This is a genomic window from Alteromonas sp. G5_S2_22_S1 (assembly GCF_054968525.1).
This window is the reverse complement of record NZ_JBQKUJ010000005.1, coordinates 57,672-115,342: the sequence shown is the minus strand read 5'-3', so window position 1 is coordinate 115,342 and position 57,671 is coordinate 57,672. Positions and strand designations below refer to the sequence as shown.

44 protein-coding genes and 1 pseudogene (2 of these 45 cut by a window edge) are annotated in these 57,671 nt (G+C 43.6%); 30 read left to right on the top strand and 15 right to left on the bottom strand.

The genetic code is table 11. The annotated features are described in order from the left end of the window. The 20 genes from ACTRWF_RS07660 to rmf form a co-directional block, all read left to right on the top strand. A protein-coding gene (locus ACTRWF_RS07660) for an SIMPL domain-containing protein (protein WP_462835321.1) crosses the window boundary here: on the top strand, window positions 1–363 show its 3' portion. 354 nt of this gene lie to the left of the window's left edge; only the last 363 of its 717 coding nucleotides appear in the window; its start codon lies off the left edge, out of view; its stop codon occupies window positions 361–363. 12 nt (window positions 364–375) lie between these two features. Then, window positions 376–831, top strand: a complete 456-nt coding sequence (locus ACTRWF_RS07655; RefSeq protein WP_012518487.1) for a GAF domain-containing protein — start codon at window positions 376–378, stop codon at window positions 829–831. Between the two features lie 2 nt (window positions 832–833). After that, a complete protein-coding gene (locus ACTRWF_RS07650; protein ID WP_012518488.1) occupies window positions 834–1,124 on the top strand; it encodes a hypothetical protein in 291 nt (96 codons plus the stop codon). 16 nt (window positions 1,125–1,140) lie between these two features. Beyond that, window positions 1,141–1,809, top strand: a complete 669-nt coding sequence (proQ, locus tag ACTRWF_RS07645; protein WP_462835320.1) for an RNA chaperone ProQ — start codon at window positions 1,141–1,143, stop codon at window positions 1,807–1,809. Between the two features lie 2 nt (window positions 1,810–1,811). Beyond that, window positions 1,812–3,854 carry a carboxy terminal-processing peptidase gene (gene prc, locus ACTRWF_RS07640; RefSeq protein ID WP_012518490.1) on the top strand — a complete coding sequence of 681 codons (2,043 nt, stop codon included), beginning with the start codon at window positions 1,812–1,814 and terminating at the stop codon, window positions 3,852–3,854. 82 nt (window positions 3,855–3,936) lie between these two features. After that, window positions 3,937–5,271 (top strand): sodium-dependent transporter, encoded by a 1,335-nt coding sequence (locus ACTRWF_RS07635; protein ID WP_020743615.1) that lies wholly within the window; start codon window positions 3,937–3,939, stop codon window positions 5,269–5,271. A 71-nt stretch (window positions 5,272–5,342) separates the two neighbouring features. Beyond that, the gene (gene nhaC / locus ACTRWF_RS07630) at window positions 5,343–6,818 is read left to right on the top strand and encodes a Na+/H+ antiporter NhaC (protein ID WP_024016331.1); all 1,476 of its coding nucleotides are present in this window, start codon (window positions 5,343–5,345) and stop codon (window positions 6,816–6,818) included. Between the two features lie 46 nt (window positions 6,819–6,864). Further along, window positions 6,865–9,474 (top strand): aminopeptidase N, encoded by a 2,610-nt coding sequence (pepN, locus tag ACTRWF_RS07625; protein WP_462835319.1) that lies wholly within the window; start codon window positions 6,865–6,867, stop codon window positions 9,472–9,474. After that, window positions 9,461–9,703 carry a DUF2835 family protein gene (locus ACTRWF_RS07620; RefSeq protein WP_015067264.1) on the top strand — a complete coding sequence of 81 codons (243 nt, stop codon included), beginning with the start codon at window positions 9,461–9,463 and terminating at the stop codon, window positions 9,701–9,703. The genes pepN and ACTRWF_RS07620 overlap by 14 nt, the downstream gene beginning before the upstream one ends. Before the next feature lie 336 nt (window positions 9,704–10,039). Further along, window positions 10,040–12,100 carry a DUF1302 domain-containing protein gene (locus tag ACTRWF_RS07615; RefSeq protein ID WP_020743617.1) on the top strand — a complete coding sequence of 687 codons (2,061 nt, stop codon included), beginning with the start codon at window positions 10,040–10,042 and terminating at the stop codon, window positions 12,098–12,100. 12 nt (window positions 12,101–12,112) lie between these two features. Further along, window positions 12,113–13,480: a DUF1329 domain-containing protein gene (locus ACTRWF_RS07610; protein WP_020743618.1), complete on the top strand. Its 1,368-nt coding sequence runs from the start codon at window positions 12,113–12,115 to the stop codon at window positions 13,478–13,480. Window positions 13,481–13,559: 79 nt separating this feature from the next. Then, entirely contained in the window at window positions 13,560–14,606 is a 1,047-nt protein-coding gene (locus ACTRWF_RS07605; protein ID WP_020743619.1) for a WD40/YVTN/BNR-like repeat-containing protein, read from the top strand. Between the two features lie 15 nt (window positions 14,607–14,621). Next, window positions 14,622–16,940: an efflux RND transporter permease subunit gene (locus tag ACTRWF_RS07600; RefSeq protein ID WP_020743620.1), complete on the top strand. Its 2,319-nt coding sequence runs from the start codon at window positions 14,622–14,624 to the stop codon at window positions 16,938–16,940. Between the two features lie 196 nt (window positions 16,941–17,136). Continuing rightward, a complete protein-coding gene (locus ACTRWF_RS07595; RefSeq protein WP_020743621.1) occupies window positions 17,137–21,975 on the top strand; it encodes an NAD-glutamate dehydrogenase in 4,839 nt (1,612 codons plus the stop codon). Window positions 21,976–22,044: 69 nt separating this feature from the next. Further along, on the top strand, window positions 22,045–23,052 hold the full coding sequence (pyrD, locus tag ACTRWF_RS07590; protein ID WP_020743622.1) for a quinone-dependent dihydroorotate dehydrogenase: 1,008 nt from the start codon (window positions 22,045–22,047) through the stop codon (window positions 23,050–23,052). Between the two features lie 71 nt (window positions 23,053–23,123). Continuing rightward, complete coding sequence (gene rlmKL / locus ACTRWF_RS07585; protein WP_012518498.1) at window positions 23,124–25,223, top strand: bifunctional 23S rRNA (guanine(2069)-N(7))-methyltransferase RlmK/23S rRNA (guanine(2445)-N(2))-methyltransferase RlmL; 2,100 nt, start codon at window positions 23,124–23,126, stop codon at window positions 25,221–25,223. Then, window positions 25,220–25,453 carry a glutaredoxin family protein gene (locus ACTRWF_RS07580; protein ID WP_020743623.1) on the top strand — a complete coding sequence of 78 codons (234 nt, stop codon included), beginning with the start codon at window positions 25,220–25,222 and terminating at the stop codon, window positions 25,451–25,453. The genes rlmKL and ACTRWF_RS07580 overlap by 4 nt, the downstream gene beginning before the upstream one ends. Continuing rightward, window positions 25,450–27,390, top strand: a complete 1,941-nt coding sequence (gene uup, locus ACTRWF_RS07575; protein WP_012518500.1) for an ATP-binding cassette ATPase Uup — start codon at window positions 25,450–25,452, stop codon at window positions 27,388–27,390. Before ACTRWF_RS07580 ends, uup begins: the two co-directional genes overlap by 4 nt. Window positions 27,391–27,402: 12 nt before the next feature. Continuing rightward, window positions 27,403–29,160 (top strand): DUF3466 family protein, encoded by a 1,758-nt coding sequence (locus ACTRWF_RS07570; RefSeq protein WP_462835318.1) that lies wholly within the window; start codon window positions 27,403–27,405, stop codon window positions 29,158–29,160. A gap of 301 nt (window positions 29,161–29,461) precedes the next feature. Beyond that, window positions 29,462–29,638: a ribosome modulation factor gene (gene rmf, locus ACTRWF_RS07565; protein ID WP_015067275.1), complete on the top strand. Its 177-nt coding sequence runs from the start codon at window positions 29,462–29,464 to the stop codon at window positions 29,636–29,638. A 94-nt stretch (window positions 29,639–29,732) separates the two neighbouring features. Here the strand turns inward: rmf and fabA are convergent, their stop codons facing one another. Beyond that, window positions 29,733–30,251 carry a bifunctional 3-hydroxydecanoyl-ACP dehydratase/trans-2-decenoyl-ACP isomerase gene (gene fabA, locus ACTRWF_RS07560; RefSeq protein ID WP_014998413.1) on the bottom strand — a complete coding sequence of 173 codons (519 nt, stop codon included), beginning with the start codon at window positions 30,249–30,251 and terminating at the stop codon, window positions 29,733–29,735. Between the two features lie 206 nt (window positions 30,252–30,457). Between fabA and ACTRWF_RS07555 the strand changes: the two genes are divergently transcribed. After that, entirely contained in the window at window positions 30,458–30,745 is a 288-nt protein-coding gene (locus tag ACTRWF_RS07555) for a hypothetical protein (protein WP_024016335.1), read from the top strand. On the opposite strand, the gene ACTRWF_RS07550 is transcribed toward ACTRWF_RS07555, so the two are convergent. Continuing rightward, the gene (locus ACTRWF_RS07550) at window positions 30,742–32,373 is read right to left on the bottom strand and encodes an FAD-binding domain-containing protein (RefSeq protein ID WP_462835317.1); all 1,632 of its coding nucleotides are present in this window, start codon (window positions 32,371–32,373) and stop codon (window positions 30,742–30,744) included. The genes ACTRWF_RS07555 and ACTRWF_RS07550 overlap by 4 nt on opposite strands. 11 nt (window positions 32,374–32,384) lie before the next feature. After that, window positions 32,385–33,692 (bottom strand): DASH family cryptochrome, encoded by a 1,308-nt coding sequence (locus tag ACTRWF_RS07545; RefSeq protein WP_462835316.1) that lies wholly within the window; start codon window positions 33,690–33,692, stop codon window positions 32,385–32,387. A 111-nt stretch (window positions 33,693–33,803) separates the two neighbouring features. Here ACTRWF_RS07545 and ACTRWF_RS07540 point away from each other — a divergent pair, with 111 nt between their 5' ends. The 4 genes from ACTRWF_RS07540 to ACTRWF_RS07525 are packed head-to-tail and all read left to right on the top strand — an operon-like array spanning window position 33,804 to window position 38,256. Further along, window positions 33,804–35,228 carry an FAD-binding domain-containing protein gene (locus tag ACTRWF_RS07540; RefSeq protein ID WP_462835315.1) on the top strand — a complete coding sequence of 475 codons (1,425 nt, stop codon included), beginning with the start codon at window positions 33,804–33,806 and terminating at the stop codon, window positions 35,226–35,228. 3 nt (window positions 35,229–35,231) lie between these two features. After that, a complete protein-coding gene (locus ACTRWF_RS07535; RefSeq protein WP_462835314.1) occupies window positions 35,232–36,770 on the top strand; it encodes a cryptochrome/photolyase family protein in 1,539 nt (512 codons plus the stop codon). Beyond that, entirely contained in the window at window positions 36,757–36,894 is a 138-nt protein-coding gene (locus ACTRWF_RS07530) for a DUF2256 domain-containing protein (RefSeq protein ID WP_024016339.1), read from the top strand. Before ACTRWF_RS07535 ends, ACTRWF_RS07530 begins: the two co-directional genes overlap by 14 nt. Window positions 36,895–36,948: 54 nt before the next feature. Continuing rightward, complete coding sequence (locus tag ACTRWF_RS07525) at window positions 36,949–38,256, top strand: DUF2254 family protein (RefSeq protein ID WP_462835313.1); 1,308 nt, start codon at window positions 36,949–36,951, stop codon at window positions 38,254–38,256. A 1,260-nt stretch (window positions 38,257–39,516) separates the two neighbouring features. On the opposite strand, the gene ACTRWF_RS07520 is transcribed toward ACTRWF_RS07525, so the two are convergent. From ACTRWF_RS07520 to ACTRWF_RS07495, 6 genes are all read right to left on the bottom strand, one after another. Then, window positions 39,517–39,939: a hypothetical protein gene (locus ACTRWF_RS07520; RefSeq protein WP_462835312.1), complete on the bottom strand. Its 423-nt coding sequence runs from the start codon at window positions 39,937–39,939 to the stop codon at window positions 39,517–39,519. Between the two features lie 163 nt (window positions 39,940–40,102). Beyond that, window positions 40,103–41,542, bottom strand: a complete 1,440-nt coding sequence (gene merA / locus ACTRWF_RS07515) for a mercury(II) reductase (RefSeq protein ID WP_462835311.1) — start codon at window positions 41,540–41,542, stop codon at window positions 40,103–40,105. A gap of 3 nt (window positions 41,543–41,545) precedes the next feature. Further along, window positions 41,546–41,824: a mercury resistance system periplasmic binding protein MerP gene (merP, locus tag ACTRWF_RS07510; protein ID WP_044447517.1), complete on the bottom strand. Its 279-nt coding sequence runs from the start codon at window positions 41,822–41,824 to the stop codon at window positions 41,546–41,548. Between the two features lie 50 nt (window positions 41,825–41,874). Continuing rightward, window positions 41,875–42,222, bottom strand: a complete 348-nt coding sequence (locus ACTRWF_RS07505; RefSeq protein WP_015067766.1) for a mercuric transporter MerT family protein — start codon at window positions 42,220–42,222, stop codon at window positions 41,875–41,877. Window positions 42,223–42,345: 123 nt separating this feature from the next. After that, window positions 42,346–42,735, bottom strand: coding sequence for an Hg(II)-responsive transcriptional regulator (gene merR, locus ACTRWF_RS07500; protein ID WP_218311138.1), 390 nt, complete (start codon window positions 42,733–42,735; stop codon window positions 42,346–42,348). Window positions 42,736–42,827: 92 nt separating this feature from the next. After that, a complete protein-coding gene (locus tag ACTRWF_RS07495) occupies window positions 42,828–44,066 on the bottom strand; it encodes a tyrosine-type recombinase/integrase (protein ID WP_044447510.1) in 1,239 nt (412 codons plus the stop codon). 157 nt (window positions 44,067–44,223) lie between these two features. Here ACTRWF_RS07495 and ACTRWF_RS07490 point away from each other — a divergent pair, with 157 nt between their 5' ends. Beyond that, on the top strand, window positions 44,224–44,928 hold the full coding sequence (locus ACTRWF_RS07490; RefSeq protein ID WP_015067768.1) for a helix-turn-helix domain-containing protein: 705 nt from the start codon (window positions 44,224–44,226) through the stop codon (window positions 44,926–44,928). 93 nt (window positions 44,929–45,021) lie between these two features. Further along, a complete protein-coding gene (locus tag ACTRWF_RS07485; protein ID WP_272965583.1) occupies window positions 45,022–45,933 on the top strand; it encodes a DUF3703 domain-containing protein in 912 nt (303 codons plus the stop codon). Between the two features lie 91 nt (window positions 45,934–46,024). Here the strand turns inward: ACTRWF_RS07485 and ACTRWF_RS07480 are convergent, their stop codons facing one another. After that, on the bottom strand, window positions 46,025–47,395 hold the full coding sequence (locus ACTRWF_RS07480) for a serine hydrolase domain-containing protein (protein WP_020744069.1): 1,371 nt from the start codon (window positions 47,393–47,395) through the stop codon (window positions 46,025–46,027). 323 nt (window positions 47,396–47,718) lie between these two features. Between ACTRWF_RS07480 and ACTRWF_RS07475 the strand changes: the two genes are divergently transcribed. Genes ACTRWF_RS07475 through ACTRWF_RS07465 form a run of 3 tightly spaced genes read left to right on the top strand, consistent with a single transcriptional unit; the run spans window position 47,719 to window position 49,214 of the window. After that, window positions 47,719–48,267 (top strand): MBL fold metallo-hydrolase, encoded by a 549-nt coding sequence (locus ACTRWF_RS07475; protein WP_272964235.1) that lies wholly within the window; start codon window positions 47,719–47,721, stop codon window positions 48,265–48,267. Continuing rightward, a complete protein-coding gene (locus ACTRWF_RS07470) occupies window positions 48,267–48,980 on the top strand; it encodes a transglutaminase-like domain-containing protein (RefSeq protein ID WP_012518527.1) in 714 nt (237 codons plus the stop codon). The genes ACTRWF_RS07475 and ACTRWF_RS07470 overlap by 1 nt, the downstream gene beginning before the upstream one ends. A 9-nt stretch (window positions 48,981–48,989) precedes the next feature. After that, window positions 48,990–49,214: a hypothetical protein gene (locus ACTRWF_RS07465; protein ID WP_012518526.1), complete on the top strand. Its 225-nt coding sequence runs from the start codon at window positions 48,990–48,992 to the stop codon at window positions 49,212–49,214. A gap of 54 nt (window positions 49,215–49,268) precedes the next feature. On the opposite strand, the pseudogene ACTRWF_RS07460 reads toward ACTRWF_RS07465, so the two are convergent. From ACTRWF_RS07460 to ACTRWF_RS07440, 5 genes and pseudogenes are all read right to left on the bottom strand, one after another. Further along, a pseudogene (locus ACTRWF_RS07460) lies at window positions 49,269–49,531 on the bottom strand (efflux RND transporter permease subunit); the annotation flags it as partial. Between the two features lie 305 nt (window positions 49,532–49,836). Then, entirely contained in the window at window positions 49,837–51,906 is a 2,070-nt protein-coding gene (locus tag ACTRWF_RS07455) for a TonB-dependent receptor family protein (RefSeq protein WP_012518524.1), read from the bottom strand. A 565-nt stretch (window positions 51,907–52,471) separates the two neighbouring features. Continuing rightward, the gene (locus ACTRWF_RS07450) at window positions 52,472–55,681 is read right to left on the bottom strand and encodes an efflux RND transporter permease subunit (RefSeq protein ID WP_020744071.1); all 3,210 of its coding nucleotides are present in this window, start codon (window positions 55,679–55,681) and stop codon (window positions 52,472–52,474) included. Window positions 55,682–55,696: 15 nt separating this feature from the next. Further along, on the bottom strand, window positions 55,697–57,004 hold the full coding sequence (locus ACTRWF_RS07445; RefSeq protein ID WP_020744072.1) for an efflux RND transporter periplasmic adaptor subunit: 1,308 nt from the start codon (window positions 57,002–57,004) through the stop codon (window positions 55,697–55,699). Between the two features lie 4 nt (window positions 57,005–57,008). Then, a protein-coding gene (locus tag ACTRWF_RS07440; RefSeq protein WP_012518521.1) for a TolC family protein crosses the window boundary here: on the bottom strand, window positions 57,009–57,671 show its 3' portion. Its footprint extends 702 nt past the window's final position; 663 of the gene's 1,365 nt are visible here — the last part of the coding sequence; its start codon lies off the right edge, out of view; it ends in the stop codon at window positions 57,009–57,011.

The window sequence follows — 57,671 nt, the reverse complement described above, 5'->3', positions numbered from 1 at the left end:
ACGTTATCTCGCGATATCACTGTTACATCGACTGATTTAGAAACCTATGACAAAGTACTCGATGGCGTACTTAAACGAGGCGTTGACCGCATACAACAATTTAACTTTATTTCTGTTGGTGAAGGTGATGCTTATCAAAAAGCACTTATTGCAGCGGTTAAGAACGCAAAGCAACGTGCACAGTTATTAGCGAAAGAATTAGAGGTTGAAGTAGGTGAAGTAGTTGCAATCTCTGAATCTGGTGGCAATATGCCGATTCCAGTAATGCGCGCCGAAGCTTTTGCCAAAGACATGTCTATGTCGCTGCCTGGTCAAGAACGTATTGAAGCGCGTGTAAATGTCTCATTTAAAATTGTTCAATAGCAGGAATATCGTTTGAAAGAACCACAGTACAGCCAGTTAATCAATCAAGCTAAAAGCTTGGTTTCTGGTGAACACGACCTTATCGCCAATATGGCCAATATCAGTGCGCTTTTATTCAACCACCTTGAAGAAGTGAATTGGGCTGGTTTTTATCTTTACAAAGAAGAACAGCTGGTATTAGGCCCGTTTCAAGGTCAACCCGCATGTATTCGTATTCCATTAGGGAAAGGCGTTTGCGGTACAAGTGCAAGTACTCGTACCGTACAGCGTATTGCTGATGTTCATCAGTTTGAAGGTCATATTGCATGTGATGCAGCATCAAACTCGGAAATTGTCGTTCCTCTTGTGCTAAATGACAGCCTTGTTGGTGTACTTGATATCGACAGTCCTGTATTTGAACGTTTTACAGAAGAAGACGAAAAAGGGCTTGTTGAAATTGCTCAAATTCTTATGGATTCGCAGAAATAGTTATGAAATCCAGTGTTGATATTCACGTTGTTTTATCCACGTTTGAGGATATGGAAGACTTTCACGATGACCCAGATGAGGCATCTGAACGTTTAAACTTTATTCTACATGCCGTTTATGACAACGCCGAAGAAGATATTGAAACACAGCGTTTAGAGCAAATTTTGCACTACGCATGGGAATCTTGGCAACAAGATAGACATTTATTAGAAATAGATGACGACGAATTGCTTGATTGGGTTGACCACACGCTGGCAACTTGGGATGATGCAGTTAACGATGAAATCTCCTGAATAATTTAGAAAGTTAATGGAATCACCAGAGAAGTTTACCAATAGTAAGGAAGTAATAGCTTTCCTTGCAGAGACCTTTCCGAAATGTTTTAGCATTGAAGGCGAGGCCCGCCCACTCAAGATCGGTATTTTTCAAGATCTTGCCGAACGTTTAGAAAAAGATGAACGCGTAAGTAAAACATTACTTCGTTCAACGCTTCGCCATTACACCAACAGCTGGCGTTATTTGTACAGCATCAAAGAAGGTGCTAATCGCGTGGACTTAGACGGCGTAGAAGGCGATGCTATTGAAAAAGAGCATGCAGACCACGCTAAACAACAGCTAGATGAAAGCAAAGCTAAAGCTGCCGAAAAGCGCAAAGCTAAGCTAGCTCAACAGCCCAAGCGCAAAGATAAACGACAATTTAACCGTCCAAAAGGTGAAAAATCTGCAAATTCGGACCATGCTGATACTAAGCGCGGAACTAAACCGAAAAATAACAGACCAAACACAACACCACCTGCGAAATTGACAGATAGCGATTTACAACAAGGTACGCAAGTTACCGTTAAATTAGGTAAAGCACCTATGCCAGCAGTAATCACCGAAGTTGCTAAAGATGGTATTCACGTTCAACTAGACTCAGGCATGGTAGTTAAAGTAAACGCAGACGCTTTACGTTTGGCACGCTCCAAGAGGTCGTAAATATGAGAGACATCCTTCGAATTTCCATCGCCAGTGCTTTTCTTACCGTTGGGGTAGGAGCAGGTGCTGTTACGTCAACACCAGAAGTAGACGAGCTTCCTATTTTGCAACAGGAATCTCAGCACAGTGTTGCGGCTAAGCGAGTAAGCGCACTCTTCACTAGGGCGCATTACAAGGAAATCGCGTTGGATGACGTCCTCTCGGCACGAGTTTATCAGCGCTTTATCGATTCGTTAGATCATAATAAGCAAGTTTTATTGTTATCTGACGTTGTGAGTTTTGAAAAATATCGCACGCTATTCGATGATGCGCTGAGTAAAGGCAACCTGTCAGTCGCTTATGACATGTACAATGTAAGCGCAAAACGCCGTATAGAACGCTATGAATTCGCGTTAGACTTATTAGAAAAAGGGCCGTTCGACTTCGAAAAAGAAGGAGACAAGTTCTTTTATGACAGAGAAGACGCTGAGTGGCCGGCGAATAAAGCCGAGCTAGATGAAATTTGGCGTCAACGTGTTAAATACGATGCGCTGAATCTTATTCTTGCTGACAAGACATGGGAAGAAGCGAAAGCGCTTCTAACTAAACGCTATACACGTGCCATTAAACGTACAAAGCAAGCAAAAAGCGAAGACGTTTTCCAAACGGCAATGAACGCTTTTGCACGCACAATTGAAGCGCACACAAGTTATTTATCTCCCCGCAATGCCGAACGTTTCCAGATGGACATGAACTTGTCTTTCGAAGGAATAGGCGCGGTGTTACAAAGTGAAGACGACTACACCGTTATTAAAAGTGTTGTTCCAGGCGGTCCTGCCGATGAGTCAGGTGCAATTAAGCCGGAAGACAAAATTGTTGGTGTAGCGCAAGACGATGAAGAATTCGTCGATGTTATCGGCTGGCGTTTGGACGAAGTGGTTGAGCTTATAAAAGGGCCAAAGGGTAGTACGGTTCGTCTTCAAGTCGAAAAAGGGGCGACCGAGTCGAAAACCACGTCAGTTGTAAGCCTTACCCGCGATAAGATCAAACTTGAAGATCGGGCTGCTAAGTCTGAGGTTTACGTCCCTGAAACAGGCCCTCATGCAGATGAGCCCCTTGGCGTTATTACTATCCCAAGTTTTTACAACAACCTAAGCATGGATGTTGCAAAAGAAATTGAAAGCTTAAAAGCACAAAATGTTAAAGGGGTAATTGTTGATTTACGCGGTAATGGCGGCGGGTCACTTACCGAAGCGACACTGCTAACAGGTCTATTCATTGAAAAAGGGCCAGTGGTTCAAATTCGTTATGGCCAAAGTAAGGTTAGCGTAAACCGCGATACCGATGGTGAAGTTGCGTACGACGGTCCGTTAACTGTACTTGTCGATAGATACAGCGCCTCTGCGTCGGAAATATTTGCAGCTGCCATGCAAGACTACAACAGAGCATTAATCGTCGGTGAACAAACCTTTGGTAAGGGCACGGTGCAACAACATCGCGGCTTAGGCAAAATTTACGACCTGTACGATAATCCATTAGGTAGTGTTCAATTTACTATTGCTAAGTTCTATCGCATTGATGGCGGAAGCACGCAGCACAAAGGTGTAATTCCAGATATCCTTTATCCATCTGCCGTAGAACCTGCAGAGTGGGGCGAGAGTCAGGCTGAAAATGCATTGCCGTGGGATAGCATTAATCGTGCAAATTACACTACCTTTGCTGATGGCACCGCGGCGCTAGATGTGCTGACTGCTAAACACAATAAGCGTATTATGCAAGATCCTGAATTTTCTTATATTCATGAAGACATCAAGGAATATAAAGAAAATAAAGACAAGGATTTTATTTCATTAGTTAAGTCTGAACGTGAAGCAGAGAAAAAAGAAGCGGAAGAAAAGTCGCTTGCTCGTGCTAACGAACGTTTACAGCGTATGGGAATGGAAACGGTCTCAACATTGGACGACCTACCTGAAGATATGGAAGAATTAGACCCATTCTTAGATGAAGCGGCCAATATAACTTTCGATATGATTGAAACAGGCCGTTACGCAATAACAAGAAACTAAATGATTAGAAGAAAGGGCTGGTCTAGGGCCAGCCCTTTTTTTGTGTCTATAAATTATTAAAACAATAATAAAGGGAAATAACATGGCTATCAGAGGCGAATTTTCCTCTAGAATTGGGTTCGTGCTAGCAGCGGCAGGCTCGGCAGTTGGACTCGGCAATATCTGGGGTTTTCCCACCAAGGTAGCGAGCAACGGTGGTGCAGCGTTTGTCCTCGTCTACTTACTTCTCGCATTCGTACTTGCATACCCCGTTCTAATGGCTGAGCTTATAATAGGGCGCAGCTCACGTTCTAACATGGTTGATGCCTTAGGCAAAATATCCGGTAACTTCATTGGTAGAGCGACTGGTATATGGGGCTGTATTACAGTTTCACTTATTCTTGCTTTTTATGCCATTGTTGGCGGTTGGATGCTGGTTTACTTCGCTGACTCGGCAGTCAATATTGTCGGGCTATCTAGCGCAAGTGACTGGCTGCTTACCTCTTCGGTTACGCGTAACATTTTATTTTGCTTTCTTTTCATGAGCTTAACCGCATTTATTGTTGTGGGTGGGGTAAAAGCAGGTATAGAGAAGTGGTCGGTTCGACTAATGCCCACCTTGGTTATTCTCATTCTTGCGTTGATTGTATATGTAAGTTTGCAACCCGGTGCTTCAGAAGGCTGGGCGGCCTATTTAGTGCCCGACTTTTCACGCGTGTTAGACCCAGAGTTACTTATCAACGCCATGGGGCAGGCGTTCTTTTCCATGTCCTTAGGCGTGGGCACTATGTTGGTTTACGGCTCGTATTTAAGCAAAAAAGAAAACTTACCCACCATTGGTGCATCTGTAGCCTTGGTTGATATTGGCGTGGCAGTTATTGCAGGTATGCTAATTATTCCCGCTATGTACGTCGCTTTAAATAACGGTGTGGAAATCTTTACGCCAGAAGGTGCGTTAATTCAAGGTGACTCACTTATTTTCAAGGTACTGCCTGCCTTATTCGAAACCATTGGCACTGTCGGTCTGTTTGTAGCCTTTACGTTTTTTGCACTCATGGCCATTGCTGCGGTCACGTCGTCAATATCGATGCTAGAAGTCCCGGTCGCCTATATGGTGGAAAGCAAAGGCTTAAAACGCAAAAAAGCCGTGTTGCTGATGGCCACCATTATCTTCATTTTAAGCTGCGTCATTATTCTTAATTTTGAATTGCTGTTTGGCTTTGTTATTGCGCTTACCACCGAGTACAGCCAACCCTTACTAGGGTTAGCGCTTTGCATATTTGCAGGGTGGGTATGGAGACGAGACGCAATATTAGAAGAACTAAAGCAAGGCGATCAGTTTGCTGAGCACAGCATCTTTTGGAAAATCTGGCCGTGGTATGTGCGCTTTGTTTGCCCAGTAATCATAGCGTTGATGTTCTATCGCTCGGTGTTTTAACCCTCGGTGTACAATGAATTCAACACGCGTAGCCCGTTGTAAATACAATAATAAGGTTTTTAAAAACGACAATGACGAATAAAGAATTAAGAACGCCGTCACTTCTCGATGCACTTCTTCCTATACTTGCTCTTATAGTAATGATGGGAAGCGCAGTGTACCTTTTCGCTGATAACTCGTCTTACGGCCCGAACCAAATTGCACTTCTTCTCGCTATGGGTTTAGCTGCTATTATTGGCATGAAAAATGGCTATAGCTGGAAAACGATAGAAAAGGGCATTGTTGACGGTATTTCTATGTCCCTAGGTGCCTGCTTAATTCTTCTTGCTGTTGGGTCACTTATCGGTACTTGGATGCTAGCGGGTACGGTTCCAACCCTAATATATTTTGGTTTAGAGTTACTTAACCCCTCTTTTTTCTATGCCGCAGCATGTTTAATTTGTGCCGTTGTAGCGATGAGTATTGGAAGTTCTTGGACTACCGCAGCTACCGTCGGTGTCGCGCTAATGGGCGTATCCGCAGGTATGGAAATGTCAGCGGCGATAACCGCAGGCGCAGTGGTTTCTGGTGCGTATTTCGGCGACAAGATTTCTCCGTTGTCAGAAACAACAAACTTAGCACCCGCAGTAGCTGGAACCGATTTGTTTGAACATATTCGCTATATGCTTTGGACTACTATCCCAAGCTTTGTTATCGCGCTTGTTTTATTTACCATCTTAGGATTCAGTGAAGTAGGCGAAGCTAAGGCAGAGCGCATTGAACAAATGCAGCAGCTTTTAAATGCCTCCTTCGACCTAGGTTGGCACCTGCTTATTCCGTTGGTTGTATTGCTTACACTTGCCATTAAAAAAATGCCTGCGTTTCCTGCGGTATTTATCGGTGCGCTGTTAGGCGGTGTTTGGGCAGTGGTATTTCAGTGGGATGTAGTAATGTCTATGGCAAGCAGCGACGACTCAGCCAATGTTGGCGCACTAAAAGTCGTGTGGACGGCGCTTTTTGACGGCGTAAGCTTTTCTACACCCGACGAGAACTTAAATAGCTTGCTGTCTCGCGGTGGTATGTCATCCATGCTTAATACTATTTGGCTAATCATTTGCGCAATGTCTTTTGGCGCAGTACTTGAACGGGTTGGCCTACTTAAACGCGCGGTATCTGCTATTTTACTTGGCGCAAAATCGGCGGGCGATATGGTCAGCCGTACTATTCTTACTTGTTTTGGTACAAACCTTGTTACTGCTGACCAGTATATATCTATTGTTATGCCAGGGCGTATGTACAAAGAAGAGTTTAAAAAGCGTGGTTTAGATCAACTCAACTTGTCTCGTAGCCTTGAAGATGGCGGCACGCTTACCTCTCCACTTATTCCATGGAACACGTGTGGTGCTTATATGCACAGCGTATTGCTTGTGAATCCGTTTGACTACGTGTTTTATGCTTTCTTTAACGTTATCAATCCGATCCTTGCTATTATCTATGCGTATTTAGGTATTAAGATTTTACGAATCACACCACCTACGGTTGAAGTAAACAGTAAAGAAACCGTTTAAAAAAACGTTCCATTACATCCACGTAGGCTTTCTTTTAGGAGGATCTATGTCAGTTCAAGCTAAACGCCGGGCGGATTATCAGCCGCCCGCTTTTTCAATAGCGACAGTTGACCTACACATTACGCTTCACCCAACCGAAACTAAGGTTGTTAGTACCCTTGCCATCGCGCGTAACGGCGCGCACAACGCCCCCTTAGTGCTAGATGGGGACGGACTAGAGCTTAATGCCATAGCCGTTAATGGCGAAGCTTTATCTGAAGAATTTTACACCCTTGGTGACAATACGCTAAGTATTAACAGCGAACTCGATACGTTTGAGTTAGTCATTACGACAACTATTGCTCCTGAGCACAATAAAGCACTCGAGGGCTTGTACCTTTCAGGCGGCGCATATTGCACACAATGTGAAGCTGAAGGCTTTCGTCGTATTACGTATTTTATGGACCGCCCAGACGTCTTGTCAGTTTATACGGTTACTGTAGTAGCTGATAAATCTATTCCTATGCTGCTAGCCAACGGTAACCCAGTTGACAAAGGAGATATTGACGCGAGCAGCCACTTTGTTAAATGGCACGACCCCCACCCAAAACCTTGTTACCTTTTTGCGCTTGTTGCCGGTGATTTTGATTTACTTACCGATAGTTATACGACAAGCAGTGGTAAAGAAGTCGCCCTTGAGCTTTATGTTGATAAAGGTAAAAAGTCTCAAGGAGGGTTCGCCTTAGAATCATTGAAACGGGCGATGAAGTGGGATGAAGACGTCTTTGGCCTAGAATACGACCTTGATATCTACATGATAGTGGCCGTCGACTTCTTTAATATGGGGGCAATGGAGAACAAAGGGCTTAATGTTTTTAATAGCAAATTTGTTCTGGCCGACCAAGAAAGCGCGACAGACGATGATTTTTTCAATGTAGAATCTGTGATTGCACACGAATACTTCCATAATTGGACAGGCAACCGCGTCACCTGCAGAGATTGGTTTCAGCTAAGTCTTAAAGAGGGGCTAACGGTATTTAGAGACCAGCAGTTCAGTGCTGATATGACATCAGCGCTTAGTAATCGCATTAAACATGTGCGGGTCATGCGAGAGCACCAATTTGCTGAAGACGCCAGCGCAATGAGTCATCCTATCCGCCCCGAAGAAGTGATTGAAATGAATAACTTCTATACGGTTACGGTATACGATAAAGGCGCTGAGGTGATCCGTATGTTCCATACGCTTTTAGGCCCAGATGGCTTTAGGCGTGGAATGGATGAGTACTTTAAACGCCATGATGGGCAAGCGGTAACATGTGACGACTTTATTTCAGCTATGCAGTCTGCTACTGATTTAGATTTAACCCAGTTTGCACGTTGGTACAGTCAGTCCGGAACACCGGTTATCTCTGTCGAGCATAAAATTCAAAACGATGACAATGATGACGTTGTCCATACGTTTACCTTGTCACAACATACGCCCGCCACGTCCGATCAAAGTGAAAAGGAATCGCTGTATATTCCGGTAAACATTGAAATTATTGATGATGAAGGAAATACATACACTGATAATGAGTCGATGATTCAAAATGGCATGGTAATTTTGAATGCGCCCTCGATGAGTTTTACCGTAAATGCCGAAAATGCTTCATTAACGCCTGTGGTGTTGGGTAATTTTTCTGCGCCGGCTAAAGTCGAAAACCCACTTGATACAGCATCACTGCTCACTATCTTTAAGTATGCCAAAGACCCGTTTAATCGTTGGGATGCAATGCAGACCCTATACGACCGCTGTATTAAACAGATTGAAGATGCACCAGGCTGTGCGATTAGCAATGATATTTGGGAAGGCATCAAGCAAGCAATTGCACAAGAGCAAAGTAATCTTGAGTTGTTAGGTGAGTGCTTAGTTATCCCGTCATTTGAAACCTTGTGTCAAAGCCGCAGTAACATTAACGTTTCTGCACTTTCGAAAGCGCGAAAAGCATTTTGTGATCAATTTGCACAAGCGCTTGAGCAAGAATTATTGCAAGTATTTAACAACATAGATGCAGCATCATACAGTTACACGCAAGACGCAGTAAACCAACGTCGCTGCAAGAATGTGGTGCTTGCACACTTAGCACGGTTACCTCAACATGAAGGCGCTATTGTCGCGCAGTTTGATGCTGCAGATAACATGACCGATACACTAGGGGCTCTAAGAAGCGCTCAACATTGTAATTCCGCGACATTTGATACCCTAATGGCACGATTTGAAGCAACGTGGAATCACGACCCACTGGTATTAGACAAGTGGTTTGCGCTTCACGCTACGCAAAATCGTGACGATATTTTTGCCACTATTACCATGCTTTGTGAACACCCGCAGTTCGCAATGAGTAACCCGAATCGCGTACGTTCTGTTATTGGAAGTTTTGCTTTTTATAACAGCGAAAGGTTCCATGCATTAGATGGCAGTGGGTATAAGTTTGTTACCGACTATTTGCTTAAGCTCGATGCAGTTAACCCGCAAGTAGCAGCGCGAATTGTAACACCACTAACGCAGTGGCAAGGGTTTGCAAACGAACATCAAGTATTGATGAAACAGCAGCTTGGGCGTTTATTAAATCATAAAGGCTTAAGTAAAGACGTGTTCGAAAAAGTAAGTAAAAGCCTTGCTTATGACAAGCATTAGCCCGACTGACGCTGTCTTTTACTTTTCAATAAACGCACCTTACAAACAATGTGAGGTGCTGTATGCCCCAACTATGCCTGATGTTGTTATGGTTAGCGAGTCAGGCCTTAGTGTACAAGTACCTACAAACCGGCTTCGCCAGTTTGTAACATCACAGGGTATAAAGGGCCGTTTCAGGATGGTCGTTGATATCAATAAAAAAATTAAATCTTTTGAAAGGCTCGCGTAGGGCCTTTGAACTTATGATGCACGTCATTTTCATTTCACAACCTCTCTCGTGCAGCTTCCTTGTTTAGGTTAGTTAAGCTCACATATCGCTCACACCCCTGAAAAGCGCATTAAATACAAAATCACAACAAATCTGTACATTTTTCCTGCGAGATTATAAATGCCTTTTATACTCACAATAAAGCAATAACTATTTGATACGACTAATGTTGTAAATTTTGTTAACTGGTAGGATTAGTTCTTGCGGTTATGGCAAAATGATGTAATGATTTTGTTAATCGTTATGGTTGGTCATGATGTCACGTATTAAGTCACATCGACTTGGGAGTATAAAAATATGAAAAATGGGCCTAGCGCTTTTAAGATATCACCGGTAGCAGCGGGAGTTCTCTCACTGTTAGGTGCTGCTGCAGTACCTGTACACGCTGCAAATTGGCAGGTAGGTGATGTGAGTATATCTTTAGATTCAACATTTACCTTAGCTACTAGCATTCGAACTGAAGCACGAGATTACGACCTTATCGGTAACAGTAACCACCCTCAGTTCGATTGGAGCGGTTATCACGCAGCATTCAATCCTTTATACCCAAGTGGCGATGTGTGGGGTTTAGCCGATGGTGCTTATTCTACTAATGGTGACCTTGGTAACCTTGCACACGATCCAGGTGACGCGTTTGCAACGCAAATTTCAGGTACACATGAATTAGATATTAACTTCGGTGACTACGGTTTCTTCGCAAGGGGTTTCTGGTTCTATGATTTTGAGCAAATGGATGGTGATCGTCCATATTCTAACCCGATAACGGGCAACCAATACGACCTGTGTCAAGATCCAGAGGCGGAAGACCTTTTATGTACAGACGTTCGTTTGTACGATGCTTTCTTCTATGGCGATTGGTGGATTGGCGACAAGCCACTTACCCTTCGTGTTGGCCGCCAAGTAATCAGCTGGGGTGAGAGTACTTTCATTCAGCATGGTATTAACACGACCAACCCTGTGGATGTAACGCGTGCTCGTGCACCAGGTGCCGAACTTAAAGAAGTATTCTTACCGGTAGGTATGGTTTATGCGTCTTTGGGCCTTACCGATACGGTGAGTATTTCAGGTTATTATCAATATGAGTGGCAACGCAGCTGGCTCCCTGTGTCGGGCAGCTACTTCGCGGGTAACGACTTTGCAGGTGAGGGCGGTCAACGCCAGAATATTCAATTAGGTTTTAGTGGTAACCCTGATATTGACCTAGATCATTTATTGACTGCATTGAATGGTTACGGTGATTTATTACGTTCAGGCGCTGATGCTGCAGATATATCTCAGGCTTATCTCGCTTATCCGACAAAAGTTGCCATTCGTGGCTTCTCGGATGATGCGCATAATGATGCAGACGACCAAGGTCAATATGGCTTGCGCTTGACGTGGTTCGCTGAGAATTTGAATGAAACAGAATTTAGTTTCTATCACATTAACTATCACAGCCAGCGCCCGCTTATTTCAGGTAAAACATCAGACTTTACTGCTGAAGGTATCGGGGCAGACCTAGCGTTCCTAGCCACTAACACGGTTACTCGAGATAACATTACAGAGTTGGGTGCGTTCACGCAGTCTGAATTCTACTATCCAGAAGACATCAAACTTTACGGTATGAGCTTTAACACCAACATTGGTACTACGGCTCTTGCTGGTGAATTTGCCTATCGCGTAGATGAACCACTTCAAATAGATGATGTAGAGTTACTTTACATGGGTATGCCTGAACAGTTAGCTAACGCAGGTCTACGTCCAGATCTTGAGGGAATCTCTCAGCTAAATAACATTGGTAGAGCGGTTGGCCCAGGTGAAACTGCAGAGGGTTTCCTTTTCTCTGATACATGGCAAATGCAGTTCACCGCGTCACATGTATTTGGTCCTAAATTTGGCTCTGACAATTTCGTGCTTCTAGGTGAAGTAGGTTATGTAAACGTTGTTGATATGCCAGACCCAGACGTAATTCGTTTGAACGCACCGGGTACTGCTCGCACACCGTCACTCGAACCAATTAACGGTAACTCTCGTGAAGGTCTACATATTGGGCTTTCAGACGGCCCAGAGACTAACCCGTTTGCAACTGACGACGCGTGGGGCTATCGCTTATTGGCGGTTGCTGACTACAACTCAATATTCGCTGGCATGAACCTTCGTGTTCGCGGTACTTTCTCTCATGACGTTGAGGGTACTACGCCAGATCCATTATTCCTTTTCACAGAAGATGTTAAGTCTGCTGCACTTTCTTTCACGTTCGACTATTTAAGTAAATGGTCTGCAACGGCGTCTTACAGTGCATTCTGGGGCGGCATTGGTACAACTAATGCGCTATCTGACAGAGACTTCGTTTCGTTTAACATCAAATATGCAATCTAAAGAGTGGTATTTATGATTAGAAAAGTAGGAATTATCGCTGCGGCCTTGTCACTGGCTTTATCTGGTTCAAGCGCTATGGCTAAAGTGTCTGAAGCAGACGCAAACAAATTAGGTAACGAACTTACGCCGCTTGGCGCAGAAAAAGCGGGTAATGCTGATGGCAGTATCCCTGCTTGGACTGGCGGTATTACCTCAGCACCGGCTGGTTACACAGTAGGTGATCATCACCCTGACCCATACCCAGAAGACAAGGTGTTGTTCGAGATAACAGCGCAGAACTATAAAGAATATGCGGAATTCTTGTCTGAAGGCCAGAAGAAGCTTTTCGAGGCTTACCCAGAAACTTTCCGTATGCCGGTTTACCCAACCCGCCGCTCTGCGTCAAACCCTCAGGCTATTTATGATGCGACTAAGGTAAACGCAACTCGCGCAGAGCTTCTCGACGACGGTAATGGTCTTAAAGGTGCAGTTTTGGGTATCCCATTTCCAATACCACAAAACGGTCTCGAAGCAATTTGGAACCACATTCTTCGTTATCGCGGAGCAGCGGTTCAGCGTAACGGTGGACAAGCAGCAGTTACTACCGGTGGTGATTACAACGTAATCGGTTTTGATGAGCAGTTGCTTATTAAATATGCAGAAGAAGACGCGACGCCAGAGAAGCTTACAGAAGACAACATTTTGTTTATGTTTAAGCAAAAGGTAACTAAACCAGCACGTTTGGCAGGGACAGCGTTGCTTGTACACGAAACGGTTGACCAAGTTAAAGAGCCGCGTAAAGCGTGGACGTATAACACCGGTCAGCGTCGTGTACGCCTAGCACCTAATATCGCCTACGACACGCCAGGAACAGCGGCTGATGGCCTACGTACTACCGATGATTTCGATATGTTTAACGGCTCTCCAAACCGTTATGACTGGAACCTCGTTGGTAAGAAAGAAATGTATGTTGCGTATAACAACTATGCACTGCATTCAGATAGTGCTTCTTACGAAGATATTCTAAAGCCAAATCACGTTAACCCAGACCTTACACGTTGGGAAAAACACCGTGTATGGGTTGTTGAAGCAACGCTGAAAGAAGGTTTCCGTCACATTTATCAAAAACGTGTATTCTTCATTGATGAAGATAGCTGGCAAATTCAAGTTGCTGATATGTATGATAATCGTGGCGAACTCTATCGAGTTGGTGTAGCTTATGGTGTGAACTACTATGAAGTTCCTACACAGTGGTCAACGCTAGATGCGTATTACGATTTGAACTCTCGTCGTTACTTGGCCATTGGCCTTGATAACGAAGAGCAGATGTACGACTTCACCGTACGCCCCCGAGACGTAGAATTTACGCCTCAGGCGTTACGACGAGAAGGTATGCGCTAATCGCCTTACACAACAAACGGTTGGCAATTGCCGACCGTTTTTGTATGCAGACAATTATAAATAGGGGGAATGGTTAATTATGAAAAAAACCATTGCAGCGTGCATTGCCGCCACATTCGCAGTTAATTACTCTACAGCTGCACTTGCCGAAGAAGCATTCATGGCACCATTGGTTGAGCAATCGGTTCTTTTGGACATAGACGCTGATTCATTTGTCGTTATTGTCGGTGAACGCGGTCACGTATTAGTGTCAGAAGATGGTAAGGCGTTTAATCAAAAAGCCGTACCAACTCAATCAACGCTTACAGCAACTACGGTTGTTGGCGAAAATATTTGGGCAGTAGGTCACGACGCTGTCATTCTTCACTCTTCAGATAAGGGCGAAACCTGGGAGATACAAAATTATCAACCTGATCTTCAACGCCCATTTTTAGATGTATTATTCTTTGATGATAAGCAAGGTATAGCCACCGGTGCCTATGGCCTGTTTTATCGTACTTTAGACGGTGGGAAGACGTGGGCTGCGGAGCGCCATGCCAGCCTGCTTGACCCCATGGATCAAGAATATCTCGAAGAGGTTCGCAAAGAAGACGAGGCGTTTTATCAACAAGAACTTGAATCTATATTACCCCACCTTAATCGCGTTACCCTTGACGGTGATACGCTTTACCTTGCGGGCGAAGCAGGTTTGCTTGCCAAAAGTACCGATATGGGACAGTCGTGGGAGCGCTATTATGTTGATTACACAGGGTCATTCTTCGATATTAAACCGTTAGATGAAAACACCGTTTTGGCGGTGGGCCTTCGCGGGAACATTTTTGTAAATAAAAACCAAGGTGAATGGGAGTACGTTCAGACCTGTTCAACCAGTACGCTTAACTCAATTCTTATTGGCTCTGAGTCGAAGGTTTATGCTTTAGGTAACAACGGAATGATGGTTAGCGCACAGCGCCCACTTCCAACTAGCATGCGTGACCCTTATGCCAACCCTTCGGATTGCAAAGCTGACGATGGCATTGTCGTATCTCAGATTAAAGATAAAGCCGCGCTTTTAAATGCCACACAGTTTAACGGTACAAGCATTGCTGTTACCGCAAATGGCATTAAAACGTTGAATTTAAAATAGGGCAGTATAAGAACAATGACCCATTTCCTTGAAAAATTAGTGTTTGGTAACCGAAAGATTGTGGTGGCGTTATTCACCATTGCGACGGTTTTTCTAGGTTACCAAGCCTCACAAATGCGCCTAGACGCAGGTTTTGAAAAAAACATTCCGCTAAATCACGAATACATGAAAACCTATATTGAGCATCGCCAAGATTTTGGTGGGGCAAATAATATTCTAGTATCCGTGTGTGATAAAAACGACAATATCTATAATCAAAACTTCTTCGATACCCTTAAGAATGTTCATGATCAGTTGTTTTTTATTAATGGTGTTAACCGTTCTCTGGTTATTTCTCTTTTTTCTCCGTCAACCCGCTTTACCGAGATTGTAGAGGGCGGATTTGCTGGCGGGCCTGTAATTCCGGCTGATTTCAATTCATCTAATCCCGAAGCCCTAGAGCTTGTTGCAGCAAACGTTGAGAAGGCCAATATTGTTGGTCGACAAGTTTCAAGCGATTACAGCTGCGCCATGGTGACAGCCCAACTGCTTGATATTGACCCTCAAACCGGTGAGCCGCTAGACACCCTAGCACTGGCAGCAGAGCTTGAAGAGCAACTTCGCGGTCAATACGAAAACGATAACACTTCTATTCATATTATCGGCTTCGCGAAAATGATTGGCGATGTGGCGGATGGTGCAAAAGACGTACTGGTCTTTTTCGCCATAGCTATCGCTATCACAGCGGTTATGGTGTATTTCTTCTCTCGAAGCATTATGCTCACTATTTTACCGTTAGTATGTTCGATTATTGCGGTTATTTGGCAGCTCGGGTTATTGACTTCAATTGGCTTTGGTATGGACCCTATGTCAATTTTGGTTCCATTCCTTGTATTTGCGATTGGTGTAAGTCACGGCGTGCAGATGATCAATGCGGTAGAAAAGCAGGCGGTAACAGGCATTGGTGCAAAACGTGCCTCGATGGCGGCGTTTAGAAACTTGTTGGTTCCCGGCGGAATAGCGCTGTTGTCCGATACAGTAGGCTTTATGACACTACTGGTTATCGATATCGGTATCATTCGTGAACTGGCAATAACGGCGAGTATGGGTGTGGCGGTAATTATACTTACCAACCTATTACTGCTTCCTGTATTGATGAGTTTCTTGAAACTTGACCAAAAGTATGTAGAAAAATTTGCGGGTAAGGAAAACGCCAATTCAAAATTTTGGGAAGTGATTGCATCTTGTTCGCGTAAAAAGCCGGCGGCAATCATCTTAATTGTCACCGCTATCTTATTTGTATTCGGGCACTTCCAAGCTCAGAATATGAAAATAGGGGACTTGCATGCTGGTGCACCTGCACTTCATGAGACGTCGCGATACAACCAAGACACTTTCCTTATTACCGACAAGTACGAAGTTACGGTCGATTACATTTCCATTTTGGTAGAAACTACGCCAGAGGCATGTACATCGCATAGCGTGATGAAGGCCATGGATGACTTCCAGTGGAAAATGGAAAACGTACAAGGTGTTCAATCGGCAGTATCGTTGGCCTCGGTAGCGAAAATTGTAAATGCAGGTTACAACGAAGGTAACGTCAAGTGGCAAGTCATTCCGCGCAACCAGCAAACCTTAGTTCAAGCTATTTCTCGTGTTCCAACATCATCAGGTCTATTAAACGGCGACTGCTCGGTCATGCCTATAATCCTGTTTATGGAAGATCATAAAGCTGAAACGATTTCTCGCGTCGTTGACGCCGTTAAGTCATATCGCGCTGAATACCAAAGTGACGATATGAAGTTTAGCTTAGCGTCTGGCCCAGTGGGTGTAATGGCCGCAACTAATGAAGCAGTGAGTGCAGCGCAAGACCCAATGATGCTTTACGTGTTCGGTGCGGTAATTGCGCTATGTCTTATTAGCTTCCGCTCAATCAGAGCGACCTTAGTAGTGGTTATCCCACTTTACGTGGTGTCAGTATTGGCCCAAGCACTGATGACATACCTTCAAATTGGCCTCACCGTTTCTACGTTACCAGTTATCGCACTTGGCGTGGGCATCGGAGTGGACTATGGTATTTATATACTCTCTACGAAGAGCTTAATGTTGAAGAAAGGTGCGACGGTGCAAGAAGCTTATTTCGCCGCACTTAAAGAGCGTGGAAGCGCTGTTTTATTTACCGGTATTACGCTAGCAATAGGCGTGAGCACATGGGTGTTCTCATCACTTAAGTTCCAGATGGATATGGGTATACTGCTTACATTTATGTTCGTAGTAAACATGCTTGGGGCAATAATTGTACTGCCCGCACTTGCAAGATTCCTATGGTGGAATAAGAACGACCCCGGTGCATAAATTATTTTTGCATAGCTAAGCAGAAAAAAGGGCCGTTAGGCCCTTTTTTTTGGGTCTTTTTTGCATAGTTATCTATGCTGTTAATATAAGGTTAAAAATGGGCTTTCATTAGCGCCATTTATTAGAGAAAATAGTTTGGTACTCGGCACTTATACCAAGTCGGATTGGTATTACGACATTCAAAAAAGGTTAACAAATGACAGTCACCTCACAGCGACACTCAGTACTGCTAGACAATGTATTTGCACTTATCGACAAGAAAGTAGATACCAAGCAGAAGTCTCTTGTGCAGCAATTCGGACGTCTGTTGTATAAAAACATATCAAGCGATGACTTAGAAAATCGCAACGACAGCGACCTGTATGGTGCAACACTTAGTTTATGGAACGGACTAGCAAAGTTCGATAATACATCGCCTTATATTCGCGTTTTTAATCCAGAAATAGCAAAGCATGGATGGCACTCTAGTCATACGATTGTTGAAATTATCGTTTCGGATATGCCATTTTTAGTTGATTCTGTGCGTATGTTGCTGAACCGACTAAATATTACCGCTCATTTATTTCTTCATAGCCCCATTGGCATCAAGCGAGACAACTCAAACAAAGTCGACGCGTTTGCAGAGCCGGGGAAGATTATTAATGGCGCGAAAAAAGAAACCGTTTTGTTTATCGAAATTGATACACAAACGTCGAAAAAAGACATTGATGCATTAACGCAAGAGCTTTATTCAGTGGTTGATGAAGTGTCTCTAGCCGTCAAAGACTGGCAGGGAATGACCAACACACTACAAGAAGTGATAAAAAAGAGCGCTACGTTTAATTGGCCTGTTTCTGCAGACGCGAAAAAGCAAACTAAAGCGTATTTAGAGTGGCTGGGCGATCATAACTTCACCATGATGGGCTATCGTTATTACGACGTTAAAGCTATTGAAGGTGATCATAGATGGATACCGCAAAACGATACTAGCCTTGGGTTGCTAAAAAACTCGATTAATGACCGAGAACGTTTGTTGTCTCGCTTGCCTGCTTCAGCAAGAGCCGAAGCTCTTAGCAAGAATCCGTTAATTCTAACTAAAACCAATTCACGCGCTCGCGTACACCGACCTGCCTACATGGATTACGTGGGTGTTAAAGAGTTTAATAAAGTTGGTCAAGTTGTGGGAGAGCATCGTTTCCTAGGTTTGTATTCGGCTTCTTTTTACAATAATAGCGTTACCCAACTACCTATTCTTCGAGAGAAAATTAAGCGAATCTGTGAGCTCTCAGGTTTTGAACCAGGTACCCATGCCTACAAGGCCTTCGCAAACATTATTGAGACCTATCCTCGTGATGAGCTTCTTCAAACGCCGGCAGAAGAACTTGCTCAAATTGTAATGGGCATCTTTCAGATGCAAGAGCGCGGTATTTCTCGTCTGTTTATTCGAAAAGATACATTTGGCCGCTTTTTCTCATGCATGGTTTTTGTTCCAAGAGAGCGCTACAACACTGAGCTAAGAAAAGAAACACAAGCGCTTTTAAAAGCGTCCTTAGGTGCAGCAGAGGAAGTGGAATTTACTACTTTCTTCTCAGAGTCTGTATATGCCCGTACGCACTATATTGCGAGAGTCAACGACAACAACGCGGAATTCGATGTGAAGGAAATAGAGCAAAACATTATTGAGTTGACCAAAACGTGGAACGACAGACTAGCGTCAGCAATTTCAGCCGCCCACGGTGAGGCGTCAGGCAAAGCGCTAGAACGCAAGTATAACAACGCGTTCTCTCGAAGCTACATGGAACACAACCTTCCATCGGCTGCACTGGTTGATATCGGCAAACTTGAGACCCTAGACGACAACCATACCCTTGATATGCTGTTCTATCGTCCGCAAGAAGAAGGCGCCGACAGTCAGGTGGTTAAGCTTAAGCTTTTCCATCGCGCAGAGCCTATTCACTTATCAGACGTTTTGCCTATGCTTGAGAATTTTGGGTTACGCGTAATCGACGAGAGCCCATATAAAATCACATGTTCAGAAGGTGAGCGTAATTGGGTCATGGACTTCACCATGCTGCACAAAAGCGGCCAGCATTTTGACATGGAAAAGGCGCAAGTCCTGTTCCAAGACGCGTTTGCAAAGGTGTGGTACAAAACGTTAGAAGACGACGCATTCAACCGCCTTATTTTAGGCGCGAACATGACGGGGCGTAAGGTAACCGTATTGCGCGCTTATGCTAAGTACATGCGTCAAACCGGTAGCTCCTTCAGTCGTGACTATATTGCTAATACGTTAGCTAATTACCCAGACATTGCCCGTTTACTGGTGGACTTTTTCGACCAGCGCTTCAATCCGAAGAAAAAGCGTAGTGAGAAAAAAGAAGAGGCACTTTTAGACACCATCAAGGCACAACTAGACAACGTTAGTAACTTAGATGACGACCGTATAATTCGTCGTTACCTTGATATGATGTCTGCCACTTTGCGCACGAACTTCTATCAGAATGATGAAGCAGGCGATGAGAAATCTTATGTCTCATTTAAGATGATGCCTGAACTTATTCCTGAAATGCCGCTGCCTTTACCGAAATTTGAAATTTTTGTTTACAGCCCGCGGGTTGAAGGTGTGCACCTTCGAGGCGGTAAAGTTGCACGCGGTGGCCTACGCTGGTCAGACCGACAAGAAGACTTCAGAACCGAAGTACTTGGCCTGGTAAAAGCACAGCAAGTTAAAAATACGGTTATCGTACCGGTTGGCGCAAAAGGTGGGTTTGTCTGTAAGAATCTGCCTGTAGGCCAAGGGCGCGAGGCTATCCAAGCAGAAGGTCAAGCATGTTATCGCATCTTTATCACCAGCTTACTGGATATTACCGATAACATTGTTAACGGTGAAATTGTTCCACCTAAAGATGTAGTTCGCCTTGACGATGAAGACCCTTACTTGGTGGTTGCGGCCGACAAAGGAACTGCTACGTTCTCTGATATTGCTAACGGTATCGCAGAAGACTTTGGCTTTTGGTTAGGTGATGCGTTTGCCTCTGGTGGTAGCATTGGGTACGACCATAAGAAAATGGGTATCACTGCTCGTGGCGGCTGGGAATCGGTTAAACGCCACTTTAGAGAGATTGGCATAGACTGCCAGACTACTGATTTCACCTGCGCGGGTGTGGGTGATATGGCGGGCGATGTGTTTGGCAACGGTATGCTGCTTTCAGAGCACACCCGTTTGATTGCTGCATTTAACCACATGCACATTTTCTTCGATCCCAACCCGGATGCAGCTGCGAGTTACAAAGAACGCCAACGCCTGTTCGAAAACCCACGCCTTAGCTGGGAAGACTACGATAGCAAGCTGATATCGAAAGGGGGCGGTGTATTTAGTCGTGCGTCAAAATCTATCAAACTAACGCCTGAAATGAAAAAGTGGTTAGGCACACGTCAGTTAACGATGACCCCTAATGAACTTATTCATAACATTCTAAAGATGCCAGTAGATCTTCTTTGGAATGGCGGTATTGGTACCTACATTAAGAGCAAAAAAGAATCGCATTCTGAAGTAGGCGATCGCGCCAACGACGACTTACGCGTTAATGGCCGCGATGTTCAAGCGAAAATTGTAGGCGAGGGTGGCAACCTTGGCCTAACCCAATTAGGTCGAATTGAATATGCCGCAAACGGCGGTCGTGTTAATACCGACTTTATTGACAACGTAGGTGGCGTCGACTGCTCAGATAACGAAGTAAATATTAAAATATTGCTTAATAGTTTGGTTAACGACGGTGAGCTAACCCTTAAGCAGCGCAATAAGTTGCTTTACGATATGACCGACGATGTTAGCGAAATTGTACTTAAAGACTGCTATCGCCAAACCCAGTCTATCTCCATTACCGAGCTAGCTGGCGTTAAGCAGCTAAAAGAGCAACTTCGCTTCATCCATGGCTTAGAGCGCGAAGGCCAGTTAAACCGCGAACTGGAATTTATTCCAAGTGATGATGAGATATCAGACCGCGTGGCGACCGATCAAGGTTTGACGCGTCCCGAGCTGAGCGTTTTGATTGCTTACGGAAAAATGGTGCTTAAAGACGCACTCAATATTCCTGAAATTACTGACAATGCTTACCACGGCAAGCTATTAGTAGAAGCGTTCCCCAAAATACTGCGTGAGAAGTTCGCTACACACATGCAGCAACACCCGCTTCGAAGCGAAATCATTGCAACGAAATTAACCAACAATATGGTTAATGACATGGGCCTTAACTTTGTATTTAGAATGCAAGAAGAAACGGGTGCCAGCGTCAGCGAAATTGCCAATGCCTACGCTATTGTGCACGGTATCTTCAACATGAAGACCTTGTGGGCGCGTATAGAAGAATTAGACAATGCAATTCCAGCAAAACTTCAGCTTAAAATGCTAGATGAAGCGCGCAGAACAATGCGTCGCGCGTCGCGTTGGTACATTCGACACGGCAATAAGTCTCAAAGTATCGAAGAGGCAATTGAAAGCTATCGCGGCACCTTTGATATTCTTTCTAAGAATTTGCAGCACTATTTAGTGGAAAGTGAGTACAAACAGCTTGAAGCTGCCACCCAACAATATATTGATAAGGGTGTGCCACAAGATATCGCCTATCAAGTGGCGAGCTTCTCGAATATGTTCTCTAGTTTCGACCTGGCTCAAATTGTGGAAGCAGACAAGCACGATACGGATGTTGTTGCTAAGCTTTATTATCAACTGGGCTCTCGTTTAGAACTGCATTGGTTCTTAGATCAGATTAACAATCAGGCTGTAAGTAACCATTGGCAAGCGTTAGCACGTGCCTCATATCGAGAAGAGCTTGATTGGCAACAGCGCTCTATCGCCGCTAACTTATTAGCGTCACGTGGGGATATAAGCGACGCTGATCAAATTTTAGATGAATGGATTGAAAGTAATCAGGTACTACTTAAGCGCTGGTATCAAATGATGTCAGAGTTTAAGACCAGTACGACACACGAATTTGCGAAATTTTCTGTCGCTTTACGTGAATTGATGCTTTTAAGCGTGAAGTCTAACCATTAGAATAGGCGCACCTTAAAGATATAAGCCCTGTTTAGCAGGGCTTTTTTTTAGCGAGCGATCGAAACCACCATGCAATCCCTAGTGCAAAAATTTCTACTTCAGTGTGAGCCTGAAAAAAGTCACGATTTCACCATTAACTGGTTAAACAAGACCCAACATACACCGCTGAAATGGATGTACAGCGCACCCACAGTCAAAAAGCCTGTCACTGTGGCTGGCATGACATTCGATAACCCGGTTGGCCTTGCTGCTGGTCTGGATAAAAACGGGGACTGTATTGACGCATTTGCAAGTATGGGTTTTGGTTTCGTTGAAATTGGCACGGTTACACCACGGCCGCAGCCGGGTAATCCGAAGCCTCGTTTGTTTAGAATTCCTGAAAAACACGCCATTATTAACCGCATGGGGTTTAATAATAAAGGTGTCGATCATCTTATCGAGCAAGTTAAAAAAGCGCAGTTTAAGGGCCCGATTGGCATTAACATAGGTAAGAACAAAGACACTGAAGAGGCCAATGCCCTCGATGATTACCTGATTTGTTTAAACAAGGTTTATCCCTATGCCAGTTATGTAACCATCAATATCTCCTCGCCAAATACACCGGGGCTTAGAAACCTTCAATACGGTGAAGCGCTAGATAAGTTACTTGTCGGCCTTAAAGCTGCACAAGAAACCCTTACACAAACGCACAGTAAATATGTGCCGCTTTTTATTAAAATAGCACCAGATTTAAGTGACGTAGAAATTGAAAGCATTGCTGCTTCACTTATAAACAGTAAGATGGATGGCGTTATTGCAACGAACACCACTTTATCGCGAGATGCAGTACAAGGCCTGAAACACGCCGATGAAATGGGTGGCCTAAGCGGCTCGGTCATGACAGATATGAGCCTAGAGGTGACGCGTAAGCTAAATAAAGCGTTAGATCGCGCTATTCCTATAATTGGTGTAGGCGGTATAGACTCCCCAAAGGCGGCGCAGGCACGTCTAGATGCGGGGGCTTCGCTTGTTCAGGTTTACTCGGCTTTTATTTATCAAGGCCCGTCACTCGTTAAACGCATCGTAAACGCGTTATAATACCCCCGAAACCAATTTCTCATGTACGTGTTTATATGATTTAAGCACGTACATAAACTACAGGTACATGAATGAATACTATTCTGGTTACGACCAGTCGCGGTCTTGACGAACTATTAAAACAAGAAGTGCTAACTCTTTGTCCAGACGCTCAGATAAAGCAAGGACCAGGCACTATACAGTTTGAAGGTAGTAAGGAAGACGCTTACAAACTTTGTTTGTGGTCGCGTTTAGCAAATCGCGTGATCTGGGTGTTAGCATCGGGCAAAGCGGGTGATGCTGAAGCACTTTATAACACAGCAATGGGTATCGACTGGCAAATGCAGATGGATTCACGTCATACGTTATCTGTACAGTTTATTGGAACCAACTTCGCTATCAAAAATACCCAATTTGGTGCGGTTCGCGTAAAAGACGCCATTGTTGACTCTTTCGTTGAGCAAGGTCTGCCTCGCCCGTCGGTAGAGCGAAAAACGCCAGATATCTCGGTTTACGCAAGGCTACATCGCGATAACGTGATTTTAGGCATTGATTTAGCTGGAGCAAGTTTGCACCAGCGCGCTTACAGGCAGGAAACTGGTGATGCACCGCTCAAAGAGCATATTGCAAGCGCGATGCTAATGCGAAGTGGCTGGACTGAAAATACCGATGCGCCCCTGGTCGATTTAATGTGCGGGTCGGGAACCATTGCTATAGAAGCCGCCTACATTGCCCGCAATATTGCGCCGGGCATCAAGCGCTCATACTGGGGTTTTACTAAGTGGCTTGGTCATGAAGCGACGTTGTGGGATAGCCTACTTGAAGATGCAATTTCGGTGCAAAAGCCAAGCTGTGGTGGCGGTATATACGCCGGTGATTTTAGCCGCAAAATGGTGGCCATTGCCAAAGCAAATGCCGATTTTGCAGGCGTATTCAACGATATTTCTTTTTCTCAGCAAGACGCTACGAAATCGTCTCCACCTGTGGCTACACCAGGCTATGTGGTGTCTAACCCACCATACGGCGAGCGTTTAGGTGAATTAACGTCGCTCATCCCGCTTTTTAGCGATTGGGGTAAGCGCTTTAAAGAAGCCTGGAAAGGCTGGCATGTATCGCTGCTTAGCAGCAACCGTGACTTGCTACGGGTGTTGAAGCTTCGCGCAACCAAAGACTATGCCATGAATAACGGTAAGTTAGAATGTCGCTTAGCTAACTATGTGTTAGATGAACAAAACACCGTTCAATTTAGTGAAGATGCGGGCAATCACGAATTTGCCAACCGTTTAAAGAAAAACCTGAAACGCATGAAAGGCTGGGTCAAGAGCGCCAATACTAACTGCTATCGCATATACGATGCCGACTTACCTGATTACAATGTAGCGGTGGATAGGTATGGCGACTGGTTGGTCGTACAAGAATACGCACCGCCGAAAACGGTATCTGAAGACAAGGCCCGTAAACGCCTTCAGGAAGTGTTACTTCACCTGCCAGCCGTAACCGGCGTTTCGCCTAAAAATATTGCGCTAAAAGTACGTGCTCAGCAAAAGGGCTCCAAGCAGTACGAGAAAATTAACCAATCTGGCGAAATGATGGAAGTGTTCGAAAATGGCGCACGTTTTCTCGTAAACCTAACCGACTACTTAGATACCGGGCTTTTCCTGGACCATCGAAACACCCGCCAAAAGGTAAAAGCCTTATCTCAAGGTAAAGACGTGCTGAACCTGTTTTCATATACGGGGAGCGTATCAGTGTTTGCGGCTATGGGTGGCGCAAAATCAGTTACCACGGTAGATATGTCTAACACCTACCTGGATTGGGCGAAAAAGAATGTCGCGCTTAATAAACTAAGCGGTCCTCATGCCTTTATCCAGGCTGATTGCACAACATGGCTTGGTACGCATAAAGGCAAATACGATTTGATTTTTATCGACCCACCGTCGTTTTCAAATTCAAAGCGCATGCAAAATACGTGGGATGTGCAGCGTGACCATGTGAAAATGCTCACCGACGCTAAGGCCTGCTTAAAAGAGCAGGGGACAATCATTTTCTCTAACAACAAGCGCGGTTTTAAGCTTGATGAAACTGCGGTTACAGCACTTGGTTTACAGGTAGAAAATATTACCAAGGAAACCATACCCGAAGACTTTGCTCGTAAGGGCAAAATTCACCAGTGCTGGGTGTTGCGTTCATGAAGATATACTTCTATACCGGTCCGCAGTGCAGTTTATGTGATTTAGCCGATATCGAACTTGCGCGCACATCCAGGTTTTCTTCGCTTACCATAGAGAAAGTGAACATTCGAAATAGCACCGAACTGTATCATTTGTACGGTGCGCGTATTCCCGTGTTGAAGCGTGATGATAATAATAAAGAAATTGGTTGGCCATTTTCCGCCGCCGATTTAGAGGAGTTTCTTCAGTGAGCATTTTGCAGTTAAAAAACATCACTGTCATTTATGGAAATCCGCCGCTTTTAGACGGCGTTGAACTTGTCGTGCAGCCAAAAGAGCGGGTTTGTCTAGTTGGCCGAAATGGCAGCGGCAAATCTACCCTGATGAAAGTTATTGCCGGTGATGTTATCGCCGACGATGGGCAACGCATCATCGAAAATAATACGGTCATCGCTCGATTAGAGCAGGACCCACCGCAAACCACAGACGTCACCTTGTTTGACTATGTCGCCGAAGGGCTATCCGATGTAGGTGAAACCTTAAAAGACTACTTTCACCAAACCCGAATTGTTGGTGAGGACCCAAGTGAAGCAAATTTAAACAAGCTTCAGCGTTTGCAGGAACAATTAGAGGCAAGAGACGCGTGGCAGTTCGAGCAGCAAATTGAGCAAACGCTAACAATGCTGAAACTGGACCCAGAAATTTCGTTATCTACGCTATCTGGGGGATGGCGCAGAAAAGCAGCCCTCGCGAGAGCCCTTGTTCGCCAGCCAGACTTATTGCTGTTAGATGAACCAACAAACCATCTTGATATCGAAATGATACGCTGGCTTGAGACAAGCCTGAGTAACTATCAAGGTGCGATAGTATTTGTGAGCCACGACCGTGCATTTATTCGTGCAATGGCTACACGCATTGTGGACCTCGATAGAGGTACGGTAACCAGCTACCCCGGCAACTATGAAACCTACTTAGAGAAAAAGCAGCACGACCTCGATGTTGAAGCCTCTCAAAATGCGGAATTCGATAAAAAGCTAGCACAAGAAGAGGTATGGATCCGTCAAGGTATCAAAGCGCGCCGAACACGTAATGAAGGCCGGGTACGTGCCCTCAAAAAGTTACGAGAAGAACGCAGAGCGCGGCGTGCGGTACAAGGGAATGCTGTGGTTAATCAGCACCAAGGGGCTCGCTCTGGCAAGATGGTGTTTGAGGTTAAAGATTTAAGCTACAGCATTGAAGGTAAACCTATCGTCAAAGGCTTAAATTTAAATGTACTTCGTGGCGACAAGTTGGCGTTAATTGGCCCTAACGGTAGTGGTAAGAGTACGCTAATAAAACTGCTTTTAGGCGAGTTACAACCGGATTCGGGTAATTGTAAGCAAGGCACAAATTTGGAAGTTGCTTATTTCGATCAGCATCGTCACGGTTTAGACTTAGAAAAATCAGTTATTGACGCCGTGGGTGATGGAAAGCGCGACCTTATGGTTAACGGCCATCCCCGTCATGTAATTAGCTACCTGCAAGATTACCTATTTACGCCAGAACGCGTAAATGCGCCTGTGAAGTCACTTTCAGGCGGAGAGAAGAACCGCTTAATGTTAGCGAAACTCATGCTGAAGCCCAGTAATGTACTGGTGCTCGATGAACCAACTAACGACCTTGACGTTGAAACCTTGGAAATGCTCGAAACCTTACTGAACGAGTATGCCGGTACCGTGCTTTTAGTGAGCCACGATAGGGAATTTGTTGATAACGTTGCTAACAGTAGCGTGGTATTTGAAGGCAACGGTTTGTTAAGGGAATTCATTGGGGGTTTCACTGACGTAGAAAACTGGTATAAAGAGCAACAAGAAAAACGTCAGCAAATTGAAAAGGACGAAAAAGCCAAGGTAAAGAATGAAACTAATTCAGGTTCACATAGTCCTAGTGCTAAGTCTTCTCCACGTAAGACGAAAAAGCTATCATACAAAGATCAGCGTGAACTCGAGTCTTTACCTAAAGCGTTAGAAGCGCTAGAGGAAGAGCTAGAGGTCATGCAAGAAAAAGTCAACGATCCCGACTTTTTTAAACAAGACAGCGATACCACTGCCAAGGCATTAGCCGAACTGGCGGAAAAAGAAGAATTACTTTCCCAGAAATATGCGCGCTGGGATGAACTAGAAAGTATGCTGGAAGATAATCAGCAGTAAATAGGATTTTAAATGAAACGAACTCAGCTTGCCGCCGCCGTTCTGTTGGCAACAGGAAGTGTTTCGGCATTCGCCGCGACCTATTCAGTGACGCCTCTTCCTTTACAGGATACCGCTAGAAACAATTTTGCTCGCTCAATTGATAACGCAGGCAAAATGCTGTCTGTGGTTCAACTTGAATACAATCCGCCGATTGACGTTGAGCAACTTGAAGAAGACACCACCTTCTTTGATGTCAGTGGCGATAGCTTAGAGAATGAAGAAGATGCACGACAAGGCGTGTTTTCAGATATTGATTACACGACTATCGTAAATTACCTGCTGCAAAATACCACTGCGACCACAGGTCAAAAGCTTGCTACCTTCAGAACTTATGTGACCGATACGCAAGATATCTCGCTAGTACCAGGCCTTGATGAAGTAACAGATAAGTTCGATGATTATACTCGGTCTGTCGAAGTCACAGGCAGAGATAGCTTAAATGGCAACTTTATTGTTGGTGATTCGACGGGGCTAGTAGTACTAGACCCGTATGAAAACGAAGATGGCGATACGATAAACTACACGTACCGCGAATCAGCAGAGCAAGGTTTTGTTCAAGCGTCAGGTGAAACAAAAGTTCTGCCAGCCATTGACACAACAGCAGGCGGTTTCTCTTCGGCACGTGCAATAAACGCTAATTTGCAGGTAGCTGGGTTTAGTACCGTAAGCTTTCGAGATGATGTCGATGACGCTATAGAGACCTGTACTGATGACGAACTGCGTGGAGACCAGTCTGAAGGCCGTTGTTTGTTTACCGTTTATAATGGCAATTTTGCGGTACCGCGTATTTCTAGCTACTACATCAACACGTCATCAAACTATTTACCTGGCTTTGTTTTACTCTCTGAAGTAAACGCAACTATTTGGCAAATAGACGTAAATGGCGATGTGGTAAGCACTGAAACTTACCCGCTGCTGTTCGAGCCAGATGAAGACGATGAACGTCACTATTTCACCTATGCCTATGACATTAATAATCAAGGTATCGCCGTTGGAGAAGGGCTAACGGGTGACAGAGTTACTATTACTCGCCCTAACGCTTCAGGCCTTAGCGAAAGCGAGCGTGTAGCAACCGTTTTCAGAGATGGCGAAACCATTGAGCTTCTTCCAAGAGAAGAAAATCTTCTCAGCCAAGCCATTGCCATTAATGATGAGAACTGGGTAACAGGGGCAGTACTGCGCTCGCAAAGTGATATCGCTCGTTCGCGCTTATTTGTATATAACTTAGATACCCAAGAGCAACACTACCCATCAGGCTTTTTCTCAAGCGCTGGTGTAACGGCCAACGCAATAAACAACAATAATATTGTTGTGGGTAAAGCCGATGTCGATGCGACAAGCGATACCCTGCGAGAGACGGCAGCGTTCATGTATAACATCGATACTGAAGAGTTTATCGACTTAAATGATTTAGTGTCATGTGATAACAGCTATGAGTTGTTAGAAGCTGTAGACATTAACGATGACAATGAAATTATTGCTAATGCACGTATTAAAGCTACAAGTAAGTATGTAACGGGTGCTGGCATTATCAACACTGACGGTGAAACCGTAGAAGTCGATACTGTCGTAGCGGTAAAATTATCACCTATCGCTAATGGCTCTATTGATGAGTGCGAAATTCCAGAAGATGAGCAACCGTTCGAGCGTAGCGGTGCTTCAACGGGCTGGTTAGCTTTCTTCGGCCTATTTGCAGCAACGTTTATGCGTAGACGTGTTAAAAAATAGTTGAATAGTGGCTTAAACTTTAATCCACCTTTAAAAGCCGCACCTACGCGGCTTTTTTTATGCCTAAAAAATACAAATTGCGACATATTTATGCATAAAAAATGTAACATAAATTTCATAGAAACTTCATCTATTTAAAGTTTGTCAAGGCCTTTAATTTTTTATTTTTCTTGAACCATTTAGTTAATTGCACTATCAAAGTAGTGTACGCAATCACTTTTCCGGCACTATCAAGTGAAATGATGTAGAGCGCTCGAGAAAATGATTTGTTGTACGTCCAACAAACGAAAGAGGCTAATCAATGAAAAGACAAAAAAGAGATAAACTGACACGTGCTCACGCAAAAGGCTATCAAGCTGGTATTAGCGGTCGTGCAAAGGAAAATTGTCCATTTCAGCAAAACGATGCACGTTCACAGTGGTTAGGTGGATGGCGCGAGGCAGTAGAAGATAGGCACTTAGGATTAAGTGTTAAATAACACTTCTCTTTTATCAACTGATTATGCAAAAGGAAAGCCCCTGAAAAGGGGCTTTTTCGTGTTTGATAGCGCTTTGAACTAACTAACGTTTTAACTAGAAGTTAGAGGTATCTTGGAAAAGACCAACTTTAAGATCTTTCGCTACATAAATCTCGCGACCATCAACTTCAACTGTACCGTCGGCCATTCCCATAAATAACTTGCGTTTGATTACGCGTTTCATGGTGATTTTGTATGTTACCTTCTTAGCTGTGGGTAGTATTTGACCGGTGAATTTTACTTCACCCACACCTAGTGCTCGGCCTTTACCCGGGCCGCCGCTCCAGCCTAAGAAAAAGCCCACTAATTGCCACATTGCATCTAAACCAAGGCATCCTGGCATGACCGGATCGCCTGGGAAGTGGCAATCAAAAAACCATAAGTCAGGCGTGATATCCAATTCAGCGATAATTTCGCCTTTGCCATGTTCGCCGCCGTCTTCAGTAATTGAAACGACGCGGTCCATCATAAGCATATTCGGTGCGGGAAGTTGGCTGTTACCCGGACCAAACATTTCGCCACGGCTACATGCTAGTAAATCTTCTCTGTTAAAACTATTTTTCTTCTCTGACATTCCCAACTCGTTGTTGTTTTTAAAGTGACGGTGTTAATTTAGCGAACACTTGTACGCTAAACAACTCTGAACAGTCATTTTTCTGAAGAAAAGCGCGTGCTAATATAGCTTAGTGACTTTAGCCCGTACAAATATCGCTCTACAAGCGCAATATTTAAACAGTCATTACCCTAAGCTCTACCATAACGTAACTTTGTGTGAAAACTATGACAGAACAAACAACAAAAAAGCCCCAAAAAAAAAGTCAGACAGATAGAGCAAAAGCCAATGCTGATAAACAGCGTCGTTTTAGAGAAAGACAAAAAGAAGCTGGTAAAAAGCTAGTTAGGGGCTATGTTAGCCCAGAAGCGAAAGCGTGTTACGATGAAATCCGTGAAAAAACAGGCTGGACTGACAGCGAGGCTATGTCTAATGCCATGCGCTTAATGTATGCCTCTTATAAGTGTGGGCAAATTAAGCTGTTAACCGAATGGCTTCGAAAAAATAACCGCTAGTGGTTTTGAGTCGTCTTGGACTTAAACCACGCTCGGCTGGGGCTATTTTGCATTGTATGACGATGTATGATGCGCTTCGCTTCTTTTATAACATCATCTCGCTCCCGGTAATCCCACAAGCGTTTGGCGGTCGCGCGGTTGTGTTGAGCTATGTCCACAATAGGGGCGATATAGTCACGGTCGAGGGCAAAGTCGAACATTTGCGCTTCAAGCGGTAACAGCGAATAAGGCGCATGTACCGCGTCACTGGGCAGTGAACCAAGCTCAGGTACCCACTTTTTGATGAACTCACCCTCTGGATCTAGCTTTTTAGACTGAGACGCAGGGTTGTATAGGCGAACCGTGTGAATACCGGTCACGCTTGCTTGCATTTGAATTTGAGGGTAGTGAATACCTGGTTCAAAGTCCAAAAACTGCGTAGCAAGATAGTGGGCAGCCTTGATCCAATGTACATTTAAATGATGGCATAAAAAGCTTGTTACCATGGCACGCATGCGAAAGTTGAGATACCCAGTTTGCCTAAGTGCACGCATGCAGGCATCAACCAAAGGATAGCCCGTTTGACCAATACTCCAGTGGTAAAAGCGACGTTCTGCTTCCGGCCCGTCTATGTAAGGGAAGTTTTCATATGCGCTGTTCATAGGGCGCCATTCAATACTATGTTCACTTTCAAATTTTTGAATAAAGTGGCAATGCCAGTGTAACCTTGATGTTAACGCGGACAGGGCACGGCTCCAGCGCTTTTTCTCGTGTATTGGCAACGCTCGTTTCTTATGTTTTTGGCGCTGTACACTTTGATACACTTGCTTAATCGAGATATTGCCCCAAGCAAGGTATGGGCTCAAACGAGAACAAGCACGCCTTGCGTACTCGGGCTTAGAAATGTGTTGGTGATAGTACTGACCGCGATCATTAAAAAAGTCCTTAAGTACTTGCCACGCTCGCCGTTCGCCACCGGGCTGCATTGCGCTAAAATCTATAAGGCCGTCTTCGGATAAAACGCCACAGTATTTTGACAGGTAATCCTTATTTATATATTTTTTTGCCGCATATAAAGCGGAAACCTCACTCAGTGTTAGCGACGCTTTTTGTATATCAACATGCACATTCCATTTAACCCAATTTGCACGCTTTAGGTCGTAATCATAGGTGCTTTCAGCAAAATACTCCTCCCAGTTAGCTTGCCACTGCGCTCGATGAGGCAATCCTCTTATTACCGCGCCACATTTTGCTTCCAAAAAGGGGATGCGCCTATTATTCAGATAGTTAGCGACCCGTAAGTCGCGGTTATACGTAACCTTTAAACCTATTTCCTGGTAACTTCTAACCGCGTTAATCGTGTAAAACCGTGAAATAAAGGCTAGGGCATCAACGGCCTCCATATGCAGCGTTAGTACGTTGACATGTTCTGGCAGTTGACCATTTATATCGTCGATACTTTGCTGAATAAAGTGCCAGTGACGCACGCTCATGTGCGGTTCTTCTATTAATGACGGTTCCCAGCAATAAAGTAAGAGAATACGTTCATTAGATGCGACAGCACGAAAAAGGGGTTCATGGTCTCGCAAGCGAAGATCTCGCTTTAACCATATTATTGTAATAGGCGGTTTAGTGTTGTCGCTCAACATACAGCTAGGTACTACAACCACGCCTTACGAAAGCGACCATCGGGGTCATATATTTCCGTTTGTTTTTGTAAATTGAATTGCCTGTGTCCACGAGGGTCGCTTCCAACGCCAGCAAGGTAAAGCCAGTTTCCCCAGTTACTTCCCACGTCATAGTCAATAAGCTGATGTTCAAACCACGCTGCACCATATCGCCAGTCTTGGCGTAATTCATGAACAAAACAACTTGCTACTAGCTGGCGGCCTCGATTTGACATGTAACCGGTTTTGGCAAGTTGGCGCATGCATGCATCTACAATGCGATAACCTGTTTCTCCTTTACACCAGCGAGAGAAGGTTTCCGGGTCGTGACAGGTGGTGGGCTTTCTACCTTGTATACCACTAAAACGAAACCACTTAGCACCATACTTGCACTGTAACCAATGGAAAAATTCTCGCCATAACAACTCAAAATATACCCAGTATGTTGAGTCGTTTTTCTCTATGGTTTGTTCAAAGCGCTGAACTTGTCTTATAACTTCGCGCGCTGACAGAGACCCATTCGCTAGCCACGCTGAAAGTTTAGTACTGTCTTTCCACGTATCTAAGGTGTTCCGAGTTTCTTTATACGTTGCCGCTGCCTTCCAATCGAATAGGTAGGTTTCTAAATGGTTAAGTGCGGCCGACTCCCCCCCAATAAATGATGAAGGCGAGGGCTTAGGTAAACTCAACTCGATGTCTAAAATATACTGCTTATCAATATTAGGCATAAACCCGTCTGGTAATTGGGCGATGCGCTCTAGAACAGGTAACGGTGTACAGTGCTTTTCTACTTTTCTACGGAACGGACTGAAAACATCAGGCATGCCTTCAATATCAAAAGGTAATACTTCGGCGTCAAATAGCCCAAACGTTGGCGTTTCAATAACCCTAAGCGTGTTGAAAAAGCGCTTTACTGTATTGAGTTGGGCAGTTTCATCAAAGCCACAATGCTGACTTACTCCTAAATGCGTGTACCCGCCGGCATTGAGCAACTGCACTATACATTCAGCAGTATTACCCTTGAGAATAAGGAGTTCATGACCTCGTTGATTAAGTTGCTGTTTTAAATCACTTAAGGTTTGTAATAAAAAAGTATGCCGGTGTTTTCCCATTGGTGAAAAACCGAAAGCGGCATCATCAAAGCATTTGTCATCTAAGATATAGGTGAATGTCACTTGAGAAACCGCTGTGCATAGTTCAGCAATAGCGGGCTGGTCATGAAGTCTTAAATCATGTCGAAACCAAAAAACACCTCTTTGAACATCACTCGAGCCTGCATCTTCAATCTGTTGATTTATCATACTATTTTAATGGTACTTTTTATTTATTTACCGGATCCTGAATCCGGTTTAAGGCGTAATAGTTAAAATACGATAAATATTAGAAATAAGTGCAATATTTGAGGAAAAAAAGTGACCGTTCCTGTAAGCATTATGTGGTTTAGACAAGACCTTCGCGTAAAAGACAACCCTGCATTGAATGCAGCGTGTGACATGGGAAAAATCGTTCCCATCTACATATTTGATGAAAGTGCGCCAGATGGCAGAATGCCTGGCGGTGCAAGCAAGTGGTGGCTTCACCATTCGTTAAAATCTTTAAACAAACGGCTGAACGGTCATCTACAAATTTTTAAAGGCGATCCACAAACTCTCATTCCAAAGCTCATGGAGTCCTTTAATGCATCGTCTATCTTTTGGAACCGGTGTTACGAGCCATGGCAAATTAACCGTGACAAAGCCATTAAAAAGTCACTTCTAGATAGTGACTACGAGGCGCATAGCTTTAACGGTAGTTTATTGTGGGAGCCAATGAAGGTACTCAAAAAAGATGGTACGCCTTATCGAGTTTTTACCCCTTACTACAAAAATGGCTGTCTACAGATTGAAGAGCCACGCTACCCGAAGGCACCTCCAGCACGTATTACCTATGCAGATGTTGACGATAACAGCGATGGCTTAGCCGCGTTAGCGTTGCTTCCGACCATAAAATGGGATGACACCATTGCCAAGGAGTGGACGCCTGGCGAAGATGGCGCGGCAGATAATCTGTCTGACTTTATTGAAAACTCAGCACGAAGGTATAAAGACGGCAGAGACATTCCTTCGGCGAAAGGAACTTCACGACTGTCACCGCATTTACATTTTGGCGAAGTGTCACCAAACCAAGTTTGGTACGCCATAAAAGATAGGTTCGGGACTAGCGAAGACAAAAGCATCGAGACTTATCTCAGTGAACTTGGTTGGCGAGAATTCAGCTATTACCTTCTGTTTCACTTTCCTACGCTACCGAATAAAAACTTCAACGATAAGTTTGACAAATTTCCATGGCGTACTGACGCAAAAGCGCTAAAAGCGTGGCAAACCGGTAATACAGGAATTCCTATTGTTGATGCGGGTATGCGTGAACTGTGGCAAACAGGCTACATGCACAACCGCGTTCGCATGATTGTGGGATCACTTTTAGTCAAAAATTTGTTATTGAGCTGGCATGAAGGTGAACGCTGGTTTTGGGATACCTTACTTGATGCCGACTTAGCCAGTAATAGCGCTTGTTGGCAATGGGTAGCAGGCTCAGGGGCAGATGCCGCACCGTACTTCAGAATTTTTAATCCCATCCTCCAAGGTGAAAAGTTTGATAAGAAAGGCGGCTATGTTCGTCAATATTGCCCCGAACTAAATGGACTGTCTGATAAATATATCCACAAACCCTGGGAAGCACCATCTGCTATATTGAAAGATGCGGGTGTTGAGCTTGGTAAGGATTACCCTAAGCCTATTGTTGATTTAAAGGCATCACGCCAGCGAGCACTAGACGCGTTTCAAACATTAAAAGAGTAGGGTATGGCAGAACTTATTTTAGTCCTAGGTGACCAGCTCACCGACTCATTACCAGTAATAGCGGGCGCCGTAAAAAGCAAAGACACCATTCTTATGGCAGAAGTGCGGGAAGAAGCTACCTATGTAAAGCATCATAAAAAGAAGATCGCTTTCCTGTTTAGTGCCATGCGTCATTTTGCTGAACATTTGCGCGACAATAACTATCAGGTTAACTACGTCCACTATACCAATGAAGGCAACCAGGGTGATTTACTCGCACAAGTAAGGCATACGTTAAGTCGGCAGCACTTTGATGAAGTTAAGGTAACTGTGCCTGGGGAATATCGGCTGCTTAAAAGCATGCAGCAGTGGCAAAATCAACTAGGTATACCCGTTACTATTTGCGAAGATAATCGCTTTTTCTCTACCCCCAATGAATTTAGTGAATGGGCCGATGGAAAAAAGCAGCTTCGCATGGAGTTCTTTTATCGGGAAATGAGGCGCAAGCACAATGTGTTGATGGATGGTAAAAACCCTATTGGGGGGAAATGGAACTATGACGCGCAAAATCGCGAGTCTATGCCTGAAACCCAAAAGGTGCCAAAACACACCACATTCGCTATTGACGATATTACTTCAGATGTTATCGAATTAGTAAAAAGTGAATTCAGCGAACATTTTGGCGATATTGATAATTTTCACTTTGCGGTCACGCGAAAAGATGCACTCAGCGTTTTGAACACCTTCATCGAAGAGAGGCTAGCAAATTTCGGTCAGTATCAAGACGCTATGGTCGAGGGAAAGCCTTGGCTTTATCATTCACATATCGCGTTCTACTTAAACTGTGGCCTTCTTACACCGAAAGAAGCCATTCAAGCCGCCGAACAAGCCTACCACGCAGGGCAAGTGCCGCTAAATTCTGCGGAAGGGTTTATCCGACAAATTCTGGGATGGCGCGAGTATGTTCGCGGTTTCTATTGGCACTTCATGCCTAACTTGAAGACCGATAATTACTTCGATAATAGTAGAGCGCTACCTTCTTTTTTCTGGGATGCGCAGACCAACATGAACTGTATGCGTCAGTGCATTAAAGAGACTCAGCAAAATGCCTATGCTCATCATATTCAACGGCTAATGGTAATAGGCAATTTCAGCTTGTTAACCGAACTGAGTCCTGAAGAGGTACAAGCTTGGTATTTGCTTGTGTACGCCGATGCTTATGAATGGGTTGAACTGCCTAATGTGGCGGGAATGATCTTGTACAGCGACGGTGGAAACTTAGCAAGTAAACCCTATGTCGCTAGCGGTAGCTATATCAATAAAATGAGTAACTACTGCAAAAACTGTGGCTATCAGGTTTCGAAGAAAACGGGACCAAAAGCTTGTCCCTTCAACTACCTATACTGGCATTTCATTGATAAACACAAAGAAAAGCTTAGTAACAATCACCGTATGGCAATGATTTATAAGACCTATGGGCGGATGAAAGAAGAAAATATAGAAACCATGAAACAGGACGCCACGATATTTCTATCAAAGCTAACTAAAAATGAAGAAGTCTGACTTACCTACCAAAATCTGCCCGGTCTGTGATAGGCCATTCACATGGCGCAAGAAGTGGGAAAGAGATTGGGAGAATGTGAAGTACTGCTCCAAACGTTGTGCTTCTGCGAAAAAGCCAAGGTGAATCAAAAATAGAGTAACGCACGTATCAAGAGAATCGAACAATAAGAGTAAAAGAATGGAAGCCCCAATTACCGTAGACAAATTAAGATTTCTCATTTACAGCTTTAAAGAGAAGTTGTGGTTGAAGCCGCTTGTATTTTGTGTGCTATCACTTATCGCTGTATTTATCGCAAAGGTTGCCGATGGCACGTCAGTTGCTGAACATATTCCTGAAATAAAGTCTGAAACTGTAGAGACATTACTGTCAATCATGGCGTCTAGCATGATGGTAATTGCCACATTCTCTGCAGGAACTATGGTTAACGCTTATGCTTCAGCCAGCCAATCTTCAACGCCGCGCTCGTTAAGCCTAATTATTTCCGATGACGTTTCACAAAATGCACTGTCTGTTTTCATTGGTGCATTCATTTATAGTGCTGTTGGCATTACTGCTATAAACCACGCTTTTTTCGAAAAAGCTGGGGTCTTTATCTTATTTTGTTTAACGTGCTTGGTCTTCGCTGTTGTTATTTTAACCTTTATACGTTGGGTAGACAGTGTGGCTCGATTGGGCCGTGTCGGCTCCACGTTAATAAAAGTTGAACACGCCACTGGGCGCGCCATAAGCAATAGAATTGGAGCGCCATGTTTAGGTGCAGTGCCGCAAGATGAGATAAAAGAGCAGGGGAGTCATGCTATTTACACGAATGAGATTGGCTATATTCAATTAATTGATATCGCAAAACTGCACAAGTGGGCCAAAACCAATGGTAACTTTGTAAATGTGGCCATGCTTCCGGGGGAATTTGTTACACCCGATAAGCCCATCGCGTTCGTAAAGTATAATGCAGATTTCGAAGACATTATCAGCGCTTTTAAAATAGGCGAAGCTCGCTCTTTCGAAGCTGACCCGCGCTTCGGCTTTATTGTTTTGGCAGAAATTGCATCTCGTGCTTTATCGCCATCGGTAAACGATCACGGTACGGCTATTAACGCCATTAGCAGTATTACGCGGCTTTTACTTATCTGGTATAAAAATGCCGAACAAGATAGTCGTCAAAACGAGCGTAAAAACATTAAGCCTAAAACTCAAGATAACGGCAAACCACATTATAAGTATGATGCCGTATCTGTCCCGGCATTAAATGTAGATGACTTGTTTGATGATGCTTACACCAGTATAGCGCGCGATGGCGCGGCTAACATTGAAGTAGCGATACGTATTCAAAAGTCACTTAATACGATAAAAGCCTGTTTCGATCGCGTAGATAACACGTTTGTTAAGGCCGCCAATAAATTAGCAATACAAAGCTACGAACGCAGTAAAATGGCGCTAAGCTACGAGGAAGATGTTAAGCGATTAGACAAGGTTTTTAAAAATTAGCAGTAACGCGCAATAAATAACTGGCTTATTTAATTTAATTGTAAGTTTACCAGCTTTTTATATAAACAAAGCCAGGCCATAATTGTGTTTAGTATGACGCCTGGCTTTTTCTTTTTAAGCGTGAACGTTCCTTAAGCCAATCTCAAAAACTCTTCATTTAAAGCACAGTATAAAGCGCGCCTGTCACATTCTCACTCAATCTCTATCTGAATTTCTAATCAGTCGCCGCCATGAGTAGAATTTCATACCGTGACGCTACGTGAATGAAATTAAATAATCAGGGTAATCATGCCGCACATTTTACGTAGCGTACGATTCAATTTCACGACCCAATTTATCATTCCTAAATCAAATCATCTGAGCGGTTTTAAATTAAAAGCACTAACGCAAGTGAGATTTTCACGCGCAAGCCCAAAACTCAACATAGGGCAAACACAACAGCCACGCATAAAAGTCTGTAAGTAATCACAGCCAACAAAACATCCGATTAGAGCGACATCATCGCCCTAATCATCCATACAGCCAATTACGCATAATGTATATTATGTTAAATGAGATATATAAATACTCTAATAAAAAGAAAATTAAAGTGTCGTTTCTATTCCAGCTTTGGAATGCCATTCTAGCCAGACTGGAATTCGATATAACTAACATAACTTTAAATTAGTTATCTTAAAGAGCGGAATCAGATTTACATTTCGAATCTTCATGATTATTTATAAACTTAGTAGTTATCTGAAAACACACATTTTATGAGATATATATCTTGATTTTATAGGACTACCTTTGAATAAAGGAGTCGAATCTAAATTAATCAGCCTTTGCCTTTCATAGTTCATTGGACACTAATAAAAGGATTAATCTAACGATTATTTATTGTTAGAAAGCTTTTCTTATTATAATTTTCTTTTACCAAGCAACTAGAAGGTTGGTAAAAGAAGTAAAGACATCGAAATAGCTTCAAAGGATTTTAGATCAAGTGTCATTTTACTAGTGGCTAGTAGTCCCATTCCACATCTAAAATGTTATTGTCCCTACCCGTTTACGACTATAATTATCGCGTTCGAACTATTTAAAAAAAGCATTATAACATGTTGATTATACAGGGTTTCACGCATGATAATTACACTTATCATGCGTGATATTTTTTAACGCAATATTCTACATTTGGTACATTAATATTCAGAATATTTCAGTAATGTATTAGCTTTACAACCCAAACTAGAAGACTTCGCTATAGCGATTTGGATGCATTTTCCTTCAGTTTGAAGACATTAAGGATTGAATTTCGCTCTGCGCTGCTTCTAGTTCCGATAAAAGAGAATCTCTTTGTCCAGTTTCCTCTCTAAGGAGCTTCGGTGACCATAAAAGGCAGTCGTGTAGTTCTTTTAGTAGTTCGACATCATCGGACTTATTCAATAACAGGCGATTTGATGCTTCTAATATCCTGTTAAAGTTTACCGTTCTCTTATCGCCTGCAAAGATTGCATTTATCACCGCTCTGACACCAACTCCAAACTCACCGGCACTTTTAGCGTCAATCCAAACTGTATCTACTATATTGACGTTTAGATCTTTAAAATCATGCCACTTTGGTCCAGTAACAAGTTTAATTAAACGTGAAGATTTGTCATAGCATTTAATTAATAGTTTAATTTTTTTGATAAAGTCTGGAGTAGACATCGCAACATCGAATGTTCTGAAGACATAGCGCTGGCTGAACTACCGTTTAGGTCCCTAAATTTTGATGAATATTTGTAAGCAACTGATTTTATTGTTGGATTCTTACTGACTTTATAAAAATACTCCGTCGAGTAGCGTTAATTCGTGAATAGAATTATATTTATTATCCAGCGCAACAAGACAACTCACTCACATCTTTATTAAAAGTCTGCGCACACAGTTTCAGACCTTCAACCATGGTTAGATAAGGAAAAAGCTGGTTTGCTAAATCTTCAATTGTCATTTGATTGTGTATAGCAAGGGCTGCACTTTGTATTAGCTCACCACCTTCGTGTGCTAAGATTTGCGCACCGATAAGCTTATTGGACTGTTTATCTGCCACTAACTTTATAAAACCGTCTGTCTCAAAGTTGGCTAAGGCTCTTGGCACATTTTCCATTTCTAATACGCGGCTAATAACGCTTATTCCCTGATTTTCAGCTTCACCTTCTGATAACCCAACGGTAGCAACTTGCGGATCGGTAAAAATAACGGCAGGCATGATTGATAAGTCTAGCTTCAAGTTATCACCAGTCATATTTGAACCGGCACGGCTGCCTGCAGCCGCCGCAACATACACATATTGAGGTATGGTTGAGCAATCACCTGCAGCGTAGATATGAGAAACATTTGTCTCAAGCTTTTCATTAACAAGGACAGCGCCAGATCCATCGGTCCTGACACCTACTACATCTAAATCAAGTCCTACAGTGTTTGCGTGACGACCTGTAGATATCAATAACTTCTCACAGAGCACTTGCTCATCTTCGGTCTGTATGAAAAAACCATTGTCATCATGAGTGATTCGAGTGACTTGGGTATTATTTATTATTTCAATGCCCTCTTTCTCAAAACACTGACTTAATCTATCACCCAACAGTGGATCCTCACTTTTCAACAAGGTACTGCGCGCTAAAATAGTAACTTGGCAACCTAATCGAGCATATGCCTGAGCAATTTCTACAGCGACAACCGATGAGCCAATTACTGCAAGGCTCTTAGGTAGCTCTTTTTCGAACAACGCTTCTGTTGAAGTCCAATATGGGGTGTTTTGTAGTCCTTCTATTTTAGGGAAAGTGGGTGTTGAGCCTGTTGCAATAAGAAATTTGTCTGCAAGTAGTGTTACTTCTGTACCGTCAGCATGGGTAATGTTCAGCGCATTTTTGCTACTAAACCGCGCATACCCCTTAATCAAGGTTAATGCCGGATTGTTTTTCAGTATATTTTGGTATTTTGTAGTTCTCAATTCTTCTACGCGACTGATTTGCTGATGCGATAAAAGCGTGCGGTCTATTTTAGGTTCGTGGTCTTCAATGCCTTCAAAAGGGTTGCTTCGTTGTTGATGCGCTAATTGAGCGGCGCGGATGAGAATTTTTGATGGAACGCAGCCGACATTAACACAACACCCGCCTATTACGTCGGCTCCTTCTATTATGGTGACCCTTGCACCATTTTCTGCCGCCTTAATGGCGCATGAGAATGCCGCAGACCCACTGCCAATAATAGCAACATGAAGTTGCTTCGCCTTGCTTGCACAACAATTAGAGCTGCTTTGTGCGTTCATAGATTAATCGCTACTTTTTACGTTAGACGGATAGCCTGCATTCTCGGTGGCTACCATTAACTCTTTTGTATTGGTTTTCGTATCGTCGAAGGTAACAATGGCTTCATTTGGTTCATATGTAGCCTCGACTGTTTTTACGCCTTTCACTTTTTTCAGTGCTAATTTGACCGTAACGGGACAAGTAACACAATTCATGCTAGGTACTTCTAGCGTGACTGTTTTTAACTCTGCCCACGCCGTGGTGCTTGAAAGTAAAGCCATCGTAAGTAATAGTTTTTTCATAATATTTTCCTGTTTTAAAATGTTTTAGGGATTGTGTAAGGTTCTTGAAATCAGATTAACCAAACTAGCCAATAGTTACTTGTGATCAAAACAAGTGCTATTAATGACGTTATCCAAAAGGCAATTTGACGACGACGCCTTGTTTGCGGAATTGCGCAGACACTTCCTGGTTGGCATTTTTCAATCGGCCGATGGATTTTATAACCTGCATAGCCAAGGAAGAGCATGACGGTCACTACAAAAACTGGACGGTACGGTTCAAAAGCGGTTAGGCTACTAATCCATGAGCCACTTATTCCAAGCAACAATAGGACTAACGGACCTACACAACAAATGCCTGCCCCGATCGCCGCGATAATACCTCCCACCATCGGCATTTTAGAGTCGTCGTTGATCATATTTAATCTCGATATTGGATAAGATAGCACCGAGTATAAAGTATGTACCTTCGTACAGAGTCAAGCTTGATTAGTTATTTCATTGTGATTTTTTAGCGGGATGCTCTAGATAGTTAAATACATTTACTTTGGTGACAGGGCATTAATAATGGGGCAATGGCTATCATCATCATTCGTCTGACACTTAGTGATGCTCTCCAATAGCGCATGCTCTAATCGTTTTAGGTCTTCCAGCTTAGATTGCACAGATGCAAGTCTCTGTTTTGCTAGCGCTTCTACCTTGCTACAGCACTCGCTATTTAAGGACAGCAGAGAATCTATTTCTTTAAGCGTAAATCCTAATTCTTGAGCGCGTTTTATGAATCGGATCCTATCAACCGTTTCCTTAGGATATACTCGATAACCCTCAGAGGGCTTTTGTGGCTGACTGATTAAGCCATTGCGCTCATAAAAGCGAATGGTTTCTTTATTCACACCGATTAGTTTTGCAATCTTTCCGATTGTCCCTGACATAAGCGAATCACCTCTACAATATAATTATAAGACACAAGTTGTTATATCAAGGGCTTAAACCGAGATATTGTCTATCTAAATGTCAAATGTAGCTATTGAACTTTTCTGTCTTTACCTGATGCCGCTCGGCGTTTTCGCTCCACTTGCACATAAACCGTGTCAGTGGTCGCACTACTTGAATGACCTAGATCCTCAGATAAATCTTTCAAAGGCCTGTCACGTTCAATCTCCATGCTGGCACCGGTGTGACGCAAGTAATGTGTCGTTGCTTCATTTAATTTCTGTGCGGCTTCTACTCCATGTTCAGACTTCATTTTATCGAAAGCTGCATCAAATACTTGCTGCACGAGCCTGGATATTTGACGGCTTGTTAAACCTCCACGACCTCGTATTTTTTCAACCAACACGGTTTGCTCGCCTTTTGATGGTAACGATGACAATCCACGCCATTCTCTATAGCGTTTTAAAAACGTAAGATAACCCGGTGGTACCGTGATATCTCTAATCTTTTTGCCTTTTCCATAGGCCTTAAACCACCAGTTGTTGTCCTCATCTGTCCAAAAATGACTCATCAATGGTGTCCAGTCTTGGCGCTCCGAGAGCTCTGAAAGCCTTAGGAATAGGGTTTTCATGGTAGCAATAACGAATAAATTGCGTTCCACAAGTGGATCGTTATCAGCCATCTCAACTGCGGTATCTAAGAGATATTGCCATTGCTGCTCCGTTAATCGACTGATCGTCTTCACCTGACTGTCTTTTATCAAATATTTACAATCACGTTTCGCCAATGGAATGGGATTGCCGAAACAAATTTCTTCATCGATGAGATGGCGGTAAAAAGAGCTTAATGCCACAAAAGTAGATTCGAGGGTCTGCAATGATGGTTGGTACTTTTTCGGATCGAGCACTCTATCCTTATCGTATTTGGGCGGCGTTTGCCTGAACGGCGTCCACTTAAGGTTTGAAGCAAAGTATCCGTTTTTGAGGCTAAATCGGTCATGGAGCTGCGTACTTATCCATTTAACCGGTGGCGCCACGCAAAAATCGATGTATCGTAAAATATCTGCTTTGCGCAAATCGTCCACTGGCTGTTTATCCACCATAAAGACCCACAGTAGAAACTTTTCGATGTCATTTCGAAAACGCACATACGTGTGCTGTGATTTGTTGCGACCTATATATAAAAGGTATTCTTTCGCCCAGTCCCAGTGCTGTCTCATCCATGTCGGTTGCTTTTCTAAGAATGAACTTAGCTGCGGATAGTCAGACAAACTGAGCTCTGCCAGCTCAGCATACGTGGGAAACAAAGGTGTGGGTTTAGTGATGGCCAAGTGAGTTTTTATTGTAGGTTAAGATGGCAACACTATAACTTACCCTTATACACTATGTCTAATACTAAACCGTATTAGACATAGGAGGATTTTAAAGATAGGATGTTCGACGGTGATAATAAACCTTTCCTCTCTGACGAACAAAGGTAAATTTAATTTGAAATGGCAAGGCGAATATTGTTTTGGTGAAACCTGGATTGCGTTTCGAGGTATGAGCGCAGAAAATAATTTGCATGCCCATGCCGCTCTGCAGTTGGTTGCAGGCGCAGGCATTACTGTTACCGATGACAACACATTTGAAAAACAAGGTAATGGGTGGTTAATTCCCTCAGGTGTTAAACATAGAATTACTACATCATCACCCATCGTCATTCTACTTATTGAACCAGATTCTTTTTTTGCCGACGCTCTGCAACCCTCTCAGCAAAAAGGTTTAATAGTACAAAGCCTCTCTCTGGAAATGTTAGACACGTTGTTAGCGGATATTCCTTTGCGTGACATGATGAATAAGCTGGAAACACTTTATCATCAAAATAACAGTGTCATTGACGCACGACTAATCTCGGCGATGACTTATCTCAACAGTATCGATAAGCGCCCGACTGTCGAGCTTATCGGGAAACATGTAGGTCTTTCAGTCTCTAGACTTCGCGCCTTATCGACACACTACCTTGGCGTCCCATTTTCAAAAATCATTGTATGGAAACAGGTAAACTTGGCATTTCAATCATTAGCAAAAGGCGCTTCCTTAGCGGATGCCGCTTATGATGCAGGCTTTGCCGATCAAGCTCATTTTACACGAATTCTGCGCGACACTATTGGCGTAACACCAGGACAAACCCAAAATATGGATAAACAATAGGCGCTTTTGCTTAATACAGGCGATTTGTTCAATACCCTTCGACTAAAACCTTGAATAATTCCGGTTCATAGACAGTTTGAAGGCAGCAAAATTATGAAACCACTTCTAAAACGTGAATATGAACGCTCAAAGAAATTGGCTCGGGAACTCGAAGCAACAGGAGATTTATCATCTGCCTTCATCGCGTTAGAGCGTGCGCATATTCTGGGTCAACGTTATCTTATTCCTCATATACACGCTCATCTTTTAATGTTGAAGATCGGACTAAAACAACGGGATGTCCGTGAAATTTTTGGACAACTGCTCAGGATCGTTGCAACAATCCCAGGCTATCTTTTGGGGTGGGTGCCAAAAGGTAATACCGGAGGTAGTAACGTATCGGCGCTCAAACCTATGCCCCTCCCTCCCGATCTCGCGCCGGTTTTAGCCGATTACAATGTATGGCGTGATGTGATGAAGCGAGCAATAATCTTTTGTGTGATCGCACTGTGCGTGATTGCTTCATTGTTTATTTTTGACGCTCGCCACCAGTCATCCGCTAGTGCATTATCGCAATACTGGACATCTCAGCGCTTTACACCCATATCGATTGGAGAAAGTACACACAGACTGAGTGTCACGCCCGTGGTTAATTTTTATGGGGAGCCGGGGTTTGCCACAGAGGCTGGTGTTTCATACTTAGTGCAAACGGATAAGCACACCGTGTTATTTGATCTGGGACACAACCGACAACAAGCACAAGAATCTCCACTTGAGCAAAACTTACAGCGCCTTGATGTAAACACTGATGAACTTGATACTGTTTTTATTAGTCATTTCCATCGTGATCATATTGGTGGGCGTACATGGGAAGAAAAAAGCAGTATAGGCTTTGGTTTTAACCAACCAGCACTGGTGAATACGTCTATTTTTGCCCCCATCCCACTGTCGATTGACAAAAAAGTATCACCCAAAACAAAAAACAATCATACTAAACAAAAAAGTATCATTCTTTTATCTTCATAGTTTTAGCGGAAGCATTAGACAAATAGCAGACGTTAAACGATGCTATTTTCAACTTCTGACTTTAGGCAAAGAAAACTAGCTTAAATTGCTATTACCGGCGTTTGAATTCATATTTACCACCGCCTTGGCTCAGAATGAAACCATTCGATTGAGATGATGAGGCACTCGGTTTGTTAAAGTTGATGACGATACCCGCAGGATCAAAACGAAATTCTGTTTCTGAATACGCTGTCAGCGGAAGAGCGCCTTGACCTTCTCCTTGACTCATTAATCTTCCATTTTCAACCCAAAAGCGAATCTTAATAGGCACTTTTGTGCTCGCATATTTACCTTCAAATGAGCTTAAAATCTTTTCGCTTAACGTTATAGGTTTTGCAGAAAAGTCAGGAATATCTATAGAAAGACCGTACATGTTTTTTAGAACTGCAATCAAAACATCGTTGAAGTTATAGTTCAATGCATTACTTAGCACAGTTACGTTTAGACCATCTTCTGTATTGTAGCCCGCTGCGGAAACAAATCCGTCAATGCCACCAAAATGCCCGTAAAACTTCTTCTCGCCAAACGGGGCCGCTGTCATACCTAGGCCATAACCATCTTCAAGCTTCATCATGGCACGCAAAGAATCGCTTGATATCAGTCTACCGTCAAACAACGCAGTAAAAAACTGATTGGTATCTTTCGCAGTAGAAACAATTGCTCCTGCTCCGTGAGGCACGCTCATATGCGTTTCTGGCTGCTTGATCCAGTGTCCGCTATGTCGATAAGACGAGGCTTCATTTTCTTCAATTTCAATGCTATTACCGTAATAAGTGCTGTTTAAATCTAATGGTTGAGTAATTTTCTCAATAATTATTTCGTTAAGCGGCTTGTCGTATAGCGATTCAATAATGAAGCCTAAGAGCGCATAATTAGAGTTAGAATACTTGTGTTTACTACCCGGGCTAAACTCAGGCCGATACCCTTGAATCCTTAAAAGAAGCTTTTCTTTTGTCTGCGGGGTCGTCATAAAACTCGTGTAGTCAGGGTCATTGGTATAGTTGAATATCCCTGAACGATGACTCAATAAATGCTTAATGTTGATGTGTTCTGCATTAGGAATGGCAGGGTAGAATTGGTTTAGCTTTGTATCCAAACTCAGCTTTCTATTTTCGATAAGCTGCATTACGAGTACCGCTGTGAATGTCTTTGTCACTGAGCCAATTCGAAAACGTGTTTGGGCAGAGATTGGACTATTATCTTCGACTGAAGCAAGACCAGCATAGTGCTCATAACGTGGAACACCATTCTCAGTCACATACACCGCAGTCATAATCTTATTATTGTCACTAAGGGCCTTTAAATAGGTATCTAGATCAGCTTGATGTTGGCTCAAACTTTGTGCAGCAGTAGGAAGAGTGAATAGTATAGCCGCGAACTTTGCCCAAAATACTATTAACCTAATCGTCGTCATCCTTTCCATTTCATTTCCCTTAATTTGTAAACTGAGTGAATTCGTTCGTCCTGTTTTATACTACTAGTCCTATTAGCAAAATGCGACCTGAAAACATAAAGCTGATGTGCTGCTACGTAGCCGCTTTTTTTCGGTGACAAAGATTTTCAACTTGAGCCTAGCAAAGGTCCGCTTTACGTACTTTTGAGTCGTTCAGTATGATACATTTTTGTACGTTAATTCGAGCCTAGTCATCAGATTCGATTCAAGAGTATGATTGATTTAGGCTTCAGCGGATTGGTCTTATGCCCGAAAGCAAAGGGTAATTCATTGCCAAAGAGTGATAGTTTTTTGTGAATCAACACCCACTTAGCTATCCTGGCAAGGATGTAACGACTATCGACAAGCCGACGATACTCATGGATTCACTGGCGTCAACCGGCCCCATTCCTCGACAGCTAGTCTTGGGCCGAGTTGACGAACAAGCCTTGGTGATCCATCTCGAAAACAAAGGACTCGTGGTAGTTGTCGGGTGTGGTCATCAAACACTGACTGCGCTGATAACCCATATTGAAACACATTTTGAGGCTCCTCTATATGCGTTAATCGGCGATGTACATTTTCCACTTGAAACAGGCCGGCTGCATATTGCTGGTATAGATATACAGCGTCGTTTGGCGTCAGGTAGCGGGCTTTTTTCTCCCATCAGTAAACAAGATGTACTTAATGATATTGCGTTAATGTCACAAAAATTCGACATAGTTGCGTTAGGTGCTCACGATACAAGCGACCAAGCATTGGTATTGGTTGAGGAACACTTTACCGGCGAATTCATACCCGTTCGCGCCGGTAAACCCATACATTTTGATGAGTTTGTTACAAGACTAGAGGAGGCACGCTAATGTCACCTATCAACGCCACTTATTTACAAGCCACTCCCCTACTTGATTTCGATACGCCCGCTATTCAGACGCTTATTGCCGAAAAGGAGTGGCAGTCACTGACTACCTCTGAGCGTATTGGTGCTATTTACCACTTTATACAAAACGATGTCGCATTTGGGTATAACAAACGTGATGATATAGCTGCTTCGGAGGTGCTTAAAGATGGTCTTGGTCAATGCAATACCAAGGCAACCTTACTGATGGCACTGTTAAGGGCAACCGGTATTGCATGTCGTTTGCATGGGTTTACCATCGATAAGCGATTGCAAAAAGGTGCTATCACGGGCTTACTGTATATACTCGCCCCACGGCTAATCATTCATAGCTGGGTAGAAGTACAACATGACAAAGAGTGGATCTCGTTGGAAGGCTTTATTCTCGATAACGGCTATTTAAACAGTGTTCAAAAGCGATTCCCAAAAGCTACGACGTTTTCAGGTTACGCCATCGCCACTAAAAACCTGCAATCACCTAACATTGCTTGGTGTGGAAAAAACACTTTCATTCAAAGTGAAGGGATTGTCGATGATTTTGGCATTTTTGATTCTCCCGATACGTTTTATCAAGCCCATGGTAATAATTTAAAGGGATTCAAATCCTTTTTATATGAAAATATTTTACGGCATAGTTTGAACCGGCGAATCGACTACATCCGTTCAAACAAGCTTTAGGAGAGCACAATGAATAACCAACAACGTAAGAGTAAAGTCTTTATTTCACATGCCATTTTTAACCGCATTTGGTTGCTGGTAATTGGCCTGATATTCATTATCAGCGCTATATCACATAGCTTTATTTGGGAACAATCGGTTGTACACAACTTGCTATTTCATCCTCTGATTATTCTCGTCGGATTAGGCCTTTTTGCGCTATATTGTCAGTCTCGAGAATGTTCTAAACTGTAATATAAACAGCGCAATTAATAAGAGGGCACTCGAACTCATATCGAATGCCCCAGCTCAGTACACAACAAGCTTTTTGTAAACCAATCGAAACAAAACAGGCAGCACTACCAGTGTTAGCAAGGTTGACGATATTATCCGCCGATGACCACTGTGGCCAAAGGCCGTTATACCTCTGCGCCAGTATCCACGTTGATCGGCATGGGCACGAACACAAGGCTTGCTGCCAATGCGGCCATCAATATCGGCCGTAACCGCGTTAGTGCGCTGTCAATAATTGAACGAACCAATTCCCCTGTTTCTTCCAGTATTTGTCTGATATGAACAATGAATAGGTGACATGACTCAATAGTTTAAGCACTCTAGCTTGGCTAGAGCGTAAATCTGAGAGACACATAAAATGATAATAAGCGATTTATCGATACAACGATAAGCCATAATAAAGCGATGCTGAACTTACTAAGAAAAGTCTCTTCGGTATTGGCGGCTGATCATGTTGCGTGTATTTGTTCCAGCTGCTAACCGTGTTTTAGTTTTACATACAAATTAACGGTTACCAAAGGTGCATAACACTAATCCCGCAACAATAATGCGGAATTAGTGCATTTCTGTCTAAAAGTATACACTAGAACCGATAATTTACGCCAATTTCAAACGAACGCTCAGGGCCAACATAAATACCTTGTCGCATGCCGGTGATGTAGCGTTTATCAGTTAGGTTTTTGATAGCGCCGAATACCTTCATATTTTTGTTAACGGTATAACTAGCGTTTACATCTAACAAGGTATAAGCAGGTAACAAGCCACCCCAAATGCCACCCGCGGCATCATCAGGTATGTCTACTGTGTTGCTTGCATCACCATATTGTTCGCCTCGATGATGCACGGTTAATGCCCCGCTTAACTTATCACTTTCATAACTCAAAGCAACATTGGCAATTACTTTTGGCGCATACGGAAGTCGGTTTCCACTATTTTCTCCTGTTTTAAATTCTGAAGTTGGGATAAACGTAGCGTTAGTATCAATATAAAAGCCACTACCAATATCATAGGCTAACAGCAATTCCATACCTAAATGTTCAGTTTCACCGCCGTTGGACTGAGACAAATTAGGGTCGCTATTACCCGTTACCACTTGATTGCTAAAGTCCATGATAAAAGCGGCTGCTTCATAAGTAATGTCGCCCTGCTTTCCTCTGAGGCCTAGCTCATAGTTAGTTGAACGCTCTCCATCTAAGTTTTGATCGCTCAGCCCGTCAAGTGCCACACCGTTTGAAGCGGGCGAGAAAGCGCGGTAAACACCACCATAAATTTGTGCCGAATCATTCAAGTCGTAAGTTGCGCCAACACCGGGTAGAATTTCGGTGTTGCTGGTTGTTGCTTCTGCATTATCGTTGGTTAGTATTATTCTTTTTTGCTCATAGGACTCTACTCTAAGGCCGGGTGTAAAAGCAAAAGCATTGCTTAATTGAATACGGCTTTGGGCATAGCCGGCATAGCTTTGCGCCGAATCAATACGGTGGCGATCGTTTGCTCCTGTGCGATCGGAGCTGCGCAGCGCTCGAATTCGGGTGTCGTTTGACTCCTCTTGCATGAAACGTAAGCCAAATTCACTGTTGGCTTCTACACCCATAAGGCTGTGTTCTAAAGTCAAGCGAGTTTCTATTCCAACGCGCTCAAACGAGCGATTATTTCCGGTTAAACTGTCGGTATATACCCAACTATTGGCCTCGTTTGAGGCCTCAGTATCAACACTATAACGCCAATAATCGCGGCTCACGTCACTCCAATAAACAAGGGTGTTTAGGGTTGCGTCGTTAGATAATGACCATTCGTGATTAATATCAAACGCTGTACGCTCGGTTAAGTAGTAATCGTCTGGTGCAGGGTTGTAGTCTTCACCCGCTTCATACTCAGCTAGTAATAATCCACGATAAGAGATATTTGCGTCATTTTCATAACGCGATAGTTTAATGCCTAACTTTTGACCATTGTCAAAAATAACACCAGCTTTTGCCATTACATCGGTCATATCATAGCCTTTATCCATAAAGCCATCGCTGCTAGCGCGGGTTGCTAAAACACCAGCAAATGCATCCTCGTCTTCGTTTTTGCCACCCGCTTCTACAGTAATTTCTTGCATATTAAAGGAACCAGCACGGCCAGTGAGGATGACACCATCATCGGGTGTTTTAGTTTTATAATTCACTACGCCGCCTATTGTGGATGGGCCATAGCGAAGTGAAGCTGAGCCTTTCAGTACTTCAATTTGACTTACACGCTGAATACGGGGATTAAAATAACGGGCGTTACCAATAAAAAGACCCGGTGCAACGGGCACGCCATCTTCTAAAAGTAGAGACTTAGATTCACTTGCTGAAAGGCCCCGAATACCAATGTTAGACACTATGGCAGTTTCTTCTTCACTTTTAATATTCACACCGGGAATACTTCGCAAAACATCTTGTGTCGACAAGGGTTGAATTTTATCAATTTGATCTTGATTGATAATAACAACGCTACCCGTTTGTTTTAAAAGAGCGGAGGTGCTGTCGCCTATTACGCGAATAACTTCTATAGCAGGCATTATTTTGTCACCCGCCTCGCCTACATCGGGTGTTTCTTGAGCTAGTGAACTGAAAGATAGTAGTGCGGTCGAAACTGACAAAGTTAAGCGCGTTAGCTTTGTTTGCATAAAAAGTATTCCTTGGTGGGTAGTGATAAGGTAAAAAAGAAGTTGCATTAATTAGCTAATGATAATACGAATACCTATCATTAGCAATATGGCGCACAACCAATGTCGCAATGACTGATAATTTATACTTTAGTAAATCACGTAATGAGTAATATTAGACACGTGAATTGTATGACGTTAAAACGGGAGTTCTAGATTGACGGTCGTATTCCGATTTACTTAAACATTGAATTCTCGAAATCAGGGAAAAAGTGTGCTAAGTCTCACCTGAACTGGTGTTCAAGTGATGCCAGAATAGTGTCCAATTCCCCTAGCCTGGAACAGATCTAATTGGCGTTTTCTGCAATGATTAATGCGGTAGACTGGTGCGAGCAAGAATAGACGCTGTCCGACTAAAAAACGAGATGAATAGAGGCGGATATTGGACATCGAAAACCCTTGAACCGCCAGAACCAAGGGGAAACGCATATTATTGTTTACTTGACAGGGCAGCTTAATGGGTGAACCCCTTATAAAGTGATAATCAGCCTGCCGATGCTCATCGCACACAGCAGGCCAGCTGAGCTTAGGAAGGCGCTCTTGCCATATCTTTTAACTTCCCTTTTGAAAACCAGGCGAATAGCACAGGTAATACAAATAGAGTTAAAAATGTAGCGGTTACCAAGCCACCAACGATTACACTCGCTAAAGGCTTTTGGATTTCAGCACCAACGCCATTAGACAGTAACATTGGAATAAGGCCTAGCGCAGATGTAATCGCTGTCATCAATACAGGGCGCAGTCTTGATGTAGCACCATCAAATACGGCGTCAGATACCGATAACCCGTCTGCAACACGCTGATTGATGCTTTCTACCATCACGACTCCGTTTAACACCGCTACGCCGAATAGGGTAATAAAACCTACGGAGCTCGGCACAGAAAGATATTGACCTGATAACCAAAGTGAAAATACCCCCCCGATAACAGCCAATGGTACATTTACAAGTATCAACATTGCCTGACCAAATGAAGCAAAAGCAAAGTACAATAATAAAGCTATTAACCCCAAAGAAAGTGGCACAACCAATGATAGTCGCTTCTGCGCTCGTTGCTGATTCTCAAATTGCCCGCCAATATCCACTGAATAGCCAGTAGGCAGTGCTAGCTGCTCATCAATAGATTGACGAATATCTGCCACCACGCTACCCATGTCTCGACCTTGAACATTTGCCTGGATAACAACTCGCCTCTGTACGTCATCACGTCTGACTTGCGGTGGACCAGAAGCAATCGTCACTTCTGCAACATCTCCTAAACGAACCCATGCACCTGACGGAGTTTGTAAGCGCAAGTCGGCTATCGTTTGACTGTTATTTCGAAATTGTTCAGCAAGCCTGACATAAATATCATAGCGCTCATTACCATTGATGATTTGGCCAGCGCTGGCTCCACCTAAACCTTCGCTTACGAGCTCCATTACATCACCCACGGCCAACCCATAGCGCGACAGAGCGCGGCGATTCGGTGTCACAATCAGTTGAGATTCACCGGCAATTTGCTCCATAGCAACATCTCTTGCACCTTCAACTTCTTTTACTAAAGCTTCAATGGCTTGGCCTTTTTCAGCCAAGATGTCAAGATCAGGTCCAAATAATTTAATGGCAAGTTGAGCTCTTACACCCGATAACAACTCGTCCACTCTTGTCGCGATAGGTTGAGAAAAATTGAAGAGCAAACCCGGATGTTGCTCCATTTTTTCTTCCATTAACGCTTGCAGTTCATAGCGGTTACTTGCACTTGTCCATTCAGGCACTGGCTTTAACCCGATATAAATTTCGATATTGTTTACAGGCTCAGGATCGCCTCCTATTTCGGCGCGACCGATACGCGACAATGTATAGGTGACTTCTGGAAACCCCATTAATATATTCTCAAGCTTAGGGGAGACCTCTAGGGCAGTATCTAAACTAGATGAAGGCGCTAAAGTAACACGCAAGTTAATGGTGCCCTCTTCCAGTTCTGGTACAAACTCTGTGCCAAGCCGAGGAAGCACTACACCAGCAGCGACTACCATAATTGCAGCAATTCCAATCACTACTTTTTTATGCAAAATTGCCCACGATAGCCCTTTGCGATACCCCGCGTCTAAAGGTTTCAACACAACGCTTTCTCGTGGTTTCACGCCTTTTTTAAATAGATACGTCGCCAATGCCGGTACAATAATCAGTGCAACTAATACCGCCGAAAGCATGGCCAACATAATACTAATAGCCATTGGTTGAAATAATTTTGCTTCAACGCCTTCAAAGCTAAACAAAGGCATGAATACCACAAGGATTATGGCTGTTGCGAAGAAGATAGGCCGGGCTACCTCCTTGCCCGCTTCTTGTAATCGCAAAGCGATACCGTGCGTATCATGGGACGAGTCTAATGGATCATCATCTTCAACATGTTCACCCAATTGTCTCTTGTGATCATGCTCAGCATCAGTGTGAGTCAAGTGTTTAAACATGTTTTCAACCATTACCACTGAGCCATCTACTAGCATGCCGATTGCCACTGCAATGCCCCCAAGCGACATAAGGTTGGCAGAAAGTCCAAACCACGACATGACCATTAAGGCAATACCAATAGAAATAGGGATCGAAATCAGGACTAAAAACGTGGCTCGTAGATTCATCAAAAATAAAGCTAGAATAACAATAATAAATACGAACGCTAACATTAGCGCATTTACAACCGTATCCACGGCTTGAGTAATTAAGTCAGCTTGATCGTAGAATACTTCAAAACTCACGCCATCAGGCAATGCTTGGTTAATTCGCTGAATACGAGCATTGACGCCATCAATTGTGGCTTTCGTGTTAGCTCCCATGCGCTTAAGTACAATGCCTGAGACGACTTCACCTAAGTTTTGAATGTTACCGTCGGCGTCTTTTCTGGTCATGGTGGCAGCACCCTGACGAATTTCGCTACCTAACTCAACGTTCGCCACATCGGATACAGTAATCGTTGTTCCGTCTACGGTTTTTAAAGGTACCTGACGTAATTGCTCTAACCCTTCCTCGCCATGATCTAACCAGCCAGTGCCTCTTATCACAAGTTGCTCCTGCCCTCGGTTCATATACCACCCCCCCACATTGGTATTATTCCGCTCAAGTGCTTCCATCACTATATCTTGAGTCAAGCCATATCCAAGTAATTGAGATGGATTGAGGTTAACTTGGTATTGGCGTACTTCCCCACCAAAAGAGAGCACATCCGTTACGCCATCGGCAGGAAGCAGCAGCAATTTCACCACCCAATCATTTAAACTACGCAACGCCATAGCGTCTAGGCCTGAATCGGGCTCAGCCAACAATAGATACTGATACACTTGCCCCAATCCTGATGTGTTGGGTCCCATTTCTGGCGTACCGACGCCCTCGGGAATTAACTCTTTAGCCGCTTGCAGACGCTCGAATACCAATTGACGTGCAAAATAGATATCTGTGTCCTCGCTAAACACAACGGTCACACCTGAAAGACCTGTTTTGGAAATAGAGCGCACTTCCATCACATCCGGTAAGGCATACATCACCGCTTCTATTGGATAAGTAATTAACTGCTCTACTTCTTCGGCAGCTAACCCCGGTGCTTCTGTATTGACAGATACTTGCACGTTGGTGACATCTGGAAATGCATCCAAATTCAGTTTTGGAATAACAAAAACCGCGCTGACTATTAACGTTGTCAGAGCAATCACCACTAACAAACGATTAGTAACAGCCCAATCAATTAATTTATTAAACATAAAGACTCCTCCTAATTAGTGGTTGTGTGGGTCAAAACCGCCTTTAGCGATTTGTGAAGCGACAAAAAAAGCACCTTCGCTTACTACGCGAGAACCCGGCTCTACACCGGTTATTTCCCGCAAGCCACCAAGCGCTCTTCCAAGTTCAACTTCGACGGGTAAAAACTCGCCGGGATGATCTTCTACAAATACCATCCAGTCTCCATCGGGCCCTCGCATTAGCGCACTTTCTGAAACAGCCATTACCGGCATTTTTGTCAGAAAACGGAAATACACCTCGGCAAATTGACCAGGATGCAAACGATGTTCAGGGTTGCTCACTAATAGCCGAACCGTTCTCGTTCGAGTAATTGGGTCAATGGTATGTGCCTCTTGTGTAACCGTTGCATCAACTGTGAAGTCTCCCACTTTGATTTGTGCCGGAGAACCTGCACCTAACCGCAGGTTAATATTCGATGGTAGATGCGCTTCTACCCAAAGTTCACTTTCATCTGCCAACGAGATCAACGGCTCTCCCGCATCAATACGCTGACCTTGTTCAAACGAGTCACTGAGTACCGCGCCATCAATTTCAGCACGTAAGCTATATTCTCCTAATGCTATTGATTGCTGTGAGGTGAGCGTTTTCAAATCTGCATCGGATAAACCATATGAGATTAATACTGCACTAGCCGCTTCAAAATTAGCTTTTGCATCAATGTAGCGCTGCTCTCCAACAGTTTTTCGACCAAGTCCTTTTACTCTTTCCCATTCTGGATATGTTGTTCGGTAATTGGCTTGTGCTTGCGCAACGGTTTCGCTAAAAAGCGTGACAAGCACTTGGCCTTTATTTACCCTGTCTCCCAATGCCACATGACGACGCGTGACAACGGATGCCACTCTGGGTGATACTCTATAGCTGCTATAGCCGTTTGATAATATTTCACCCGGTGCATACAAAGTATAATTGACAATTTTGGGGCTTAGTGTGCTTACTTTAATGTTGGCTAATGCCATTTGATTGGAGTCTAGCGATGCAGAAGCAGATTCATCATGCTCTTCATCGTCTTTATTCTCGCTTTCACCTTTATCATGAGCATGTTCGCTTTCGTGATCATCATGTTCATCGGCCCCCTCGCCTCCGTGCTCATCATGCTTTTGACCATCTTGTAGTTCATGTTCTTCATGACCATCATCAGTATGTTCGTCATGCTTATCTTGTATGCTTTTATCAATTCTTGTTACCGTTTCATTGTGAGCATGCTTTTGATCAGACTCTTGTGCGAAACTTGGTGCAGCGCCGACATATGAGGCGATGAAAACTGCTAATACTGTTTTATTCATTTTGTTAATCCTGATGATCAATAGAGAAATCGTGTTGAACTGGGGGCAAGTCGATAAGGCGACCTGATTGCAGCATGAGATTTTTCAATGCTATGCGCGTTTGCTTTTCCAGCTCTATGCCAGACAGTAAGCTTTCTGCGCGTTGATTCAGTGCTAGCAGGTAATTAGTTGTTGATAAATCGCCACTTCGCCACTGCTTTTCTAACAAATTAGCACTACTCTCGATGCGACTCTTTACGAGCGATTGCCATTGTGAAAACTGCTGGTTGTAGCTTTGCCATGCGCCAAACGCACCTTGTAAATCGAAACGTAGTTTCTGATACTGCGCTCTAAAACGTGCTTCGGTTTCTAACGCCATTCGTTCAGCGGAACGAGTTTCTGCACTGTAATTATTACGAATGTTTAACGGTATAGAAAAGGTCAGTCCAACGACGTTTTCTCGCTCTTCCCGCCCCGCATTAATACCAAAAGTAGGATTTGCTTTTGCATTACGTCTAGTGACTTCTGCTTCTTCTTTTTGCGTGAGCCATTGCGCATAAGCTTTAGCTATTTTGGGGTGCTTTAGTAATTCTTCATCAGACGGATATGCAACTTTAGAAGGCCAAAACTCGTCCGGTATCCGCCCTCGCTCTGGCTCCCAATCAGGAAGTAACTCACGCACTATTGC

Excerpts from the sequence above, each read along its gene's own strand:
- ACTRWF_RS07650 (WP_012518488.1), top strand. The coding sequence starts at position 834 with ATGAAATCCAGTGTTGATATTCACGTTGTTTTATCCACGTTTGAGGAT.
- proQ (WP_462835320.1), top strand. The coding sequence starts at position 1,141 with ATGGAATCACCAGAGAAGTTTACCAATAGTAAGGAAGTAATAGCTTTC.
- prc (WP_012518490.1), top strand. The coding sequence starts at position 1,812 with ATGAGAGACATCCTTCGAATTTCCATCGCCAGTGCTTTTCTTACCGTT.
- ACTRWF_RS07635 (WP_020743615.1), top strand. The coding sequence starts at position 3,937 with ATGGCTATCAGAGGCGAATTTTCCTCTAGAATTGGGTTCGTGCTAGCA.
- nhaC (WP_024016331.1), top strand. The coding sequence starts at position 5,343 with ATGACGAATAAAGAATTAAGAACGCCGTCACTTCTCGATGCACTTCTT.
- pepN (WP_462835319.1), top strand. The coding sequence starts at position 6,865 with ATGTCAGTTCAAGCTAAACGCCGGGCGGATTATCAGCCGCCCGCTTTT.
- ACTRWF_RS07620 (WP_015067264.1), top strand. The coding sequence starts at position 9,461 with ATGACAAGCATTAGCCCGACTGACGCTGTCTTTTACTTTTCAATAAAC.
- ACTRWF_RS07615 (WP_020743617.1), top strand. The coding sequence starts at position 10,040 with ATGAAAAATGGGCCTAGCGCTTTTAAGATATCACCGGTAGCAGCGGGA.
- ACTRWF_RS07610 (WP_020743618.1), top strand. The coding sequence starts at position 12,113 with ATGATTAGAAAAGTAGGAATTATCGCTGCGGCCTTGTCACTGGCTTTA.
- ACTRWF_RS07605 (WP_020743619.1), top strand. The coding sequence starts at position 13,560 with ATGAAAAAAACCATTGCAGCGTGCATTGCCGCCACATTCGCAGTTAAT.
- ACTRWF_RS07600 (WP_020743620.1), top strand. The coding sequence starts at position 14,622 with ATGACCCATTTCCTTGAAAAATTAGTGTTTGGTAACCGAAAGATTGTG.
- ACTRWF_RS07595 (WP_020743621.1), top strand. The coding sequence starts at position 17,137 with ATGACAGTCACCTCACAGCGACACTCAGTACTGCTAGACAATGTATTT.
- pyrD (WP_020743622.1), top strand. The coding sequence starts at position 22,045 with ATGCAATCCCTAGTGCAAAAATTTCTACTTCAGTGTGAGCCTGAAAAA.
- rlmKL (WP_012518498.1), top strand. The coding sequence starts at position 23,124 with ATGAATACTATTCTGGTTACGACCAGTCGCGGTCTTGACGAACTATTA.
- ACTRWF_RS07580 (WP_020743623.1), top strand. The coding sequence starts at position 25,220 with ATGAAGATATACTTCTATACCGGTCCGCAGTGCAGTTTATGTGATTTA.
- ACTRWF_RS07570 (WP_462835318.1), top strand. The coding sequence starts at position 27,403 with ATGAAACGAACTCAGCTTGCCGCCGCCGTTCTGTTGGCAACAGGAAGT.
- rmf (WP_015067275.1), top strand. The coding sequence starts at position 29,462 with ATGAAAAGACAAAAAAGAGATAAACTGACACGTGCTCACGCAAAAGGC.
- fabA (WP_014998413.1), bottom strand. The coding sequence starts at position 30,251 with ATGTCAGAGAAGAAAAATAGTTTTAACAGAGAAGATTTACTAGCATGT.
- ACTRWF_RS07555 (WP_024016335.1), top strand. The coding sequence starts at position 30,458 with ATGACAGAACAAACAACAAAAAAGCCCCAAAAAAAAAGTCAGACAGAT.
- ACTRWF_RS07550 (WP_462835317.1), bottom strand. The coding sequence starts at position 32,373 with ATGTTGAGCGACAACACTAAACCGCCTATTACAATAATATGGTTAAAG.
- ACTRWF_RS07545 (WP_462835316.1), bottom strand. The coding sequence starts at position 33,692 with ATGATAAATCAACAGATTGAAGATGCAGGCTCGAGTGATGTTCAAAGA.
- ACTRWF_RS07535 (WP_462835314.1), top strand. The coding sequence starts at position 35,232 with ATGGCAGAACTTATTTTAGTCCTAGGTGACCAGCTCACCGACTCATTA.
- ACTRWF_RS07530 (WP_024016339.1), top strand. The coding sequence starts at position 36,757 with ATGAAGAAGTCTGACTTACCTACCAAAATCTGCCCGGTCTGTGATAGG.
- ACTRWF_RS07525 (WP_462835313.1), top strand. The coding sequence starts at position 36,949 with ATGGAAGCCCCAATTACCGTAGACAAATTAAGATTTCTCATTTACAGC.
- ACTRWF_RS07520 (WP_462835312.1), bottom strand. The coding sequence starts at position 39,939 with ATGTCTACTCCAGACTTTATCAAAAAAATTAAACTATTAATTAAATGC.
- merA (WP_462835311.1), bottom strand. The coding sequence starts at position 41,542 with ATGAACGCACAAAGCAGCTCTAATTGTTGTGCAAGCAAGGCGAAGCAA.
- merP (WP_044447517.1), bottom strand. The coding sequence starts at position 41,824 with ATGAAAAAACTATTACTTACGATGGCTTTACTTTCAAGCACCACGGCG.
- ACTRWF_RS07505 (WP_015067766.1), bottom strand. The coding sequence starts at position 42,222 with ATGATCAACGACGACTCTAAAATGCCGATGGTGGGAGGTATTATCGCG.
- merR (WP_218311138.1), bottom strand. The coding sequence starts at position 42,735 with ATGTCAGGGACAATCGGAAAGATTGCAAAACTAATCGGTGTGAATAAA.
- ACTRWF_RS07485 (WP_272965583.1), top strand. The coding sequence starts at position 45,022 with ATGAAACCACTTCTAAAACGTGAATATGAACGCTCAAAGAAATTGGCT.
- ACTRWF_RS07480 (WP_020744069.1), bottom strand. The coding sequence starts at position 47,395 with ATGGAAAGGATGACGACGATTAGGTTAATAGTATTTTGGGCAAAGTTC.
- ACTRWF_RS07470 (WP_012518527.1), top strand. The coding sequence starts at position 48,267 with ATGTCACCTATCAACGCCACTTATTTACAAGCCACTCCCCTACTTGAT.
- ACTRWF_RS07465 (WP_012518526.1), top strand. The coding sequence starts at position 48,990 with ATGAATAACCAACAACGTAAGAGTAAAGTCTTTATTTCACATGCCATT.
- ACTRWF_RS07455 (WP_012518524.1), bottom strand. The coding sequence starts at position 51,906 with ATGCAAACAAAGCTAACGCGCTTAACTTTGTCAGTTTCGACCGCACTA.
- ACTRWF_RS07450 (WP_020744071.1), bottom strand. The coding sequence starts at position 55,681 with ATGTTTAATAAATTAATTGATTGGGCTGTTACTAATCGTTTGTTAGTG.
- ACTRWF_RS07445 (WP_020744072.1), bottom strand. The coding sequence starts at position 57,004 with ATGAATAAAACAGTATTAGCAGTTTTCATCGCCTCATATGTCGGCGCT.